Below are 55,785 nucleotides of genomic sequence, written 5' to 3' on the forward strand. Positions count from 1 at the left end.
CGCGGCTTGCTCCCCATGCCTTCCATGATGAACATTCTTCCCGAGGGCGCACAGCCCCACGGATCTCAGATGTCCGTCAAACCGGGTCAAGCCCAGTGGGGATCACCCCCGCATACGCGGGGAGCACTTAGCTCGACGCTTCAAGCGTCGCATCAGGGGGGGATCACCCCCGCATACGCGGGGAGCACCTCCAATCCGCGTACGCATCTGCGTACGTCCACGGATCACCCCCCCATACGCGGGGAGCACGTACGACTGTTGAAGGCATGCTCGGGCCGGGAGGGATCACCCCCGCATACGCGGGGAGCACGTCGTCCGTTGGCTGAGTACGTCGCCGTATCCGGGATCACCCCCGCATACGCGGGGAGCACCGTCGCTCACTTGTCGTCTGACCCCTTGTCAAAGGATCACCCCCGCATACGCGGGGAGCACGAGCGGGGACTGTGTCAAGCCCCGGGTTTGATGGAGAGCTGGTTAGCTGGTTTTCAGGGGTGCGGTGACCGAGTGTGACTGGGCCCCGTTTGGTGGTCCACCGGCTATGAGAGCGGTGGTTGCCGGTTGGTGATCCACTGCTGCCGGTAGGCGTCGGGGGTGAGCCAGTCCAGCGAGCCGTGGGGTCTGTAGGTGTTGTACTCGATACGCCAGTCTTCGGCCAGTACCTGGACTTCCAGGAGGGTGTCGAACTGCTCGCAGGTGAGGAACTCGTCGCGGAACCGGCCGTTGAACGATTCGCAGATCCCGTTCTGCCACGGTGATCCCGGGTCGATGTAGGCCGGGTCGACGCCGCTCTGCCGGCACCAGTCGGTCAGGGCGTGGGCGGTCAGCTCGGGTCCGTTGTCCATCCGGATGTGCTCCGGCCGCCGACCGAGCCGTGTGACCAGGTCGTCGAGGACCGCGACGGTGGCGTCCGCGGTGAACGAGCGCGCCGCCCGGGTCGCGAGGGCTTCGCGGGTGTACTCGTCGACGATGTTGAGGAACCGGACCTGCCGGCCGTTGGCGGTGACGTCGACCTGGAAGTCCAGCGCCCACATCTGATCCGGCCGCGTAGCGCGCATCCGCTGGTGCCGGCCCGGACCGGCCCGGCGCTTCTTACGCACCCTGGGCGGGCGTTTCAGGCTCTCGTCGAGCCACAACCGGCGGGTCCGTTTCCGGTTGACGACCAGACCCTCCCGGGCAGCGACCGCATGCGCTTTACGCCACCCCCACCGCGGAAACCGCGCGGAGATCTGCCGCAACCTGGCCCGCAGCACCTCATCGCCGTCGCGAGGAGCCGGCACCGGACGACGCTGCGCCGACCGGTGCTGCCCGACCAGCCGGCACGCCCTGCGTTCGGACACCCCGAACCGCTGCCGCAACACCGTCACGGCCAGGCGGCGGCGCCGCGGGCTCACCAGTTTCCCCGGTTCAACTCCTTGAGCATGTCGATATCCAGGAGCTGATCGGCGACGATCCTCTTCAGCCGGGCGTTCTCCCGTTCCAGGTCCTTGAGCCGTTTCGCGTCGTCGGCCTTCATCCCGCCGTACTGCGCGACCCACCGGTGCCAGGTCGCCTCGGAGACCTCCAACTGCTTACACACCTCCGGCAGGGCCGAGCCCTGGCCGATCAGCTTCTCGCCCTCGCGCAGCTTGCGGATGATCTGCTCCGGCGTGTGCCGTCGTCGGGTACCCATCGTGATGATTCCTCCCAGCCCCATCATGGGGCATCGGGCTCTCACAACAGGTGGACCACTTCACGGGGACCCAGTCAGGTGTCGTCGATACCGCTGTCGAGGACCGCGACCTTCACGCCGGTGCCGTCGTAGCCGGCCGCCCAGGCGGTCGGCGCCCCGATCATCGGCACGCTGGCATCCAGCGTGGACTTGCGGACGCCGTCGGCCCAGATCTTGCCCTGGCCCGCCGACGTACGGATCGTCTGCCAGGTCTCGGCCAGGTCGGCGACCGGCGCCTTCGTGGCGAAGCCGTCGACCGCCTCCAGTTCGCGTCCGGCGGCGAGGCCGCGTACGCCGGTCGCGTCGGAGACCACCAGCGGCAGGTACGACAGTTCGTCGAAGCCGAACTCGAGCAGGGCGGTGACGTTGAACAGCCGCTCGTCGAGCCGGTCGGACTTCAGCAGCGGGATGGCGTCGGACGGGATGACGAAGTCGGACCGGTCACGCTGCAGGCGTACGAAGTGGACGCCGTCGCGGGGGGGCGACGGTCACCTGCGTGCCGCGTACGGTGACCTGGTCGCCGGTGATCAGGGTCAGCGTCCGGGCCGGCTCCGCGTCGCCGGTGTCGGGGGCCGCCGGAGCCGATGGCGTGGCCGGGGGTTGGGCCGCCGCGGGTGGGACTCCGACCAGCAGAGTCACCAGCATGGCGCCGAGTGCGCCGTACGCCAGTAGACGGCGTTGTCGCATGGGGGTCGTCTCCGCTCAGGGGTGATCGGTGATTGTCCGATCGGATCTACAGGGGTTGCTCGGAATGAGGCCAACCGTATGTTTCGCGGCGAGGACGACCTGGTGCCGCCGCGATTTCGTGGGCGGCGACCGCCGTGCCAGGTGGACAACGTCGTAGCAGGTCAGCGCGTTTCTGCCGCACCCCCGCTGTGACATTCACCATCCCCGATCACGTGTTTTCCGCACCGGCTTCTGCCGGTTGTTCTGCCGGGGGCGACGGCCGAAGCCCGGTCAGGGCCGCTCTCGGCCCATCCGGGCGCCGGTGGTCGAAGGTGGATGGCGTCGGTGAGCGGCACGGCGATGCCGGCACCTGCGGACAGCGTGTACGTCTGATCGTCGATGATGGCCGTCACCGGGGGAACGGCGCTGGGGAGTGCGCGTATCGCCAGCCGGCCGTGACTGCTACGGAAGCGGGGCCTCCTAAACCGTTCGCCGCCAGTCAATCGGCCAAGGATGCGACGGCGCCGCGCGATGCGGGCGGGGCGTGGGCGTCCAGGACGGTCCAGCTGGCGGGGAGGCAGATCTCCACGGAGAGGCCACCGCCGGGGCGGGGCGCGGCTGTCCAGTGGCCGTGATGCGCGTCGACGATCGCGTCGACGATGGCGAGCCCCAGGCCGTAGCCGTCGGTGCCGGTGCGGCCGGCGCCGCGCTGGAATGCCTGCAGCATCCGCCCGACGTCGTCGTCGCTCAGCACGGGGCCGGTGTTGACGACGGCGAGGATCGCGGTGTCGCCGCGCATCTCGGTGCGCAGCCAGATGCTGCCGCCGTCGACGTTGTAGCGGGCGGCGTTGTCGAGCAGATTGCGCAGCAGCAGTTCAATGAGGACCGGATCGGCGGTGAGCGTGGCCGGCGCCAGCTCGGCACGCAGCTCCGGCCCGGGTCCGGGTAGCGCGGCGGCGGCGCCCGCCGCGCTCGCGGCCAGGTCCACCGTCTGCTGGTGGCCGGGTTGTTGGCGCAGTCGCGCCAGGGTGAGGAGGCCGGAGAGCAGCCGTTCACTGCGGTGGGCGGCGGCCACCACGATGTTCAGTGCGCGGCGGTAATCGGCCTCGGGTCGGTTCGGTCGGGACAGGGCCTGTTCGGCCGCGGTCTGGATGATGGTCAAGGGTGTCCTCAGCTCGTGCGAGGCGTTGGCGGCGAAGAGGCGCTGCGCCTGGAAGGTCCGGGCCAACCGGTCGAGCATGGTGTTGAAGGTTTCGGCGAGGGTGCGCAGTTCGTCGTGCGGACCGTCGTGTGCGATGCGTTCCTGAAGGGTGTCGTGGGAGAGCCGCTCGGCGAGCGTGGTGATGGCCCGCAACGGCCGCAGCGCCCGGCTGGCGACCAGCCAGCACAGCAGCAGGGCGATCACGGTCATGATCGCGAAGACGATTCCGGACTGGATCAGGATCACCTGGAGCGTCGCCTGTCGGGAGGCGTCGATCGCCTCGGCCAGTTCCGGGGAGGCCGCCACGGCGGGTACGCGGGTGGAGCCGGTCGGTGCCGCGGTGGGGCTTCCCACGTGACCGGGTGCGGCGTCGCCCTCGCTCGGCGGGATGGCCGGGGTGAGGCCCTGGATGGTTTCGGTGAGTGCCACGTTGGCCGAGAAGAGTTCCCGGCGGGCGAGCAGGTAGACCGTGGTGAGGAGGATGGCCCCGGTGACGACAAACACGGCAGCGTACCAGAGGGTCAGCCGGGTACGAATGGTGAAGCGCGCTCCGGCCCTCATGGCAACCGGTATCCCCGGCCGATCACCGTGATGATCGGGTCCGGATCGCCCAGTTTCTGGCGCAGGGTCTTGAGTGTGGTCCGAACGGCCGTGGTGAACGGGTCGGCGTGCTCGTCCCACACCCGGTCGAGCAGCCGTTCGGCGCTGACCAGCTCGCCCTCGGCGCGCAACAGTTCCTCCAGCACCCCGAACTCCTTGCGGGTGAGCTGGACGAACCGGCCGCCCCGGCGTACCTCGTGCCGCCCCACATCCATGGTGATGCCCGCACGGGTGAGGATCGTCGGGAGCCGGCCGGGTGTCCGGCGGCCCAGTGCCGTGACGCGGGCCACCAGTTCGGTGAAGGCGAACGGTTTCGGCAGGTAGTCGTCGGCGCCGAGGGTGAGGCCCTCGACCCGGCTGTCGACGGAGCCGGCGGCGGTGAGCATCAGGACCCGCGCCGGGGAGCCGGAGCGGACCAGTGCTCGGCACACGTCGTCGCCGTGGACGAGCGGAAGGTCCCGGTCCAGCACGACGACATCCGGGTCGATCTGGGCGGCGCGTTCGATCGCCGCGGCCCCGTCACGGGTGACGTCGACCACCAGGCCCTGCTCGCGCAGTCCCTCGGCCAGCAGCTCCGCCAGTACCTCGTCGTCCTCCACCACGAGTACACGCATGGTTTAAGTTTGCGCCGAGGCTGTGGCAGCGGTGTGTGGTGCGCGGACACGCTGACTCCACGGTCCGCTGTCCAGCATCGTGGGCATGAGACGACACACTCGTGCGGCGGCGTTCGCCGCTCCCCTGATCCTGTTCGCCCTCGCGCTGGGTGCCTGCGGCGCCGACCCGGACCGACGCGCGGATGCCGCCGGAGGGGGCGACGCCGCGGCCACCAGTGACCACGACAAGCAGCTCGCCTTCGCCCGGTGCATGCGTGAGAACGGCGTGGACATGCCGGATCCCGAGCCACCGAAGGAAGGCGCGGTCGCGGCGGGCCGTCCGATCGACTCCAACAGCCCGGAGTTCACCGGGGCTCTGGAGGCCTGCCGCTCGCTGCTGCCGAACGGGGGCCAGCCCCGGCCGCTCAGCCCGGAGCAGCGGCAGAAGCAGTTGGAGTTCGCCAAGTGCATGCGGGAGAACGGGATCGAGGACTACCCCGATCCGCCCGCCGACGGCGCCGTGGGCGGGCGGTACAACCTGCCGAACCCCGACGACGCGGGGTACGAGGCGGCGATGGCGCGCTTCCGGGCCGCGGGCGAGAAGTGTGGGCTACCCGAAGGCGCCGCGCCCGCCGAGCCGGCCCGGTGACCTGGTGACCATGAACAGTGATGCCCGCAGCTTGGACGTACCCGACGGGACCGAGCCGAGCCACCGACCGCCACGCCGCAGCCGGCGCTGGCTGCTGGTCACCGGGATGGGCGCCGTCGGCGCGCTGGTCGCCGGCGGCGCGGCGGTCGGCTTCGGCGGCAGGAGACGGCGGCCGAAGCCCGGCCCACCGCCCCGAGCCACCGCACCGGTACGCCGGATGACCCTCGTCGAGGGGCAGGACTTCCCGGCCGAGGTGGCCTACGACGAGGAAGCGCCCCTTGCCGTACGCCTGTCCGGCACGGTCACGGCGCTGCCGGACCCCGGTACGGTGCTGCGCCCCGGTGACGTGGCCTGCCGGATAGACGACCGGCCGGTGCTGCTGCTCGCCGGATCCACGCCGGCGTACCGGACGATGCGAGTCGGCGACCGCGGGCCCGACGTACGTCAGTTGGAGAAAAACCTGCGTGACCTCGGCTACGGGGGCTTCACCGTGGACGACACCTTCACCGCGTCCACCGCCGGGGCGGTGCGGCGATGGCAGGAGCGGCTCGGGCTGGAGCAGACCGGCAGCGTCGAGTTGGGCAGGGTGGTCTTCCGGCCGCGCCCGGCCCGGGTCGGCGCTCACCGGATCCAGGTGGGTATGCCGGTCGGCGACGCCCTGTACGACCTGACCGGCACCGAGCGGCGGGTGATCCTGTCGCTCGATCCCAAGTACCAACACCTGGCGAGCAAGGACCGCGCCGCCACCGTGCTGCTCTCCGACGGGAGCACTCCCGGCGTGATCTCGGCGGTGCGCAAGCCGGGTGGCGGCGACGAGCCGAAGGCCACGGTCACGATCCAGGTCAAGGACCAGAAGGCGCTGGCCGAGCAGGGCGACACGCCGATCGAGGTCCGCCTGGTCGCCCGCGAGCAGGCGGACGTCCTGGCCGTGCCGATCGTCGCCCTACTCGCCATCGACGGTGGGCGATACGGCGTCGAGGTGGTCGACGGAGGTACCGCCGTGGTGGTCCCGGTCGAGGTGGGACTCTTCGCGCAGGGCCAGGTGGAGATCAGCGGCCCGGGAATCACCGAGGGCACTGAGGTCACCGTCCCGGCCACGGACACCGCAGGACGGCCGCAGTGACCCCGGCCATCGAGCTGGCCGGGGTCGGGCGGACGTACCCGGGCGGGGTCGTCGCCCTCGCCGAGGCGACCGCCACCATCGCCCACGGCGAACTCGTGGCGGTCGTCGGCCCTTCCGGCTCGGGCAAGTCGACCCTGCTGAACCTCGCCGGCACGCTCGACCGACCCACGACCGGCATCGTCCGCGTCGATGGTCACGACGTCGGGCGGCTGACCGACCGCGAGCTGTCGGCCCTACGGGCGCAGTGCGTCGGATTCGTGTTCCAGCAGTTCCACCTCGCGCCGGGCGTCCCGGTGCTGGAGAACGTCGCCGACGGGCTGCTCTACACCGGCGTGCCCCGCCGCCTGCGCCGAAAGCGAGCCGCCGCAGCCCTGGAACTTGTCGGGCTCGCCCACCGACTCGACCACCGTCCGCACCAGTTGTCGGGAGGCGAGCGGCAACGGGTGGCGATCGCCCGCGCCGTCGTCGGCCGACCACGGGTCCTGCTGGCCGACGAACCCACCGGCAACCTGGACTCGGTGTCCGGCGCGGGCGTCCTACGGTTGCTGCTCGACCTGCACCGGGCCGGCACCACCGTCGTCATCATCACGCACGACCGTGAGCTGGCGGCCCGCCTGCCCCGGGTCGTCGCGATGCGGGACGGCCGGATCGAGTCCGACACCGGCCCGGCGGGCGATGACGCCGCTGCCCAGGACCGGGGGCCGGCGGCGACCCGGGCAGCCCAGGAGGTGGCATGGTGAGCGGCGCCCTCACGCCGGTCCGCCTGGCCCCGGTCGACGTGATCCGGGTCGGTGCCGCCGGGCTCCGGGCCCGGCCCCTGCGGGTGTTCCTGTCCGCGCTCGGCATCGCCATCGGCATCGCGGCGATGGTGGCGGTCGTCGGCATCTCCGCATCCAGCCGGGAAGCGCTGGCGCGGGAGCTCGCCGCCATCGGCACCAACGTGCTCACCGCGGGCGAGGGTGAGACGTTCGGCGGCGAACCGGCGAAGCTGCCCCGGGAGGCCGTGGAAATGGCCGGCCGGATCCCGGGGGTACGAGACGCCTCCGGCATCGGACACCTCGACGCCCACGTCTACCGCACGGACCGGATCCCGCCCGGAGAGACCAACGCGTTATCGGTGCTCGCCGCCCGTACTAACCTGCTGGCGACGCTCGGCGGCGAACTGACCAGCGGAGTCTGGCTGACCGAGGCCAGCGCCCGGGGCCAGGCCGTCGTGCTCGGCGCGAAGGCCGCCCGGCTGCTCGGCGTGCACACCCCCGGCCCGCAGACCCGGGTGTGGCTCGGTGACCAGTGGTTCGCCGTGATCGGCATCCTCATGCCGAACCCGCTCGCGCCGGAACTGGACACCGCCGCGCTGGTGGGCTGGCCGGTCGCCGAGGATTCCCTCGGCTTCGACGGGCATGGCACCACCGTGTACGTCCGCACCGACCCCGAGGCTGTCACCACCGTACGGGAGATGCTGGCCCGCACCGTGAACCCGGCCCGCCCCAACGAGGTGACCGTCGAGCGACCCTCGGACGCCCTCGTCGCCCAGGACGCGGCCGACCGGACCCTGACCGGCCTGCTGCTCGGCCTCGGCGGGGTGGCACTGCTGGTCGGTGGCGTCGGCGTGGCCAACACGATGATCATCTCGGTGTTGGAACGGCGCTCCGAGGTGGGGCTGCGGCGTGCCCTGGGTGCCACCCGAGGGCAGGTCCGTACACAGTTCCTGACGGAGTCACTACTTCTGTCCGCGCTGGGCGGCTGCGCAGGTGTACTCTTGGGGGTCGCCGTGACCGGCGCGTACTCCTCCGGGCAGGGCTGGCCGCTCGCCGTGCCGATCTGGGCCCAGCTCGCGGCGGTCGCGGTCACGGTCCCCATCGGCGGCGTCGCCGGGCTCTACCCGGCGATCCGCGCCTCCCGGCTGCCACCGACCGAGGCACTGGCGACACCGTGACCGGTGTCCTGGCGGCCGGCCGGGCGAGGTTCTCGCCGGCCGGCCGCCAGCCCGTGCAGAGCAGCAGAACCGAGCCGCCGCTCGGTGACGCCGGCTCGACACCGCACGTGGAATTCTTCAACGCTGACCACCAGTTGTCCCGCGACGTGGCGCTGGCCGCCGAGGTCGCCCTGCCGAGTTTGCTGCAACCCCGTAGTGGTGGGCGGCAGGAGAATCACAGACCACGTCCGAATTGGCGGCGGCCGCCCCGCCGCTACCCGCCCGCGGCTGGCACCTGCCTCACGCTGCCGGCGCCCACCGCGTCTGGCGGGCAGCCGGACCTCACACCCGGCGGTCTACGACGGATACAACTCCGACCGCAGCGGGTTCAGGTGCTTGCCGAAGATCCCGGCAAACGCAGGACGGCTGAGAGCCAGTCCGACGACTGGTCAGGTGATTTGAGGTTGGGGTTGGGTGCGCACGAGTCGTCGGCTCATGATGATGGTCATCGACCAGTAGACGATGACGGCGTGGTGGGTGACGGCCACGACCAATAGCAGCCGATGGTGTCGACCGCGATGTGGTGCAGGGTGTGGTGCAGGCGGGTCAGGGTACCGTCGGCTGCCCAGCGGGCATGGTAGTGGTAGATGGTCTGCCAGTGCGGGAAGTCGATCGGGACGTACCGCCCCCGCTCGTCATCCTCAACGACGTAGGCCGGAAAAGACGGGTGGGTGCACGATCGTGGTCATGCCCTCATCGCGCCGAGGGACACGACCCGATCAACCTAGATGATCTTGTGCTCCCATTCTACCCCCAACGTAAGGAGCACAACGGGAACAGCTCGTTACCGAAGATCCGATAACGAGCCGCTTGACCTGCCCATATACATGGTGGGCGATACTGGGTTTGAACCAGTGACCTCTTCCGTGTCAAGGAAGCGCGCTCCCACTGCGCCAATCGCCCTCGCTCTTGCCGAGGTGGAGACGGGATTTGAACCCGTGTACACGGCTTTGCAGGCCGTTGCCTCGCCTCTCGGCCACTCCACCGAGGTAGCCCCCGACTGTGGCGGCATATCTCCGAGCGGACGACGGGATTCGAACCCGCGACCCTCACCTTGGCAAGGTGATGCGCTACCAGCTGCGCTACGTCCGCGTACTGCAGGTCTTGCTGACTTCCGTTCTTGCCTGTCTCCGCTGTTTCCCGGTGACGGATGAGAACTTTAGCCGAGCCTGCCGGCAAGTGCCAACTCGGGTCCCCCTCGGCGCGCCGCCGCCACCGTGATCCACAAAACCGCAGGTCATGGACTTGGCGTTTCAGTCAGGCCGAGCACGCCCCACAGGCATCCTAGGAACCTGGGTTGGGAGATGGAAGGAAAAAACCTGGCACGGGCGGGCTCCGGCTGACTGTTCCCTCAACCAAGTGAAGATGATGTGACACAACATGGTGACATCCATGGATTAACGTGACCGCGTGACGAGACGTTCGGCGGAGTTACGCCTCGAATCGCTGCTAAGCGTCGCCTGCGATGTGATCGCCGAACGCGGCCTGGCCAACACCCGGACCGCCGACGTCGCCAAGGCGGCCGGCGTCAGCCAGGCGCTGGTCTTCTACCACTTCGCGACCAAGGAGCGGCTGCTCTCCCAGGCGTTCGCGTACGCGGCCGAGCAGGACCTGGCCCGGGTCGACGCGCTGCTGCGCTCCGGCACCGGCCCGCTCGAGAAGCTGAAGAAGCTGCTGCGGTTCTACACACCGTCCGGGGGCCGGTCCAAGAGCTGGACGCTGTGGATCGACGGCTGGGCCGAGGCACTGCGCAGCCCCGAGTTGGAAAAGGTGTCCCGCCGGCTCGACCTGCGCTGGAAGGAAGCGCTGACCGAGGTGATCGCGGCCGGAGCGGCCGACGGGACCTTCACCTGCCCCGACCCCGGCGGCGCGGCATGGCGGATCATCGCGCTGGTCGACGGCCTGGCCGTGCAGGTCACCGTGCACGAGCGGGTGGTCGCCCGGCGGCAGGTCACCGAATGGGTGCGGCTGTCGGCCGCGCGCGAACTGGGCATCGACCCGGGCCAGCTCGCCTGAGCCGGGCCGCCGGCCGGTAGTGCCCGAAAGCGTCTCAGCCGGCTTCAGGCCCGCCTGACGGCGGCTCAGCCGCCCCAGGCCCGCCCTGACGGCAGACTCAGCCAACCAGCCCGCCTGTCAGCCAATTGGGCTGTCTGACGGCGGCTCAGCCGATCAGCGCGGCCACCGCGTCCGGCACCGGCACGTCCCCGGGTACGTCCTCGGCCCGTACCACCGCGTCGACCGGCAGCGGCGCGTACAGGTGCGGGAAGAGCGCCCCGCCCCGGGACGGCTCCCAGCGCAGGTCGGCACCGAGCCGCCCGGGATCGACGGTCAGCAGGACGAGCCCACGCTGGCCGGCGAAGTGCCGGGCGGCCGTCTCGACGACCTGGTCCCGGCCGGAGAGGTGGACGTACCCGTCCCGCCGGTCCACCGCCGACCCCGGGTAACTCCCCCGCGCGCGGGCCTCGGCCCATTCGGCGGCGGCGAGCAGCTTGTAGATCACCCCGCGACACTAACCCGCCCGCTGCCCGCCCCGGCCCGCCGGCGCTCGCGCTGATCAGGGAGAACTGAAGCGACAACCCGAACGAACCAGGCACGCCTTCTCCTTGATCCGCGCGCACCCGACGCGCCGACCGACGTGCCCGACCGACGCGCCGGGCGACGTGGCGATCAACGTGACGACGGGGTCAGGGGGAGGTCGTGCGCCTGGTCGCGGGTCAGGGTGCCGTCGGCGACCAGGACACGGTGGTGGCGGCTGACCGCGTCGCCGGCCGGGACCGGCAACGTGCGCTCGAAGGCCAGCGCGACACACACCCCCGGGTAGATCCCGGTCCGTACGAACCAGTGGTCGCCGTCGCCGAGCCCGGCGAAGACCAGGCTGTACGGCGCACCGTCGGCTCCCCGCCCGGTGAGCGCGAGCCACGGTTCGGTGCTGCCGTTGACGGTCTCCTCCCCGTCGGCGCCGGCGGTGAAGGTCTGCGGGGTGCCGGGGGCGATCCGCCAGAAGAAGCCGCCGTAGCCGGCGCCGCCGGGGCGGCCGTTGGTGGCCGGGCTGCCCAGGGAGATGTCCCGGCCGGCGGGGGCGGTCAGCGTGTAGGCGATGTCGAGGGCGTACGTGCCGGCGTGGCCGACCTCGCTGACGGCGACGGTGCGTTCCTCGACGAGGAGGGTGTCGCCGGCCGGGTCGAGCCAGCGCAGCCGCTGCGCGAACCCGTCGGGGCGGCGCTCGTGCCAGGCGTCGTGGACGATCCGGCCGTGGTCGTCGAGCCAGGTGTAGCCGGCGTCGCGGACGTAGGTGCGCCCGCCCCACAGGTTGGTGCCGGAGACGTCCTGCATGGCGACGCTGACCCCGAGGTGCCAGCGGTGGTCCTCGGGCAGCGTGTCGGTGACCGGGACGCCGGCGAGGGTACGGACCGGGTGCAGGTGCGGCCGGGGCGACCAGCGCGGGTCGATGTCCGGGGCGAGGACGTAGTCGGCGACGGTGCTGCCGCGCACCTGAAGGCGTATCGGGTCGGGGTGGTCGGTCATCGTGCCTCCGCTCGGGTGGGCGGGCCGGGAAAGCCCTTGCCCACGGGTTTGCGACAGCGTATCGAGCTTCGTCGGTCGGCGGGAGCCGCCGGTTCGGCCCTCCGCCCCCGGCGTCGTCGGCGGTCGGGCAGAATCGCCGCGTGTCCGACAACCCGGCGGCGTTCGTCCGCGCCTACGCCCGGCTGGCCCCCGTGCCGTTCGTACCCGAGATCAGCCTGCACCAGGCCGACGAGCCGATCGGGTTGTGGGAGCTGACCGAGGGCGAGTTCCGCAGCGAGCAGCCGCCGCCGTTCTGGGCGTTCGCCTGGGCCGGCGGGCAGGCGCTGGCCCGCTACGTACTCGACCATCCCGAGGTGGTGGCGGGCCGGCGGGTGCTGGACCTGGCCTCCGGGTCCGGCCTGGTCGCGGTGGTCGCGGCCCGGGCCGGGGCGGCCCACGTACGGTCGGTCGACGTCGACCCGTTCGCCGGGGCGGCGGCGACGCTCAACGCGGCGGCCAACGGCGTGACCGTCGCCGCCGAGACCGCCGACCTGCTCGACGGCGACGCCGGGGACGCCGAGGTGGTGCTGGTCGGCGACGCGTTCTACAGCCAGGCGATGGCGGACCGGATGTTCGGCTTCCTGCGCCGGGCGGTGAAGGTCGGGGCGCGGGTGCTGGTCGGTGACCCGGACCGGGCGTTCCTGCCCCGCCGGCTGCTGCGGCCGCTGGCCGCGTACGACGTGCCGGTGCCGCCGGCGCTGGAGAGCGTACGGGTCAAGCACACGACGATCTGGGAACTGCCCGGCCCGGCGGGCGGCGGCAGACCGGCCGGCTAGCCTGTCCGACGTGCTGTTGCGCAGTTGGGAGGCGCCCCCGGGGACCGGTGCCGACGTCACGACGGTCGCCGACCACGCCGGCGTGACGCATCTCGTGGTGACCCGGCACGCGCTGGTCCGGCAGGTTCTCGCCGACCCCGGCACGTTCCGCCCCGACAACGCCCTGGACGCGGTCACGCCGGTGCCGGTGGCGGCGCTGCGGGTCCTGGCCCGGCACCGGTTCCGGCTGCCGCCGACGCTGGCCAACAACGGCGGCCCCAGCCATCCGGCGATCCGGGCGATCGTCGCCGACGCGCTGCACCCGACCCGGGTCGACGCCCAGCGGGCGTGGCTGACCGCCGTCGTACGCGGCCGGGTCGGCCTGCTCGGGGCCGCGCTCGACCGGGGCGACCCCGTCGACCTGTACGCCGGTCTCGCCGCCGACCTGCCGTTGCTGGTGCTCGCCCGGCTCGTCGACCTGCCGGCCGGCGGCGACGCGAATGGTGACGGAACCGAGGTCGCCGCGGTCAAGGAGTTCGCCCGCTGCGCGCTGGAACTCTTCTGGGCGCCGGTCGACCCGGACCGGCAGCTCGCGCTGGCGTCGACGGTGGGCCGGTTCCACGCCGTACTGCGGGAGTTCGCAGCGACCGGCGGCGGGCTCGCCGCCGACCTGCGGGCCGCCGGCCACCCGCCGGACGTGGTCGTCGGGGCGCTGTTCTTCCTGCTGGTCGCCGGTCAGGAGACGACGTCGCAGTTCCTGACCCTGCTGCTGCACCGGCTGGCCGGCGAACCGGCCGTCCTCGACGGCCTGCGCGCCGGCACCGTCGACGTCGCGGCCGTCGTCGAGGAGGGACTGCGTCTCGACCCGCCGATCGTCACCTGGCGCCGGGTCGCCGCCCGGGACACGACGCTCGGCGGGGTCGCGGTGCCGGCCGGTACGAGCGTCGTGCTGTGGTTGGCCCGCGCCGGCCGGGACCCGGCCGTGGTCGCCGAACCGGAGACGTTCCGGCCCGGGCAGCGGGGCTCCCGCCGGCACCTGGCGTTCGGGGCGGGCGCGCACCGGTGCGTCGGCGCGCAACTGGCCCGGATGGAGGCGTCCGTGGTCGTCGCCGAGGCCGGCGGCCTGCTACGCGACGTGACCGTCGTACGGGCGCCGTGGTGCCCGGACAACCTGTCGTTCCGGATGCCGGACAGCTTCGTGGTCCGCCGTACCGTGGCCGTCGCCCGGGCCGCCTGACCTACTGCTCGTCGGCCCAGGTGCGCCAGTCGTCGAGCACCCCGTAAAGGGCCGGGGTGAGCCAGCCGGGCGCCGACCGCTGGAACACGCCCGGGTCCATCGTCCCGGCACCGTCCGGCAGCGCCCCGAGCAGGTGCGGGACGAGTTCGGTGAAGTTCGCCCAGTGCACGAGCTGCGGCTCGGCCGGCCAGGCGCCGACCACCACGCCGGCCGGGATGCCGCGCCGCTCCAGCGCCTCCAGCGTCAGCGCGGTGTGGTTGAGCGTGCCGAGACCGGCCCGGGTCACCACGACCGCGGGCGCGCCGAGCGACACCGCCAGGTCGGCGACCGTCCACGCCTCGCCCGACGGCCGCAGACCCATCGGTACGAGCAGACCGCCGGCCCCCTCGACGAGCACCAGGTCGTGTTCCTTGGCGATGTCGCGTACGGCGTCGACGGCCGTGTACAGCTCCAGCGGTTCGAGCGAGGCGACCCGGGCGGCGGCCAGCGGGGCCAGCGGGTCGGGATAGTTCGCCAGGGTACGGGTCGTCGTCGGGGCGCCCAGCCGGGCGACGGTGTCCTCGTCGGCCGGCGCGCCGGTGGCCGTACCGGTCTGGCCGGGCTTGACCATGGCGACGGTGAGGCCGGCCGCTCGGGCGCAGGCGGCGATCGCCGCGGTGACCACGGTCTTGCCGACGTCGGTGTCGGTGCCGGTGACCAGGACCGGCCCCCGCCAGCCGAGCTCGCTCTCACTACCTTCGCTCACGGCGTCACCTCGCTCCGCTCGGCACCGCCGTGTAACCCCCTGAACCAAACGGCTCGCTCACTACGTTCACTCACAGCGCCACCTCGCTCCGCTCGGCACCGCCGTGTAACCCCCTGAACCAAACGGCTCGCTCACTACGTTCACTCACGGTGCGCACTCCACGACGATGTCGAGGGCCCGGTCGAAGTCGGTGCGGGGCACGCCCGCGTTGACGGTCAGCCGCAGCCGCGACCGGGTGTCCGGTGTGGATGGTGGACGGAAGCAGCCGACCGCGACGTCGCGGTCGAGGCAGGCGGCGGCCCAGGCGACCGCCGCCTCCGGGCCGGGTGCGGTGATCGAGAGGACGCCGCCGGCGGGGTCGGAGACGGCCAGGCCGGCGGCCCGCAGCCGGCGTACGGCGGTGGCGGCCCGGTCGGCGAGTTCGGCGCGCAGGCCGTCGCCGGCCCGGGCCAGCCGGGCGGCGGCGAGCACCCCGGCGGCGACCGCGGGCGGTAGCGCGGTGTCGTAGACGAAGGTGCGGCCGGTGTCGACCAGGTGCCGGATCAGCGGTTGCGGGCCGGCGACCACACCGCCGGCACCGCCGAGCGCCTTCGACAGGGTGGCGGTGACCACGACGTCGGGCCGGCCGGCGAGTCCGGCGGCGGCGACGGCCCCGGCGCCGGCCGGTCCGGTGACGCCGAGGGCGTGGGCGTCGTCGACGAGCAGCAGCGCCTCGTGCCGGCTGGTCACCGCGTACAGGTCGCGCAGTGGGGCCAGGTCGCCGTCGACGGAGAAGACCGACTCGGTGACGACGACGGCGGGCCGGCCGGGTGCGGCGGCCAGCGCGGCGTCGACGGCGGCCGGGTCGGCGTGCGGGGTCACCACGGTCTGCGCGCCGGACAGGCGGGCACCGTCGATCAGCGAGGCGTGGTTGTGGGCGTCGCAGACGAGCAGGGTGCGTGGGCGGACCAGGGCCCGGATCGCGCCGAGGTTGGCCAGGTAGCCCGACGAGTAGACCAGGGCGGCCCCGGTGCCGAGCCAGTCGGCGAGGGTCGCCTCGAGGATCGCGTGCAGGTCGGTGGAGCCGCGGACCAGCCGGGAGCCGGTCGCGCCGAGGCCGTACCCGGTCAGAGCGGCGCCGGCGGCGGCGGTGACGGTCGGGTGGCGGGCGAGTCCGAGGTAGTCGTTTCCGGCGAGGTCGACCACGGAGTCGGTGCCGGCGCGCGGGCGCAGCCGGCGGGTCAGTCCGGCCTTGGCGCGCAGCTCGGCGCGGCGGTCGAGCGCCGCCAGCCAGCCGCTCACTGATCACTCCCCACGTGGTGTCCGGGCAGAAGGACGCCTTGTAGGGTACGACCATGCCAGAGATCCTCGACCGCGCCCGCACCCAGGTGCTCGACGGCGGTGTCGGCCTCGACGAGGCCGGCGTCCTCGAAATCCTGCGGCTGCCCGACGAGCACCTGTCGGCGGCCCTGCAACTGGCGCACGACGTACGGATGCGTTGGTGCGGTCCGGAGGTCGAGGTCGAGGGGATCGTGTCGCTGAAGACCGGCGGCTGCCCGGAGGACTGCCACTTCTGCTCGCAGTCGGGGCTGTTCGCCTCGCCGGTGCGCTCGGTGTGGCTGGACATCCCGTCGCTGGTGGAGGCGGCACGGCAGACGGCGGCGACGGGGGCGACCGAGTTCTGCATCGTGGCGGCCGTACGTGGCCCGGACGCGCGGCTGATGAAGCAGATGCGCGAGGGGGTCGCGGCGATCCGCGAGGCGGTCGACATCCAGGTCGCGGCGTCGCTGGGGATGCTCACCAAGGACCAGGTCGACGAGCTGGTCGAGATGGGCGTGCACCGCTACAACCACAACCTGGAGACCTGCCGGTCGTACTTCCCCAACGTCGTCACCACCCACTCCTGGGAGGAGCGGTGGGAGACCTTGACCATGGTGCGCGCCTCCGGCATGGAGGTGTGCTGCGGCGGCATCCTGGGGCTCGGCGAGTCGGTCGAGCAGCGGGCCGAGTTCGCGGCGCAGCTGGCCGAACTCGACCCGCACGAGGTGCCGCTGAACTTCCTCAACCCGCGTCCCGGCACCCCGCTGGGTGACCGGCCGGTGGTCGAGGCCCGCGACGCGCTGCGCGCGATCGCCGCGTTCCGGCTGGCGATGCCGCGCACGATCCTGCGGTACGCCGGCGGCCGTGAGATCACCCTCGGTGATCTGGGTACGCGGGACGGCCTGCTGGGCGGCATCAACGCGGTGATCGTCGGCAACTATCTGACGACGCTGGGCCGGCCGGCGACCGCCGACCTGGCGTTGCTCGACGACCTGAGGATGCCGGTCAAGGCGCTCTCCCAGACGCTGTGACGACGACGGTGCCGGCGACCTGGTGCGACCGCTGCGGCGAGGTGGCGGGCGAGGGCGACCACGCGGCGTGCGTGGCGGCCCGCGAGCTGGAACCGCCGCGTTACTGCCCGGCGTGCCGCCGGCGGATGAAGGTCCAGATCCTCCCGGCCGGCTGGTCCGCGGTCTGCGTGGAACACGGCCGCCGCACCCCGCCCTCATAGTCCGCGCCCCCTCATGATCCGCGTGATCAGGGACTGAATCGCGCGTGTCGCCGGCGTGGCGAGGTACACGCTCCCTGATCACCCGGATCACGGGGCCCGGAGCGCCGGCCGGGACGCGGACCGGAGCGCCGGCCGGGACCCGGGCCGGGGTGGCGCTGGCGCTGGCGCGATCGAGGGGAAAGCGTGCCCGCCTTGCCCTGGTTCGTCGGACGACTTGTCCTTGATCGACGCTCGATGCGCGGCGGCCGGGCGGGCAGGCGGCACGGCCGCTCGATGCGCGGCGGGCGGGCGGCACGGCGCGCCCCCGGGGTGCCCCGCCCGCCGCCCCGTTGGGCGGCACGGCGGGCGGGGCGGGTGGCACGGTGTCCGTCGGGCCGGCTCCGGGTGGGTGGGAACGGCCGCCCGGAGCCGGCGCGCGATCAGGACACCGTGCAGGCGGTGCCGTTGAGGGTGAAGGTGGACGGCTTCGGGTTGCTGCCGCCGTGCTCGGCGTTGAAGCCGAAGGAGGTCGAGCCGCCCGGGGCGAGGGTGCCGTTCCAGCCCGCGTTGGTGGCGGTCACCTGCGCGCCGGACTGGGTCACCGTCGCCGACCAGGACTGGGTGACCCGCTGCGCCGCGGTCGGGAACGTCCACCGCAGCGTCCAGCCGCTGACCGTCGTACCGCCGGTGTTGCGCACCGTGACGGTGCCGGTGAACCCGCTGTTCCAGTCGTTGGTGCCGTAGCTGACGTCGCACGATCCGGCCGGCGGCGGCGTCGTGGGTGGCGGGGTCGTGGGTGGCGGGGTCGTGGGCGGCGGGGTGGTCGGGGGCGGAGTCGTGGGCGGCGGGGTCGTCGGGGGCGGCGTGGTGGGCGGCGGGGTGGTGCCGGGTTCGTCGCCCCAGATCCGGGTACCGGCCTCGTAGAGGGTCACCCTGCGGTTCGGCCCGGCCGTCGGCTGGTACGACGGGTCGTTGGCCGGGTTCCAGGTGCCACCCTCCGGTACGCCGATCTTGAACTGGACCTCCATCCGGTGCGCCGACTGGCCGGCCGGCGCGATGGTGTACCCGGTGCAGTCGATCTCGACGTACCAGACGTCGCCGCTGAACTGGCGGGCGGTGGTCGGGGACGGGCAGCCCTGGGTGTAGCCGGGCGTGACGGTGACCGGTCCGGTGCCGTCGGGCCGGAAGTAGTAGCGGAACTTCGAGGTCTTGAGAGCTCGGGCCGGGAACGCCGACTTGTTGTAGACGATCGCCTTGATCCCGGTCGCCCGCGGCTCGGCCTGCATGACCGTGGTCTCGACGGTGACCTCGTCGATGTCCGGGCTCTCCGGTTGCGGGAAGTTCGGCAGCGGGGTGCCGCCGTACTGGGACGTCAGCCGGGCCAGCGCGGACGTGAAGCCGGCGTTGTAGTCGGTGGCGACCTCGTTCATGACGTAGTCGCCGCGGTCGTCGCGGTAGGCGTCGTCGGGCGAGGACGGCCCGCCGACCAGTGCCCCGTAGAGGACGTGCCGGGTCTCGACCGGCACCGTCTGGCTGTCCCACCAGGAGCCGTGTGCGGTGCGGTGGTGCGGGTTCTTCGGCGGGTTGGCGCCGAAGCCGATCACGTAGCTGGAGTTGCGCGGGTTGGCGCCGAGCGCGTAGTTGATCTGCCGGACGGCGAAGTCGTGGTAGCGGGTCTTGCGGGTCGCGTCGGTGGTCTTGTCGCTGTAGACCAGCGCCGCGAACGCGGTGTTGGCGGCGTAGCGCAGGGCGCCCCAGGTGTCCAGGACGGCCATGCCGCCGGGCGAGGTGCGGACCTTCTCGCCGTTCACACCGACGGTCCAGTAGTCGAGCCAGCGGTTGGCGTCGTCGACGTACTTCTGCCGGCCGGTCAGGTTGGCCAGCAGGACGTACGCCCCGAACTGCTTGTTGTCCCAGGCCAGCGTCCACTTGTAGGAGCGGGTGCTGGTCTGCGGCTCGGTGCCGAGGCGGTCGTACTCGGTCTCGGCCTTGGTCAGGTAGGCGGCCTCACCGGTGGCCCGGTGCAGCCAGATCGCGCCCCAGACGAGTTCGTCCTGGTAGCCGCTCCACGACCGGTAGAAGCTCGTCGCGTCGGTGATGCACTCGTGGTAGGACTTCCGGACCGTGTCGGCGAAGGTGTAGAGCTGGCGGGCGTGGCCGACCAGGGTGTTGGCGTACGCGGCGTCGGTGGGCCGGAAGACCATGGAGCTGGCCGCCATGGCGGCGGCGGTCTCGGCGGCCAGGTCGGCGCCGCCGCAGCTGGCGTCGATCTTGTACGCCGGGCGGGCCATCGGCATCACCTCGGCCGGTCCCCACCACTTGTGGTCGTCGTCGCCCTTGCCGACCTGCCCGTAGAGCACGTTCGGGGCGGGGTGCGCCTTGATGAAGTAGTCGTTGACGAAGCGCAGGTTGTTGAGCAGGTGCGGGAGCTGGCCGGAGGCGACGTAGCCGGCGCGGTACTCCACCGCGCCCCAGGCGAGCATGGTGGCGCTGAACGCCATCGGGAAGCCGAACTTGACGTGGTCGCCGGCGTCGTACCAGCCGCCGGTGAGGTCGAGTCCGGCGTCGGCGCCGTCGGTGAGCGCCGAGTCGCCGCGCCAGGAGACCCGGTTCCAGTCCGGCAGCGGGCCGGACTGCTGGGCCTCGTAGAACAGCAGGGACTTCTGCAGGGCCTCGGCGTAGTTGTAGGCCGGGGCGGCGGTGGCCGGTGCCGGGTTGGTCGCCGTGACGACGAGGGCGGCCGCCACGGCCACGGCGGCCGCCGTGGCGACGGCGACCCCGGCGGTCGGTCGCGGCACGGTGCCGCGGGCGGGGACGGTGGCCGGCGGGTCGTGCCGGTGGCGGGACCGCCACCGGCCGAGGGGCCGTTCACCTCGGCCTTTCAGCCAGGCCGGCCCGAAGGTTGGGCGCACTAGACTTGCTCCTGTCCGTGGAGCCGCACGCGGCGACGCGCAGCGGAGGACACCTGGGGCGGATGTGGGCGCATCCGCCCCTCTTCCGTGGCACGACCGGGTGGCGGTGGCGGGTGGGGGTGCTCCCGGCCGACCGCCGCCCGTCATCCGTTCGGGCGACGGAGGTCCGTTCGACTGGCTCATGGTCGGGGACCAGGACCGGCCGGGAGCGCTCCCATGGATCCTGGACAATGTAACCGGGAGATTGTGGGTTTGTGAAGAACCCCCGGTGGCGGGACAGGTCTACGGTGCCGGAGTGGACCGAACACCTCCCCCGGAACGCCGCACCCCCACCGGCCCGGGCCGGCCACGATGGGCGGTCGCCGCTCTCGTCGCACTGGTCGCGGCCGTCGCCACGCTGGCCGGCACCGTGCTGGTGGTCCGGCTCCACGCCCGCAGCCCGCTGGACCGCTCCGACCGGGCGGTGGCCGCCGACGCGCTGCCCCGCCTGGAGTTCCTGCGCCGGGCCATCGACGACAGGGCCGCGCAGCGGATGCAGCAACTCTTCCCGGAGGGTTACTTCTTCCTGTACGTCCTCTACGGACTGTCCTGGCTCGACGTCGGCGACCGCGATCCGGCCCGGCGCGACGAGGCACTGCGGGAGGCGCGGCGGGCCCTGGACGCGCTCGACTCCGACGCCGGGCGGGCTCCGTTCAGCCCCACCCTCGACCCGCCGTACGGCGTCTTCCACGCCGGCTGGAGCGGCTGGCTGCGCGGCGGCGTGGTACGGCTGGCCGGCGGCCCGACGGCAGCGCCGTACGACGCCGAGCGGCTCGCCGCCGACGTCGGCGCGCTGGCCGGGGCGTTCGAGACGCGGCTGGCCGCCACCGGTTCGCCGTTCCTGACCGCCTATCCGGGGCAGGCGTGGCCGGTCGACAGCGCGGTCGGGATCGCCGCCGTACGGCTGGCCGACCACCTGGCCGGCACCGACACGTACGGCGGGCTGCTGGCCCGCTGGCGTACCGCCGCCGACGCCCGGCGCGATCCGGCGACCGGACTGCTGGCCCACCGGGTCGACCCGGAGACCGGCTTCCCGGTGGAGGGCGCGCGGGCGACCTCGCAGACCGTGGCGCTGCGGTTCCTGCGGGAGGTCTATCCCCAGGACGCGACCCGCGACTGGGTCCGCTTCCGCGACCTGTTCGCCTCGACCACCTTCTGGGCCCCGGGGGTACGCGAGCACCCGCGCGGCACCGACCTGCCCGGTGACGTCGACTCCGGGCCGCTGATCCTTGGCATGTCGGCATCGGCGAGCGTGGTGGCACTGGGCGACGCGGTGCTGTTCGGCGACCGGCGTACCGCGGCGGCGCTGTCCGGGCTGGCCGAGACCACCGGGTTCGCGGTCGAGAGCGGTGGGCAGCGGCGCTATCTGGGTGGCCTGCTGCCGGTCGGCGACGCGTTCCTGGTGTGGTCGCTGACCGCCGGCGGCTGGATCGTGCCGGCGGCGGAGACGACCGCGCCGCAGGGCGGGCCGGGACCGTGGTGGCGGCTGCCGTGGCTCGTCGGGTTGCTCGCCGTGGTGCCGCCGTGGTGGTTGCTGCTCGTAGTGACACTGCGCCCGATCCTCGTCAAGGGAAAGCGCTTTCCGGTTTAGTGAGATGCATCGCATCATCCATGATCTTGGATTGATTTTCAGCATCACCCCAGCTCAGAGAGCACATGGCGGCGATCCATTCGGCATGATCGAGAGTTGGCATCGGCCAATCCGTCCTGGTATACGGGCGTACGGTTGCCGCTGCTCTTCGTGACCGGCACAGTACGGCCTAGATCAGCGGTGCCACCGAAGCCGCCGCCAACTCTGGTCACACCTCACGAGGAGACTGCGATGGCCTTGCGCCTTGCCGACGGCACCGCATGGGCGGACACCCTCGCCCGTGCCGCTGCCGCCGCCCCCGAGGCATTCGACGGCGACACCCTGCGCAACCTGGTCGAGGGGTCCTGGAAGTCGTCCGGCACCCCGACCCCGGTCCGCACCCCGATCGACAACACCGTCCTGGTCAACCTGCCCCGGCTCGACGGCGAGTCGGCCCGGGCCGCCGTGGCGTTCGCCGCCGCCGAGCACCGTGACTGGGCCGCCACCCCGCTCGCCGAGCGCAAGGCCCGGGTCACCGAGGCCCTCGACGAACTGACCGTCAACCGCGACCTGCTCGCCATGCTGCTGGTCTGGGAGATCGGCAAGCCGTGGCGGCTGGCCTGCGCCGACGTCGACCGGGCGCTCGACGGCGTCCGCTGGTACGTCGAGGAGATCGACCGGATGCTCGCCGACGGCCGCGAACCGCTGCCCGGCCCGGTCAGCAACATCGCCAGCTGGAACTACCCGATGAGCGTGCTCGTCCACGCCGAACTCGTGCAACTGCTGGCCGGCAACGCCGTCATCGCCAAGACCCCGTCGCAGGGCGGCGCGGTCTGCCTGTCCGTCGCCCACGCCCTGATGCGCCGCGCCGGGCTGCCCGCCACCCTGCTCTCCGGCAGCGGCGAGGAACTGTCCGAGGTGCTGGTCCGGGCCCCCGAGATCGGCGCGGTCGCGTTCGTCGGCGGCCGCTCCAACGGCGGCAAGGTCGCCGCGGCACTGCTCGACTCCGACAAGCGGCACTTCATCGAGCAGGAGGGCCTCAACGCCTGGGGCATCTGGGAGTTCTCCCAGTGGGACATGCTGGCCAAGCACCTGAAGAAGGGCTTCGAGTACGGCAAGCAGCGGTGCACCGCCTACCCGCGCTTCGTCGTACAGCGGGAACTGGTCGACCAGTTCCTCGACATGTACCTGCCCGTCGTCCGGTCGGTCCGCTTCGGACACCCGCTCGCCGTCGGCGACGACTGGACGTCCGGCGACCCGCTGCCGGAACTCGACTTCGGACCGCTGATCAGCGGCGCCAAGGCCGAGGAGCTGCGCCGCAAGGTCGACGAGGCCGTCAAGGGCGGTGCGGTGCCGCTCTACCGGGGCCGGCTCGACGGGGCGCCGTTCCTGGACGGGCAGGACACCTCCGCGTACGTGGCACCGGCGGTGCTGCTCGCCCCGCCCGGCCGGTCGCGGCTGATGCACGCCGAGCCGTTCGGCCCCGTCGACACGATCGTCGTCGTGGACACCGAGGACGAACTGCTCGCCGCCATGAACGCCTCCAACGGTGCCCTGGTCGCCAGCCTCGCCTGCGACGACGAGGACAAGGCGGCGAAGCTCGCCGTCGACCTCCAGGCGTTCAAGGTCGGGATCAACAAGCCGCGCTCGCGCGGCGACCGCGAGGAGCCGTTCGGCGGCCGGGGCGCGTCGTGGAAGGGCGCGTTCGTCGGCGGCGACCTGCTGGTGGAGGCGGTGACCGTGGGTGCGGGCGACGGGCTCTACGGCAACTTCCCCGAATACAGCCGCTACCCGACGACCTGAGAAAACAGGGGGTTCCCTCCTTCCCGCCGTCCCACGGGAAGGAGGGAACCCCCTTTTCTTACACACCCCAGAAAGGTCCACCGGTGGCCCGGCCCTGCACCAGAAACCGGGCCACCGAGTCGTGCCCCGCTAGGCCGCCCCGGCGGCAGCGGGAGTCGTGGTCCGCCCGGCGGCCGCCCGGGCCACCAGCGGCATCGTGACGCTCACCAGGTCGCCGTCGCGGTCGACCGGCCCCGGCCGGCCCATCCGGGCCACCGTGCGCAGCAGCGCGACGTTGTCGGCATGGCCGTACGCGACCAGCGCCGCGAACCCGGCCCGGCCCGCGTTCGTGACCAGCCGGCGCAGCAGCGCCGTGCCCAGGCCGCGGCGCTGCCAGGCGTCCTCGACCAGGACCGCCACCTCGCCGACGCGGCCCTCGGCGACCATGCTCGCCATGGCCACGACCCGCTCCCCCTCGCCGCCGGCCGCGCCGCGGGCGGTCGCCACCAGGGTCACGCCGTGCGCCGGGTCGAGCAGCCGGCCCAGCCGGGCCGGTGACGGGGCGCCGCCGGTCAGGTAGCGGCGGTGCAGGGCGCCGGCCGAGCAGCGGTCGTGCATCGCCGCCAGCGCACCGGCGTCGTCCGGCGTGGCCGGCCGGACCGTCACCTCCGATCCGTCGACCAGGACCACGGTGACCAGTTCGTCGGTGCGCCGGGTGATCGACGACGCCAGCTCGACCAGGGCCTGTGCGCGGGCGTACTCGGCCGGGGTGAACACCGGCGCGTCCCGCCGGATCTCGTAGCAGCCGCCGGCCGGATCGGGCAGGCCCAACACCGTGTCGGTGAAGCCGGCACGGGCCCGGCCGGGCGTCGGCCGCCAGGTGACGGCGGTGGCGCCGAGCAGACTCCGCAGCAGCTCGCCGAGGCATTCCGGGTCGCGGACCAGCCGGGCCGCCAGCCCGAGCGCCCGGGTCGGCTGGTCGGCCAGCCCCTGCGCCTCGGCCCGGGTCACCCAGGCGTCCCGGCCGCGGCCCCGCTCGACGGCGGCGAGCAGGTCGGCCTCGTCGAGGGTGTCCGGGGCGTCGACGAGGAAATCGTCGACCGCGCCCGCCTCGGTCGTGTGCACCTGGACGGCGAGGATGTTGACCGACCGCAGGGCGAGACTCGCGGCCAGCACGGACAGGTATCCCGGCCGGTCGTCGACCGTCGCCCGGATCCGCCACAGCGCCATGATCTGCTCCTTTCGCCGGGGTTGCCGCCGGGACCACCGGTCCCGCCGCCCGCACCTCCTACAGTGCGGGCCGGCTGTTTCCCTCAGATTGCCCGGCGGTGACTTCTCCCGACCGGAAAACTCACGACTGCGTGACGGCCGGTGGCGCGGTCACCAGGTCGAGGCGGTCGCCGAGGATGACCGCGGCCGCCCGGACCAGCTGGGCGATCCGGTCGACCTCGGTGACGTGGAACGCCGCCGCCGGCAGCCCTTCGCCGTCGACCCGGGTCAGCATCAGCACCAGGCCGGCGCGACCGAACGGGGCGACCGCGTAACGGGTGCCGACCGGACCGTCCATCGACCGGGCCCGCAGCGGGGTCACCTCCGGCAACACCAGCGGTACGGGAGCCCGCCAGCTCGCGTACGCGACCGCGGGCTCGCCGCCGCCCGTCCCGTTCCCCTCGGTCGGGCGCGGCCCGGAGCCGCTGCGGGCGGCCCAGTCCGCCGGTACGACCGCCGCGGCCGCCCAGTCGGCGGCCAGCAGCCCGGGTACGGCGTCGACCAGGGTGGCGAGCCCGTCGGCGGGGTTCGCGGCGACCTGGGCCAGCAGTTCGGCGTCCTGGCCGCCGGTGGTCGGCGCGCCGATCGCCCGCCACACCCCGTCGACCTGCACACCGGGGATCGCGGCGAGGCCGGCGAGCAGCCGGTCGACGCGGGAGGCACCCGACCAGACGACGGTGAAGTCGTCGACGGCCCGGCCGCCCAGCCGCTCCAGCACCACGACCTGGACGATGTCGGCGCCGGCGACGCCCAGCGTGCGCGCCACCTGACCGAGCGCTCCCGGCCGGTCCGGCAGGGTGACCCGAACCCTCAGCAACATCTCAGCCCTTCCTCTCGGCGGTCCCGGCGCAGGACGACGCCGGCACTCGCGATCCAAAGCCTGCCGGGTGGGCGTTTCGCCCCTGTTGCCGTGCCATGACCCGGCAGCAACAGCCCAACTCTGACGCGACGGCCGATCCGGTATCACCCGTTCAGGGGAGCACGACACGGTGTCGCCGCGCCTCCCACTCTGCCCCGCACACACGCCGCTTGCCCCGGGTTCCTCGGAACCGCAGGTGCCCCGCCGCCGTCCCGTCCCGCACCCCCGGCCCTGGCGACCCTCCCGGCCCGTTGATCAAGGAGAAGGCGTGCCTGTTTCGGGTCGATTCGCCGGAACACTTGTCCTAGATCGACGCGCGCCTCCGGCGCGGGCGCCGCACCCCGCGCCGCGCGCACGGCGGGGCGCTCGCGCGGCGCGGCGGGGCGGGGCGGGGGTCAGGCGGAGGCGCGGGGGATGAGGTGGGCGTCGAGGAGGACGTACGGCTGTGCCAGCTCCTCGCGGCGGATCCGCGCGACCAGCAGCCGGGCCATCTGCCGGCCCATCTCCTCCACCGGCTGGTGCACAGTGGTCAGCGGCGGGTCGGACTGGCGCGCGATCGGCGCGTCCTCGAACCCGACGACGGCGACGTCCTCGGGAACCCGCCGGCCGGCCTCGCGCAGCGCCCGCAGCGCCCCGCAGGCCATCAGGTCCGACGCCACGAACACCGCGTCGATGTCGGCGTCCAACTCCAGCAGCCGGCGCATCGCCGACGCCCCGCTGGCCTCGCTGAAGTCGCCGTACGCGATCAGGGTGTCGTCGACCCGGCGGCCGCCGGCCTCGACGGCCGTGCGGTAGCCGGTGAGCCGGGCCACGCCGACGCCCATGTCCTGTGGGCCGGCGATGGTGGCGACCCGGGTCCGGCCGTCGGCGAAGAGGTATTCGACGGCCTGCCGGGCGCCGCCGGCGTTGTCGACGTCGACGAAGTACGACCCCTGGGCGCCCGGCTGGAGCATCCGCGCCGGCCGGCCGCCGAGCACGGTCGGCAGCCCGCGCTGCTCCAGCAGGGTCGGCAGCGGGTCGGAGTCGTGCAGCGACAGCAGCAGCACGCCGTCGACGTGCTGGCTGGTCAGGTGGTGCTCGACCCGTTCCCGCTCGGCCGGCGACTGGGCCATCGCCAGCCAGAGCTGCATCGGGGTCTCCAGCAGCCCGGAACTGATTCCGCGCACGATCCCGGCGAAGAACGGCTCGCCGAAGACGCGTTCCTCGGACTCGGAGACGACCAGCGCCACCGAGTCGGTCCGCTGGGTGACCAGGGCGCGGGCGGCCCGGTTGGGCACGTAGCCGAGTTCGGCGATGGCCTGCTGCACCGCGGCCCGGGCCTCCGGGCTGACCTGCGGCGAGCCGTTGACGACCCGGGAGACCGTGCCCCGGCCGACCCCGGCGCGGGCGGCGACCGCGTCGAGGGTTGGCCGCCCGAGCGAGCGGGTGCGCTGGGTTGTCATCGTCTGCTCCTCCGACGTCCGACGGGCCGGCGCCGCCCCGGGTGGGGGGCGGGCGCCGGTCGCCTCTGGTGCTGGCCGATCTCGCCCTATTGTGCGGCCAGCCCGTTACGTCGGATCACTTCGGCGTACCACCTGGCGCTCGACTTGGGAATCCGCAACTGGCTGTCGTAGTCGACGTGGATCATGCCGAACCGCTTCGTGTATCCCCAGGCCCATTCGAAATTATCCATCAGCGACCAGGCGAAGTAGCCGCGAAGCGGCACACCGGCCTCGATCGCCTCGTGGCAGGCGCGCAGGTGGGCGTCGAAGTAGGCGAGCCGTTCCGGGTCGTCGACCCGGCCGTCGACCACCCGGTCGACGAACGCGGAGCCGTTCTCGGTGACGTACAGCGGCACCTCGGGGTATTCGTCGTGGACCCGGCGCAGGATCTCGACCAGGCCGGGCGCGTCGATCTCCCAGTCCATGTCGGTGACCGGGTAGCCACGGGTGACGAAGCGCACGTCCTCGCTGCCCGGCCAGGACGACGGCGCCCGCCAGTACGGCTCGGGTTCGGCGCCCTCGACCGGGGCGGCGACCACGTGCCGGCTGTAGTAGTTGACGCCGAGCACCGACAGCGGGGTGCCGATGACGGCGAGGTCGCCGTCGTGCACGTGCTCGAACCCGGTGACGTCCCGCAGGTCCTCGATCAAGTCGGCGGGGTACTCGCCGCGCAGGATCGGGTCCAGGAAGATCCGGTTGGCGAGGCCGTCGATCCGGCGGGCGGCGTCCAGGTCGCCGGGCGCGTCGGTCTGCGGCGTGACCGGGTAGAGGTTGACCGTCACCCCGAGGTCGTGGTCGGGCCGGGCAGCCCGGATCGCCTGTACGGCGAGCCCGTGGCCGAGCATCAGGTGGTGTGCGGCGCGTACGGCGTCGCCGCCGTCGCTGCGGCCCGGGGCGTGCGCGCCGGAGCCGTACCCGAGGAAGGCCGAGCACCACGGCTCGTTGAGCGTGGTCCAGTAGCGGACCCGGTCGCCGAGGGCGGCGTGGGTGAGCGCGGCGTAGTCGGCGAACCGGGCCGCGGTGTCGCGGACCGGCCAGCCGCCGGCGTCCTCCAGCGGTTGCGGCAGGTCCCAGTGGTAGAGGGTCAACCACGGCTCGATCTCGTTCTCCAGCAGCTCGTCGACGAGCCGCCGGTAGAAGTCCAGCCCCTCCTGGTTGGCCGGGCCGCTGCCGCCCGGCTGGACCCGCGGCCAGGCGACCGAGAACCGGTACGACTTCAGCCCGAGGTCGGCCATCAGCCGTACGTCGTCGCGGAACCGGTGGTAGTGGTCGCAGGCGACGTCGCCGGTGTGCCCGTGCAGCACCTTGCCCGGGGTGCGGCTGAAGGTGTCCCAGATCGACGGGGTACGGCCACCCTCGGCCGCCGCACCCTCGATCTGGAAGGCCGCGGTGGCGGCCCCCCAGAGGAACTCGGGCGGGAAGGTCACCCGCTCGTCGAGCAGCGGGATGGTCTGCGGGTCAGCGGGCTTGGTCACGACTTGACGGCGCCTTCCATGATGCCGCCGATGATCTGGCGGCCGAAGAGGATGAACACGATGAAGAGCGGGAGCGTCGCGATCAACGTACCCGCGAAGATCTGCGAGTTGTCGGCGAAGTACGCCGAGTTCAGCGTACGGAGGGAGATCTGCACGGTCGGGTTGGCCGGATCGGCGAGCACCACGAACGGCCAGAAGAACTGGTTCCACTGCTCCATGAAGGTGAGCAGGCCGAGTACGGCGGCGGCCGGGCGCAGGGCCGGTGCCACGACGTGCCAGTAGATCCGCCAGGTGGAGCAGCCGTCGACCCGGGCGGCCTCGATCAGCTCGTTGGGTACGGCCTGTTCGGCGTACTGGCGCATCATGAAGATCCCGAAGCCGCCGATCAGGAACGGCACGATGACCGAGGGCATCCGGTTGAGCCACTCCAGTTCGGCCATCAGGATGTAGAGCGGCAGCACGCCGAGCTGGATCGGCACCATCATCGAGGCCAGGATGACCAGCAGCATCGCGTTCTTGCCGCGGAACTTCAGCTTGGCGAAGGCGAACCCGGCCAGCGAGCCGAAGAAGACGGTGGCGACGGTGATGGTGCCGGACACCAGGAACGAGTTGAGCAGACCGGTGAGGATGTTGGCGTCGGTGTTGGACAGCACCCGTTCGACGTTCTCGCCGAGCTTGCCGCCGGGCAGGAACGGCGGTGGCCAGGCGTTCGCGGCGTCGTTCGTCCGCGACGCGATGACGATCATCCAGTAGAACGGGAACAGCGACAGGATCACACCGGCGACCAGGCCGATCCAGGTCAGCGGGGTGGCTCTGAAGAGCTTCTCGCCGGCGGAGCCGTGGTCGGCGGGCTTCTTGCGGCGGTTGGATACGGGCGGGCGCACCATGGTCGTGGTCATCGCGGATGCCTCACTTGTCCGAGCTGATTCGACGGGCGAGCAGGTAGTTGACGACCGACATGAACGCGATGAGCAGGAAGAGGACGAGCGCGACCGCGCCGGCGTACCCCCAGCGGAAGCGCTGGTTCATCACGTCGAGCAGATACATGGTGATCGTCTGGAACTGGCCCTGGGAGCCGCCCGAAAGGCCGCCCGAACCGCTGGTGAACAGCAGCGGCTCGGTGAAGAGCTGCAGGCCGCCGATGGTCGAGATGATCAGCGTGAAGATGATCGTCGGACGTAGCTGCGGGATCGTGATCGACCAGAACTGCCGGATCCGGGACGCGCCGTCGAGCGACGCGGCCTCGTACATGTCCTTGGAGATCGACTGCATGGCGGCCAGGTAGATCAGCGCGTTGTAGCCGATCCACCGCCAGTCGACCATCGTGGAGATCGCGAACCAGGAGGCGAAGCGGTTGGCGCGCCAGTCGATCGGATCGATGCCGACCAGGTCGAGCGCCCAGTTGACCAGGCCGAAGTCCCGGGAGTAGATCATTGAGAAGATGAGCGCCACGACGGCGGTGGACGTGATGATCGGCATGGCGATCGCCATCCGGAAGAAGGTCTGGCCCTTGATCCGGCGGTTGAGGGCGTTGGCCAGCATCAGCGCGAGCAGAAGCTGCGGGACGGTCGACATGATGAACATGCCGAACGTGTTGAGGACCGCGTTCCAGAACTGGGGGTCGTTCGTGAGCAGCTCGACGAAGTTGTCCAGGCCGACGAACGAGATCGTGGTGTTCAGCGGCGACCGGTCGGTCAGCGCGATCCAGACCGTGTAGACGATCGGGTACGCGCCGAAGATCGCGAAGATCACGAAGAACGGCAGCACGTACAGGTACGGCGAATACTTCAGGTCCAGCCGGGTCAGCGAGCGGCGGCGCTCGCGGTCCGGCTTCGGCTCTGCCCGGCGGCCGCGCGACCGGGCCGGGGAAGCCGTGTCGAAATCCAGGCTCATGGATCCTCCAACTGGGAGTGGACGCGGCGTCGGGGCGACGCCGACGGCGTCGCCCCGACCCTCTGCGGCCGGTTACTTACCGGCGGCCGCACCGTTCTTGACCGCGTCCTGCCAGGCCGCGTCGGGCGCCTGGCCCTGCTCGACGGCGCGCAGCGCGTTCTCCACCGCGGTCCGCACGGCCTGGTTCTTCGGGCCGAGGTAGACCGGCTTCAGCTCGGTGGCACCGGCGGCGAAGATGGTGCCGGTCGGCGCGTTGTTGAAGTAGTCGTTGGTCGCGGAGGCGACCGCCGCGTCCGTCAGGGCCTGCGGCGACGACGGCAGGTTGCCGACCTTCTTGAACGCCTCGACCTGGCCCTTGGCGCTGCTCAGGAACTTGGCCAGTTCGACGGCCTCCTTCTGGTGCTTGCTCGACTTCGGCACGCCGAGGAACGAGCCGCCCCAGTTGCCGCCGTTGCCGGGGGCCTTGGCGATGTCCCACTTGCCGGCCGCGGCGTCACCGGCCTGGCCCTTGATGACACCGGTCATCCAGGCGGGGCAGGCGATGGTGGCGAAGGTCGCGTTCTTGAAGCCGGCGTTCCACTCGTTGGAGAACGACTGGAGGTTGTTGGACAGCCCGGCCTGGATCATCTTGGTGGTCAGGTTGAACGAGGTCCGGACGTCGGGGTTGCTTTCCAGGACCAGGTTGTTGCTCTTGTCGTAGTAGGTGTAGCCGGTGCCGGCGCCGGCGACCTGGCTCAGCACCACGTTGAAGAAGTTGGTCGCGGCGTCGACGAACTTGTTCTTCTTGTCGGCGGCGGCGAACTTCGTGCCGGTCGCGATGAACTCGTCCCAGGTCGGCCAGAGCTTGGCGACCTCTTCGCGGTCGGTCGGCAGGCCGGCGGCCTGGAACAGGTCGGTGCGGTAGCAGATCGCCATCGAGCCGACGTCGGTGCCGAGGCCGAGCACCTTGCCGTCCGGAGTGCTGCCCTGCTCCCACTTCCACGGCAGGAAGTTGCCCTTGAGGTCGTTCGCGCCGTGGTCGGCCAGGTTCACGAACTTGTCGGCCTGGGCGTAGAACTGCACGATCGTGCCCTCTTCGATGGCGACCACGTCGCCCGCGCCGGCACCGGCGGTGATCTGCTGGGTCAGGCGGGTGTTGTAGTCACCCAGGCCCAGGCCCTTGCCGCGCTCCTGGATCTTGATGTTGGGGTTGTCGGCCTGGTACTGCTCGTACAGGGCCTCGTATCCGAATCCCTGGTCGCCGAAGACGTCGACGATCAGCGTGATGGGCTCGTTCGGGTCGGCCGAGTCCGAGTCGTTGCCGCAGGCGGTCGCGGCGAAGACCGCGACGGACGCGAGTGCGGCAGCCGCGATCCGCCGACGGCGGGGCGTGACGATCATCCTGACCCCTCTCAGGTCGTGATGTCTTTCTTGGTGGTGGGGGATCTCTCCGCACACGGAACTCGGTGTCGTGGCGTGGACCACACACCGCCGGGAGCGCTCCCATGAGATTGCCGACACGTTTCCTGAGTGTCAATAGACCCTTGGGAGCGTTCCCATTTCGTTACCGCCGCCCTCTCGGCGGAGGGCCGGACCGGGGCTCGGCCGTCGGCGGATCGCGGTGGTCGGGCGCGGCGTGACGGGTTCCCTGATCACCGTGATCAGGGACCGGACGGCACGGCACGCCGACGACCCGCCCGACCTACTCCCTGATCACGCGGATCTCGGGGCGGGGCCGGGCAGGGCGGGCGACCGGGAAGGGAGCCGGGAAGAGAGCTACGCCAGGCGGCGCAGGAGGGTGGTCACCCGGTCGGGGGCGAAGGTCCACGGGTCGAACGGGCGGCCGATCCACATCTGCAGCTCGGCGTAGCGGGGGTGGGCCGGATCCGAGACCGCGACCAGGAACTGCTCGTAGCCGAACGCGCCACCGACATCCTCCGGCGGGCAGGCCCGGCCGCCGTCGACGCACACCGGGTAACGCTCCCCCGGCTCGGCGCCGAAGACGTCCTCCACCACGATCTCGTGCTCCCACCAGTCGCCGAAGTCGTACGTGTAGAGGAACCGGGTCCCCTTCGCCCCCACCGTGTCGAGGCGTACGTCCAACTCGTCGCGCAGGGTCAGCTCGCCGTCCGGATCCGGCTCGCCGTACTGCTGGCCGCCGATGTCGAACGAGTGCAGGTGACAGTCCTGCCAGCCCATCGCGTGCTGGACCACCCGGTGCAGGCGGTCGAGCGTGTAACCACCCGGCACCAGCACCCGCCGCCACACCGGCGGGGACACGTCGGACAGCGAAACCTTGAGCTGGAAGATCTGACGCGGCATGGCCTGGCATCCTTCGGGCTAGGCTTCCCCCATGATCTGCCGCGCGTGCCGGGAACGCCGACACGACGACTGTCGGGGTCGCAACTGGTGCGACTGCCAGCACCGTACCGCCGTACCGACCCCTCCCGTGACCGGACCGGCGGGCGAATGACCGCCATCCGCCGCTTGTCACCCGATCCGGCCACCGCCGGCATCGACGACGACACGATCGCCGACCTGTACGGCCGCCCCGCCGAAGCCACCCTGCGGGTCAACTTCGTCACCAGCGCCGACGGGGCGGTGGAGATCGAGGGACACTCCGAGGGGCTGTCCGGCGGGCCGGACAAGCGGGTGTTCGGCGTCCTGCGGATGCTCTGCGACGCCCTCGTCGTCGGCGCCGGAACCCTGCGTCACGAGGGCTACCGGGCGCTGCGCCTCGACGAGCGCCGCCGGGCCTGGCGGGTGGCGCGCGGGCTCCCGGCGTACCCGACGCTCGTCGTGGTCTCCGGCGCCCTCGACCTCGACCCCCGGCAGGCGGCGTTCGCCGACGCGCCGGTACGGCCGGTGATCCTCACCCACGGGCGGGCGCCGCACCGGCCCGACCTGGCCGAGGTCGCCGACCTGGTGACCGTCGGCGACGACGCGGTCGACCTCGGCGCGGCGGTCGACCTGCTGCACCGACGCGGGCACCGGCAACTGCTGTGCGAGGGTGGCCCGCACCTCTTCGGCGGGCTGACCGCCGCAGACCTGGTCGACGAGGTCTGCCTGACCGTGTCGCCGCTGCTGACCGGTGCCGGCGCCGGCCGGATCACCGCCGGTCCGGCGAGCCCGCCCCGCACGATGCGGTTGCGGCACGCGCTCGCCGCCGACGACGTCCTGATGCTCCGCTACACCCGCTGACCGTCCTGTCCGGCCCGCGCCCGAGCCGCGCTGATCAAGGAGTTGTCGCGCGACAAAACGCACGGACCGGGCACGGTTTCTCCTTGATCAGCGCGGCGGCCTGATCAGCGCGGCGGCGGCGCGACGGCGGCGGCGAGTTTGCCGACCGCCGCCACCTCCAGGGCGTACGCCTCGGCCAGGGCCCGGCCGGTCGCGGCGAACAGGTCGGCGATCCCGGCCGAATCCAGCGGTGGCACCTCGGCGTACTCGCGGCTCAGCCCGGCCAGTCCCGCCGCGGCCGCCGCCGCGGTGTCCCGGCCGGCGTCGCCGTCGGCGACGACCGCCCCGCCGAGTTCGGCGGTCAGCTCACGCATCCGCGCGAACGCCGGCACCGACGCCGGCAACGCCGCCTCGGCCACCTCGTGCCAGGCCCCGGCGGCAGCGTCGAACGCCTCGGCAGCCTCGACCAGTTCCGGGGAGTCGAGCAGCCCGGCCGCCTCGCGCAGGAACGTGGCGTACAACCCGCGCAGGTTTCCGCCGGTGATCCCGGCCGGCGACACGGCCTCCCAGATCGACAGCAGCGCCCCGGTCAGCCCGGCCCCGTCGGCGAACACCTTCGGCCAGCCCTTGGCGTTGCGGCCGTCGGTCATCAGCCGCGACCACTTGCGCCAGGCCGGCAGCGAGAACGACGTCGACGGCGCCGACAGGTGCGCGGCGCAGTCGGCCAGCCCGGCGACGACCGCGCCGCGCACGGTCGCGCCGTCGAGTTCGAGGCCAGCCGCCGGCCGGGCCTCGATGAGCAGGTTCTTGTACGACACCACCCGCGCCCGAGCCCGGTCCAGGTCGGCGCGGTCGACGGTGAGCGGCCGGAGGTTGCGGTCGTCGACGCGGATGCCGCCGCCGGCGCGGGCGTACGCGACGACCGGGTGCCCGCCGTGCCCGTCGTGGTGGGCCGGCAGGTGCCAGTAGCCGACGAGTTGCCGGTCCGGCAGCACGATCGCCGGTCGGCCGGCGTCGAGGGCGGCGTCCAGGGCGGCGGCCGCTCCCCTGGCCCCGGCGGTACGGTGCACCTCGGCCGGGATCCCGATCCGGGCCAGGGTGTCCGGCGTCCAGGTCTGGTACTGCCAGCGGTTGCGGAACCCGAGCGTCACCCAGCAGGTGCGGTGGGCGGCGAACTCCCACAGGATGTAGCCGGCGCCGAGCCCGCCGCCGATCCCGAAGAGCATCGCCTCGGACAGCGGGGCGCCGTCGTGCCGTACCCGGTGGTGGGCCAGGACGTTGGCGAGGTTGGCGGACTCGGGGTGGACGCCGCCCCGCAGCGTCCAGCCGCGGTCGACGGTCGGGGCGGGCTGGTCGGTCACCACGTGCCGCCGGGCGGTGAGGTAACGCTCGCCGGTGGCGGCCATCCGGGCCCGGATACGTTCCTTGAGCTGCTTCTTGCCGGTCATGTCGTGCTCCGTACGGCCGTACGCGCGCCCGTTTCCCACGCCCGGTCACGGTCGGCCGGATGAAGAGTGGACCTGACCTGTCGCACAGTCCCGAGGCACCTGCGTCCCCTTTGCCTCCGCGTCGCCGGGCGGCGTGGGCGCCTGGTCAGGAGGTATGGCGTAGGACCCGCCGCGCACAGCATAGCGCCACCGTGGCGCCGGGCTGTCCGGGACGCGTGGGTGTCCCTTGCGTTTCCGACACCCCAACGAAATCATCTACGTCAATACTTAGCGGATGCCCCCGCGGGTGGAAACCGGAGGAGACCGCCATGATCCGTCGTGCCCTGCTGGCCCTCGCCCTCGCCGCCGCGACCGTCGTCGCCCTGCCCGCGGCGCCCGCCCAGGCCCGGTACTGCCAGATGAACCACTGGTGCACCACCCTGTACTACACCGACGGCAGCCTCACGACGGCGGTCGGCGGGGTCTATGTGGAGTGCGACGGCTACCAGTTCCAGTGGGGCGAATGGACCCCGTTCGTGACCTTCGAGGAGCACCCCTGCTCGCCGCAGTGGTGACGGACGCCGGCGGTCACCGCGGCGACGACGCTCCAGCATCCGGCGACCCGTCGTCCGGCCCCACCCCGGGTGGCCGGGCGGTCGCCGACGGTCCGGGGCGGGGGACGTCGCGCAGCTTTTCCGGATTCAACATGTGGTAGAGGGCCACGATCGCACCGTCGGCCACGATCGGCGCGACGACCACGAGAAGGTCCCTGGCCTCGACGAGGTAGCCGAGGCGGCCGTTGACCAGCACCGTCTCCCAGCGCGGATCCCGCCGCCTCGCCTGGTGGAACAACCCGGCGACCAGCCTGGCCACCTCCTGCGCACCGACCAGCGGCCGGCGGACCGACGGCGCCAGCCCGCCGCCGTCGCCGACGAACTCCACGTCCGGAGCGAGCACCCGGACCAGCGCGGCCAGGTCGCCGCGCTCGGCCGCGGCGAGGAACGCGGCCAGCACCCGGCGCTGTTCGGCCGGGGCGGCACCGCCGGACAGCCGCGCCGGCGGCACGGCGTCCACCGCCCGCCGGCCGCGTGAGGCGAGCTGGCGGGCGCCGGCCGGGCTGACGGACAGGACCGTCGCGATGTCGGCGAACGGCACACCGAACACGTCGTGCAGGACGAACGCCACCCGCTGCTCGGGGGTGAGCCGTTCCAGTACCACCAGCAGCGCGAGGCTGACCTGTTCGGCGCGTACGGCGGTCTCGGCCGGGTCGTCGTCGGCCGGCAGCCGGGACACCAGCGGTTCGGGCAGCCACGGCCCGACGTACGCGGCGCGCCGGACCCGGGCCGAGCGCAGCACGTCCAGGCAGATCCGGGCGACCACGGTGGTCAGCCAGGCCCGCAGGTCGGTCACGTCGGGGCGGGCGGCGGCGTAGCGCAGCCACGTCTCCTGCACCGCGTCCTCCGCCTCGGCCCGGATTCCCAGCATCCGGTAGGCCACCCCGAACAGGTGGGACCGATGGGCTTCGAAGGCTTCGTGCATGGCCGGTCGACCATAACCGACCCGGTGCCGTCGCACCGGCCACCGCCCGCTCAGGCGAGGTCGGCCAGCCGGCCGATCGCCACCGCCAGTGCCAGCGCGAAGAGCAGCGCGTTCGCCGCGACCGCGCGCGGTTCGCCGAGCCGGGCGTGCGACCAGGCCGCCCCGACCATCACCACGCACAGGCCGACGGCGGCCAGCGGGGTCAGCACCGGGGCGATGCCGGTGGCCCAGGGCAGCACAAGCCCGACCGCCGCCAGGATCTCGCAGCCGGCGACGAACCGTACGAGTGGCATCGGGAACAGCGCGGTCCCGGTCTGCCCGGTCGTGATCAGCCGGTCCCGGTCCATCGTGCTCTTGACCGCTCCGGAGCCGGCGAAGACGACCGCCAGCAGGAGTTGCGCGATCCACAGAAAAGTGTCCATGCCGGTGGGACGAGACAGCGTCGACCGACGTGACGCAGCCCGACTTACCCTAATTAAGTTGCAACTTACGTAAGCATTGACTTAAGCTCCGGCCCGTGGAGGTTCTGGATGTTCTCGGTGACCCCGTGCGGCGCCGGATCGTGGAGGCACTGTCCTCGGGCAGCCTGACGTCGGGCGCGATCGCCGCCCGCTTCGACATCAGCCGGCCCGCCATCTCGCAGCACCTGGGCGCGCTTCTGGCGGCCGGCGTGGTGACCGTGCGACCGGAGGGCACCCGCCGCGTCTACGCGCTGAACCCCGACGCCCTCGACGCCGCGGCCGACTGGCTCGAACAGCAACGCGTGCGGTGGAACCGCGGCCTCGACGCCCTCGAACAGGCACTCGACACCGGACAGATCTGATACGGAGAAGACATGCCCATCGAACAAGCCCGCTTCGGCACCCTCGGGATCGGGTCCGGCGGAGACTTCCGGATCCGGTTCGAACGCGAACTCGCCCATCCGCTCGACCGGGTGTGGAACGCGCTCGTGGACCCCGGGAAACTCCGGGTCTGGATGCCGGGCTGCGTGATCGAGCCGCACGTCGGCGGCCGGGTGCACTACGACTTCGGCGACGAGGGCGCGGCCACCGGGGTCGTCACCGGGCTGGAGGCGCCGGGCGAGCGGGGCCTGCTCGAACACACCTGGGAGTGGCCGGGCGTGCCCGACTCCGCGGTGCTCTGGCAGTTGACACCGGCGGTCGCCGGGACCACGCTCACCCTCACCCACCGCGAACTGGTCGCCGAACCGGCCCGCGACTTCGCCATCGGCTGGCACCTCATCCTCGACACCCTGGAGCGCTACGCCGCCGGCCTGGAGTGGGAGGACGTGTGGGACGGCTACGAGGAGATCTCGGCCGGCTACGCCAGCCGGACCGTCGGCTGAGGCGCGCGCCGGCCGGCATCGGCCCGGCGACCGGTTCCGCGCTCACGGCAACTCCCGGTCAGCAGGTGGAGTGGAAGAGGCCGGCGACCGGGGTGCCGTCGACCAGGTCGTTGTAGACGGCCACGGCCTCCTCGGTCGGCAGGACGTGCACGGTGACGCCCCGCTCCCCCAGCAGGTCCAGCGCCTGCGGGGTGACGTGCATCCGCAACTCCATCCCGCGCGACAGCACGACGGTGGTCGCGCCGGCGGCGAGCAGCTCCTCGACGTCGGCGGGCTGGATGCCGGGCTGGTGCTGGGTGCCGGTCTCGGTCCAGTCCCACGGCCGGCCGCCACCGGGATAGAGCTTGAAGTCCTTGCCCGCTTCCAGGCCCTCGACCTCCATCCGCCCCCACGAGACGGAGAGGATCCTCGGCGATCGCGCGTCCGTACCCATTCGTGCCTCCTTCGGCGGTCAGCGGCAAAGGCTACCCACCCACCACCCCGTCACACAGGGGTGCCGGGAAGTGACGCAATGTACGGACACGCCGGGTACGCCGTCGAGGTTTCGGCCGTGTCGGTGGGGTGGGGCAGGATACCTGTCGTGACTGACGGAGAAATCGGGACCGAGGGGGCCGGCGAGCCGGTCGGGCGGGTGCTCGGCACCGCCGACGCGACCCCGCTCTCGTTCTGGACCGCCGTCGCACCGGACAGCTTCCTGCAACTCGACGACGTGGTGGTGACCCGCCGGGAACTTCCCGACCGCGAGCCGGTGACGATCGCCGGGGTGGTGACCCAGGTCCGGGCCCGGCACGAGGGCGCCCAGTTCGACTCCGACGTGTTCGCCATCGCCGACGGCACGCTCCCCGCCCAGGTGCAGGAGGCGGCCGAGATCACCACGACCCGGGTCGACCCGGAGGTCTACGTGCCGCCGGCGCCGGGTGCGCCGGTGCACCGCGCCGAGGGCGACGCGCGGGCGCGGGCGCTGCACTTCGACCGGATGGAGCGGCGGATCCCGATGGGGACCGGCCGCGACGGCGTACCCGTCTATCTCAACGCCGACTTCCTCGACGGGCAGCGCGGTGCGCACGTGTCGATCTCCGGCATCTCCGGGGTGGCGACCAAGACCAGTTTCGCCACGTTCCTGCTCTACTCGGTGTTCCGGTCCGGCCAACTGGGCGGCGACGCGGTCAACGCCAAGGCGCTGATCTTCAATGTCAAGGGCGAGGACCTGCTCTTCCTCGACCACCCGAACGCCCGGCTCGACGACGCGACGGTGGCCGCGTACGCGAAGCTGGGCCTGCCGGCCGGACCGTTCCCGGACGTACGGGTCTACGCCCCGCCCCGGGTCGGCGACCCGACCGGCACCCCGGACGTGACCAGCCGGACGGCCGGCGTCGACAGCTTCTACTGGACGCTTTCCGAGTTCTGCGCCGACGGCCTGCTGCCCTACGTGTTCGCCGACGCCGACGACGAGCGCCAGCAGTACACGATGGTGGTCCACTCGGTCGCCGCGCACCTGGCCCGGCACGCCCGGCCGGCCGACGGCGGGATCAGCCTCGACGGGGTGCGGATCGGCTCGTACGGCGATCTGGTCGACCACGTCGTGGAGCAGGTCAACGACGAGGAGACCCGCCGCGAGTGGGCCGGCAGCGCGGTCGGCCTGGGCACCGTCAACGCGTTCGCCCGCCGGCTGATCGGCAGCAAGAAGGACCTGGCCCGGCTGATCCGCGGCGACCTGGCGACCCGCCGGCCGCACACCATCAACACCGCCGACAGCGCCCAGGTGACCGTGGTCGACCTGCACAACCTGCCGGACCGGGCGCAACGGTTCGTGGTCGGTGTGACGCTGAAGAACGAGTTCACCCGTAAGGAGAAGGCCGGCACCGCCAAGCCGCTGCTGTTCGTGGTCCTCGACGAGCTGAACAAGTACGCCCCGCGCGAGGGCTCCTCGCCGATCAAGGAGGTGCTGCTCGACATCGCCGAGCGGGGCCGCTCCCTCGGCGTGATCCTGGTCGGCGCGCAGCAGACCGCGAGCGAGGTCGAACGGCGGATCGTCACCAACTCGGCGATCCGGGTCGTCGGCCGGCTCGACCCGGCCGAGGCGTCCCGCCCCGAATACGGCTTCCTGCCACCGGCCCAGCGGCAGCGGGCGCTGCTCGCCAAGCCCGGCACGATGTTCGTCAACCAGCCCGACATCCCGGTCCCGCTCTGCCTGGAGTTCCCGTTCCCGGCCTGGGCGACCCGCAAGTCCGAGGCGGGCAACGCCCCGTCGGAGACGCTGCGGTCGCTGACCCAGGCCGCCGACCCGTTCGCCGTCGTCGGCGCCCGCGCCGACGACGACATCCCGTTCTGACCCCGGAGGCGGCCGTGAAGATCCTGCACACCTCCGACTGGCACGTCGGCAAGGTCCTCAAGGGACGGTCCCGGGCCGAGGAGCACATCGCGGTCCTCGCGCAGGTCGTCGCGATCGCCCGCGAGGAGCGGCCCGACCTGGTGATCGTCGCCGGGGACCTCTACGACACCGCCGCCCCGACCCCGGAGGCGACCCGGCTGGTCACCCGGGCGCTGTCGGCGCTGCGCGGCACCGGCGCCGCCGTCGTCGCGATCGGCGGCAACCACGACAACGGCGCCGCCCTGGACGCGCTGCGGCCGTGGGCCGAAGCCGCCGGCATCACCCTGCGCGGCTCGGTCCGCGACAGCGCCGCCGAACACGTGCTGACCGGCACCACCGGGGGCGGCGAGCGGTGGCGGCTGGTCGCGCTGCCGTTCCTGTCCCAGCGATACGCCGTACGCGCCGTCGAGATGTACGAACTGAGCGCCGCCGAGGCGGTGCAGACGTACGCCGACCACATGGGACGGCTGTTCGCCAAGCTCACCGAGGACTTCGGCGAGCCCGGCGTGGTCAACCTGATCACCGCGCACCTGACGGTCGTCGGCGCCCGCACCGGCGGCGGCGAACGCGACGCGCACACCGTCATGAACTACGCCGTTCCGGCCAGCGTCTTCCCGACCGGCACCCACTACGTCGCCCTCGGCCACCTGCACCGCGCGCAGCAGGTGCTCGGCCCCTGCCACGTCCGCTACAGCGGCAGCCCGCTCGCCATCGACTTCGGCGAGGAGGAGAACAGCCCGTCGGTCGCGGTCGTCACGGTCGGCGCCGACCAGGCGGCCCGGGTACGCGACGTACCGGTCACCGCCGCGGTCGGGCTGCGCACCGTACGTGGCACGCTGGAGCAACTGGCGGCGCTGCCGGTAACCGACGACTGGCTGCGGGTGTACGTCCGCGAGACGCCGCGCGCCGGCCTGCGCGAGGAGGTGCAGGACCTGCTCCCCCGCGCCCTGGAGGTCCGCGTCGACCCGGAGATGCTGCCGACCGCCGACGCCCGCAAGCGCGCCGCCCAGCGGGCCGGCCGCTCGCCACGCGAACTCTTCGGCGACTATCTCGACAGCGTCGGGCACGCCGACGACGGCGTACGGGAGTTGTTCGACGAACTGATGGAGGAGGCGAGTCGTTGAATTGGGCCAGCCACCGGAGACCGGCGACCGCCCGATCCACCCGGTGACCGACGAGGGAGGCGATTAGACAATGCGGCCGTTGCGGCTGGACCTGGCCGGCTTCACCGTCTTCCGCGAGGAGACGACCGTCGACTTCACCGACGCGGACTTCTTCGCCCTGGTCGGGCCGACCGGCTCGGGCAAGTCGACGATCCTCGACGCGATCTGCTTCGCCCTCTACGGCACCGTTCCGCGCTGGGGCGGCACCCGCGGCATCGCGAACGCGCTCGCCCCGTCGGCGAACGAGGCCCGGGTCCGGCTCGTCTTCGACGCGGCCGGGTCCCGCTACGTCGCCAGCCGGGTCGTCCGCCGCGACGGCCGGGGCAACGTCAAGACCGGCAACGCCGGACTGCAGCGGATGCCACCGGGCTTCGACGTCAGCAAGCTCGACACCGGGATGAGCCCGGAGGACCTCGGCGAGGTGCTGGCCGGCACCCCGAAGGAGATGGACGAGGCGGTCGTGGCGGCGGTCGGGCTGCCGTACGACCAGTTCACCAGCTGTGTGGTGCTGCCGCAGGGGCAGTTCGCCGACTTCCTGCACGCCAAGCCCGCCGCCCGCCAGGAGATCCTGGTCAACCTGCTCGACCTCGGCGTCTACGACCGGGTGCAGAAGTCCGCGTCGGCGCGGGCGTCGGCGGCCGAGGCCCGGCTCGCCGCCGTCGACCAGCTGCTCGACGGGCTCGCCGACACCGACGACGACACCCTGGCCGCCACCGGGGAACGGGTCACCGCGATGCGTCGGCTGGCCGGCGAGGTCGAGGCGGCCGTACCCGGTCTGGCCGACGCCGAGCGGGCCACGGCCGGGGCGGCGGACGCGCTGGCCGCCCTCGACGTCGAGATCGCCCACCTCGACGCGGTACGGGCCCCCGCCGACCTGGGCGCGGTCACCGGCGCGGTCGCCACGGCGCGGGCCGGTGCGGACGAGGCGGCGGCGGACGTCGCCGCCGCCGAGGAACGCGAGGAGAAGCTGCGCGGGGAAGTCGCCGCGGCCGGTGACGAGGCGGCGCTGCGCCTGCTGCTGACGGCGCACGCCGACCGGGACCGGCTCGCCGCCGAGGCCGGCGCGCTGACCGCCGGACTGGCCGGCGCCCAGGCCGAGCACGACGCCGCCGGCGCCGCGCTGGAGGCGGCGCGGGACGCCGCGCGGCGGGCGACCGCCGACCTGGAGGCGGCCCGCCACGCCTACCAGGAGGCGCAGACCGTCGACCGGGCCGCCGCGTTGCGCGCCCACCTCACCGCCGGTGGCCCCTGCCCGGTCTGCGAACAGCCGGTCACGGCCGTACCACCGGTCCCGGCGGGTTCGGCGGTCGCCGCCGCCGAGGCCGCCGGCCACGCCGCCCGCAAGGCCGCCGACCGGGCCGAGCAGGTCGTCGCCGAACGCGACCGGACCGCCCGCGACCTGGAACGGACCCTGGACCGGGCGCGGGCCCGGCACGAGCGGCTCACCGCCGACCTCGCCGGCCTCGACGGCCGGCTCGCCGACTCCCCCGGCCCGGACGCCCTGCGCCGGGAACTGGACGCGGTCGCCGCGCTGCGGGCCGCGCTCGACGACGCGGGTACGGCGGTCCGCGCCGCCCGGGAGACCGGCCGGCGGGCCACCGCCGCCGTGGTCGCCGCACAGGACCGGATCCGGTCCGCGTGGCGCGCCTTCGACCAGGTACGCGACGGGCTGGCCCGCCTCGGCCCGCCGGCCGCCGACCGCGACGACCTCGCCGCCGCCTGGGACACGTTGTGTTCGTGGGCGGGCGGCGAACTCGACCGGCGCCGGACCGACCGGGTCGCCGCCGCGGGTGCGGTCGACGCCGCGTACGCCGCCCGGGACGAGGCCGCGGCCGCCGTCGTCGCGCTGTTCGCGGCGGCCGGCGTCGACGTGCCGCCGGCCGGGGCCGGCCGCAGCGGAGCCGACCCGGCGCGTGACCTCACCCGGGCCGCCGCGGTCGCCGTCGAACGCGCCGAGGCCGACCTGCGCCGGCTCACCGAACGCCGCGAGCAGGCGGCCGAGCTACGCGGGCAGCGGGCCGGGCACGAACGCGACCACCGAGTCGCCAAGGCCCTCTCCGGCCACCTGCGGGCCAACAACTTCGAACGGTGGCTGCTCGCCGAGGCCCTCGACCAGCTCGTGGACGGCGCCTCCGGCATCCTGCGCGAGCTGACGTCCGGGCAGTACGAGCTGGTGCACGACAAGGGCGAGTTCTACGTCGTCGACCACCACGACGCCGGCCTGCGCCGGGTGGTGCGGACGCTGTCCGGCGGCGAGACGTTCCAGGCGTCGCTGGCGCTGGCCCTCGCCCTGTCCGAGCGGCTGGCCGGCATGTCGGCCACCGCCGCCAGCCTGGAGTCGATCGTGCTCGACGAGGGCTTCGGCACCCTCGACGCGGCCACCCTGGACACCGTCGCGGCGACGCTGGAGAACCTGGCCGCCCGTGGCGACCGGATGGTCGGCGTCGTCACCCACGTGCCCGGGCTCGCCGAACGGGTCCCGGTCCGGTTCGAGGTGCACCGGGACGCGCGTACCGCCCGCGTGGAACGGACCGGGCTGTGACCGGCTGGCACGTCGACGCGTGGGACCCGTCGTACGGGACGTCGTTCGAGGCGCCGGCCGGACCGGCCGCGCCCAGCAGCGCCCAGGTCGACCCGGGCATCGAGGTGCCGGCCGGCGCCTGGGCGCCCCGGCCCGCGCCCGCCGGCCTGGCCGCCCCCGACGTGGTCCTGCTCGTCGACGGCGTACGCCGCAACGACGCCAGCCTGTGGAGCCGCGAGGACGACGGCGCGTCGTACCCGGGGCTCGCCGCCTCCTACGCCGCCGGCGTGGTCCGCTGCGACCTGCGCCGCGGCGCCGCCGAACTCGCCGGGTTCGCGGTCCGGCGCGGGCTGTTCACCGCCAGCCCGGCCGGCGCCGACGTCGTCGCCGGGCAGATCCGCTACGCCCTGCACCGGGTCAGTCCGCCCGGCGAACTCGCCAAGCTGCCGGTCGCCGTACAGCCACAGTTGACCGCGCTGGAGGTCGACGTCTCCAACGCCGCCCGCGTCGACGGCGACCTGCTGATCGTCGACGGGCCGCTGCGCAACCGCCGGCAGCTGCCACGCGCCCTCGGCTACATCAAGACCCAGCACAGCCAGTACCTCGACGCCCGCGAGCAGGCGGTCGTCACCTCGCTGCGGGCGACCGAGCGGTCGCCGGTGTTCCGGCTCGGCACCGCCTGGGGCGGCTGGTCCTGGTACTTGCGGCTGCCCGGCCCGACCGGCGCCCCCTGGGCCGGCATCGTCCGGGTCGAGTGCTCCGCCGAGCTGTCCGATGTGGAGGCCGTGGAGCTGGCGGACCTTTCGCAGGTGACGCTGCCCCGGTTCGCGTCGACGCCGTACAAGGACCCCCGGGCGCCACAGAACCTGATCCCGATCGCCGGGCTGGAACGGCGGCTGCGGGCGATGCTCGGCGACGCCCGCCTGCTGCACCGCGCCCTGACCATGACCACGTCCCGCCGTACGGCCAACCGGCCCCGCTAGCCGGTCAGGCGTACCGCCCGGCAGTCCCGCTCAGGCCGCCGAGGCGGTCTCCCCGGGAGGCACTCCGTCCGGGCCTGCACCACCACGTGGGTGGAACACGAAAGCCGAGCCGTTCTCGTCCAGGTCGATGGTAAGCGACGCGTCCAGCGCCTTGGCCAGCCGGGTGAGTAGCGGCAGGGTCGGCAGCGAGTCACCGCCCTCGATATTGGAGATCTGCGGCTGGGTCATGCCGGCGCGCCGGGCAAGCTCCGCCTGGGACAGGCCGAGCTTCGCACGGCGGTCGTAGACGGCCTCCCCGAGCGCGAACGCGTACCCGGCCTCGACGTAGGCGGGAGACGGCTCGACCGGCTCGCCCAGGAGTTTTCTGGTTCGACGGGTCTTCCAGCGACTGTGGTTCACAACCCCTCCCCTCTGGTCCGGTCCTAGTCGTGCTCGGCCGGAGCATGCTCCGCCTCGCACAATCTGTATGACTTCCCTGGTTGCGGATGCACGGCTGCCGTCCCGGCATACTCGACGGCGTGGGACGGAAGCGGGGTGGGCAGCGGCTCGGGGTACGGATCGACTCCGGGCTGGCCGAACTCGCCCCCGACCCGGACCGCCCCGACAGCTTCACGCTGCTGGTCGACGGCACCCCGCAGTCGCACGTCGACCTCGCCGACCCCACCCACCTGGAGTTCGAGTACGTCCGCCGGATCGCCATGGTCGTCGACCTGATGGCCCCCGCCGGCCGGCCGCTGCGGGTGCTGCACCTCGGCGGCGGCGCGCTCACCCTGCCCCGCTACGTGTCGCGTACCCGCCCCGGCTCCACCCAGCGGGTCGTGGAGATCGACGCCGCCCTGGTCGACCTGGTCCGGGAGCACCTGCCCTGGCCGCCCGACCGCAACCTGCGGGTCCGGGTCGGCGACGCCCGCGACGCGGTCGCCACCGGCCGGGACGGGTCGTACGACCTGGTCGTCGCGGACGTGTTCGCCGGTGCCCGTACCCCGGCCCGGCTGACCTCGGTCGAGTTCGCGGGTGAGGTGGCCCGGGTGCTGGCGCCCGGCGGTCTCTGCGTCGCCAACCTCGCCGACGGCGGCGCGCTGAAGTACGCCCGCGGCCAGGTCGCCACCGTCGGTGCCGTACTCCCCCACGCCTGCCTGGTCGCCGACACGGCGGTGCTGCGCGGCCGGCGGTACGGCAACCTGGTGCTGGTCGCCGGGCGGGTGGAGCCGCCGGTGGCCGGGCTGACCCGGCGGGCGGCCGGCGACTGGTTCCCGGGCCGGGTGGTGCACGGCGACGAACTGGAGCGGTTCACCGGCGGTGCCGCCGTCGTACGCGACGCGACCGCCCGCCCGTCGGATCCGCCACCGGTGGGTTTCTTCTAGCCGGGCAGGACCGTGACGTCCGGTGCGCCGTTCGCCGCGAACCACTCCGCGAGGGCCGCGCCGTCGATCAGGTCGGGCTCCGTGTCGGAGCCGACGTCGACCGGGCCGACGACGTGGCCGCGAGCCCCGGTCACGAAGCTGCCGGCCAGCCGGGCGCCGGCCAACCGGGCCGGCCCGTCGTCGGGACCGAACCCGCAGTACCGCAGCGATGCCCCGCGCAGGTCTGCCCGCCGCAGGTCTGCCGCCAGGAAGACGGCCGAGTTGAGGAAGGCGTCCCGGAAGTCGGCGTCCGACAGCACGGCACGGTCGAATTCGGCGGCGAACAGGTGGGCGGCGCGCATCGCCGCACCTTCGGCGGCGATCTCGCTCGCCTCGATCTTGGTGAGGTCGGCTCCGGAAAGGTTGGCCCGGTTGAGGTCGGCGCCGATCAGGGTGGCCCCGCGCAGGTCGGCGTGGACGAGTCGGACACCGTCGAGGCAGGCACCGAACAGGTACGCCCCGGCGAGGTCCAGCCCGGTGAGGTCGGCGCCCCGGAAGTCGTACTGGTCGCCGACGAGATCGGGGCCGTCGGATGCGGAACGGGCGTCCAGGTATTTCTCCAGAGCCGACCGAGCGTCAGCCTCGACCGGCCACGCGGTGACGGAATGCCGATTCTTGCCATAGCCGATCATGGGTAGAACACCACTTTTCCATCCCATTCTCTCCGGGCGGCAACCCGCGCCTTGAGATCATCACTCGATTCACGGGTCAACAACCAGGTATCGACGATCACGTTCTTCCCGTCACCGATCTCGTCCTTGATGGTGAGTTCGAAGGCTGCCGGCTCGTAGCGACCTCTCAGCCCATCCGGCATCGACTCCCCCGCCCGCCTGTCGTACGGCGGAAAGAACTCGGCCGGCCCCTTCACGTCCCAGTACCGCCCACCCGAGTCGACGAAATCACCCTGATCCTTGACGGCGTCGGGCCTGCTCTGGTCCAACTCGGCCCGCCGGATCGGCCCCGGAAGGTCACCGCGCCGCTCGCATTCGAGCCCGACCTCCGCCTCCCGGGGCGTCTTCCTCGTAACGCGACCTCCCTGCGCGGGGTCACGGGCGAGTTCCGCCATCCGCCCCTGGTATTCCGGCGTACCGACCTCAGGAGTGACGTAGGACTCCGTCTCCGCGGGCCCGCCGAGCCGCCGGTCGTTCTCGGCAACGGCCCGGCGGACATCGGCCCGCGACGGCCCGTCGGCGACGGCCTCCGTTCGGGGCGACTGTCGATCATCGGCAGCCGGGCTCCCACTGTCGACCGGGGCGTCGACCGTGACCCGGCTCCGCTCGACGGTCATGAACCCCTTTCCCACCAACCGGAGGCCGACATCGGAATGCCGCGAAAGATGGCCGCCATCCATCGAACTGGATGCATACGGAGAGTAGCCACAGCACTGCGCGACAGCCCATCGACTGCTCGATCATTGGCACCATTTGACAGACATGGGTCAATGCCACAAGGGAGCCGATGGTTGGGATAAGGGCTCGGAATGTCATTTTCCGCCCACATTGGTCGATCGACCTCATGGGAGCACCGGCACGGCCAGCACCCGCTCCTCGGAAACGCCGGGCGCGTGGCACAGTGTCCGGGTGGACGGGACCGGGCCGGCGGTGAGCCGGGCGCTGCGGCCGCCGGCCGGCTACCACCTGGCCGGTTCGGTCGGCGCGCTCGCGATGGGCCGCCACGACCCGTGCGCCCGGTTCGTCGCCGGCACCTTCTGGTGGACGGCCCGGACCCCGGACGGGCCGGGCAGCCTCGCGCTCCGCCGCAGCGGCACCGAACTGGTCGCCGAGGGCTTCGGGCCGGGCGCCGACCGGGTGGTCGACCGGGCCGATGCGGTCGCCGGCCTGCGTGACGACCTGACCGGGTTCGCCGAGGTCGCCGCCACGCATCCGGTGGTGGAGCGGCTCGCGCACGCCCACCGTGGGCTGCGACTGCCGGCCACCGGGCAGGTCTTCCCCCGGCTGCTGCGGGCCGTACTCGAACAGAAGGTCACCGGCAAGGAGGCGTACCGGGCGTACGCGGCGACCGTACGCCGGTTCGGAACGCCGGCGCCCGGGCCGGTCGCCAACCTGTGGATTCCGCCCGAGCCGGCGGCGATCGCGGCGCAGCCGTACTGGGTGTTCCACCCGTTCGGGGTCGAGCAGCGCCGGGCCGACGCCCTGCGCCGGGCCGCCGCCGCGGCCGACCGGCTCGAACGGTGCGCCGACTCGGCCGAGGCGACCGCCCGGCTGACCGCGATCCCCGGCATCGGGCCGTGGACGGCGGCCGAGGTGGTCCGGATCGCGTACGGCGACGCCGACGCGGTCAGTGTCGGCGACTACCACATCCCGAACACGGTCGCCTGGGCGCTGGCCGGCGAACCGCGTGGCGACGACGCGCGGATGCTGGCCCTGCTGGCGCCGTTCACGGGGCACCGGGGACGGGTGTGCGCGCTGCTGGACGCCGCCGGCCTCCACGCACCCCGGTTCGGCCCGCGGATGCCCCTCCGCTCCTTCGCCCGCTACTGACCGCGCGCCCGTGCACGCCCCCGCCCGCGCGCCCACGCGCCGTGCGCGTGGGCGGGGGCGCGGTGCACGCCGATCAAGGGCTTGTCGTGGCTGAGCCGGTCCGGAATGCCCGCAACATCCCCAAGATCGGCGCAGGCGGGGCGAGGCGGGAGCGGAGCGGGGGCGAGGCACGGAGCGGAGTGGGAGCGCGGTGGGCGAGGGGCGGGCGCGAATGCGTCCGACCAGCCATGGACACGCTCCCATGGGACGTGGGAACATCGCGACATGTCCACCGACGTCGATACCCGACCTCGCCGCCGGCACCTGTGGATCGCCGCCGCGCTGGCCGGCACGCTGGTCGCCGTACTCGCCACGCAGTGGATCACCAGGGCGGGCGGCTCGGACTCCGGTGACCTTCGTACGCAGATCGCCGCCCGCATGGTGACCGTGCTCGAGAGCACCCCGGCCGAGCAGCACGGCGGCCACGGCGCGCACGCCGCCGGATACTCCGGCTCGACCACCGTCTGCGGCGTACGGATCTTCGGGTTCGAGCCGCCCGGGGCCACCAGCCTCGACATGGTCGACGTCGTCTACGGCCACCACCTGTGCGGCATCGCCGAGGGCAGGCGGCACTGGGACGGCGCCGTCAAGCTGGTCGGCCCGGTCGTGATGCGGCTGTCGACCGACCCGCCGACGATCCAGGTGGCCGAGGCGACGCAGACCGCGACGTTCCGGGAGCGGGTGCTCGAACTGATCCCGGCGCAATACCAGGCCGTGGCGTTCGAGGAGTCGCTCGACCCGTCGACCATGGCCGAGCTGCGCAAGCGCTACGACGACGCTGCCGGGTTCTGACGTACCCGGGTGGTTGACTGGGCGGATGGAGCTGCCAGTCAACCCACCGGTCGAGCCGATGCTCGCGAAGAGCGTGCCCGACATCCCCGTCGGCGACGGCATGACCTACGAGCCGAAGTGGGACGGCTTCCGCTGCATCGTCTTCCGTGACGGCGACGAGGTCGAGCTGGCCAGCCGGGGCGGCAAGACCCTGACCCGCTACTTTCCCGAGGTGGTCGAGCAGGCCCGGACCCAGCTCCCGGCCCGGTGCGCCGTCGACGCCGAGCTGATCGTGATCCGCCGTGACGGCGACGGCCGGCCCCGGCTCGACTTCGAACTGCTCTCCCAGCGCATCCACCCGGCCGCGTCCCGGGTCCGGATGCTGGCCGAGACCACCTCTGCCGACCTGGTCGCCTTCGACCTGCTCGCCATCGGTGACGAGGCGCTGGTCGACCGGCCGTACAGCGAGCGCCGGGCCCGGCTCGAGCGGGCGCTGCGCGGTGTCGAGCCGCCGGTGCACGTCACACCGACGACCACCGACCTGGCCACCGCCCGCCGCTGGTTCGAGATCTTCGAGGGCGCCGGCCTCGACGGGATCATCGCCAAGCCGGCCGACATCGCCTACGAGCCGGGCAAGCGGCTGATGTTCAAGGTCAAGCACGCCCGTACGGCGGACGTGGTGGTCGCCGGCTTCCGCTGGCACAAGTCCGGCCCGGTGGTCGGCTCGCTGCTGCTCGGCCTCTACGACGACACCGGCACCCTGCACCACGTCGGAGTGTCCGCCTCGTTCACGATGGCCCGCCGCAAGGAACTGCTCGACGAGCTGGCGCCGTACCGGGAAGGGGTGACCGGGCACCCGTGGCTGCACGGTGACCACGAGCTGGGCCAGCGGATCCCGGGCGGGCCGAGCCGGTGGACCGGCGCGAAGACCCTGGAGTGGGAGCCGTTGCGGCCGGAGCTGGTCGTCGAGGTGGCGTACGACGCGATGGAGGGCGACCGGTTCCGGCACACCGCCCGGTTCGTGCGCTGGCGGCCGGACCGCGATGCGCGGTCGTGCGGCTACGACCAGTTGGACCGGCCGGTGCGCTTCGATGTCGACCAGGTCCTCGCGGGCGATCCCGACCCGACCGGCTGACCGGGCGGCATAGGCTGGGCACGGCGGCAGCACGATCTTGGAGGGTGCCCGTGGCCCGCGACCACCGGACGATCCTGGCCGGCCTGCTGGCCGCGACCCTGGCCCTCGCCGGCTGCACGCTGCCCGGCCGCGGCGACCGTGGCACCGCCCCGCAGGGCACCCCGACGGAATCGGCCGGTGCCGCGGCGACGGTGTGGCGGCCCTGCCCCGAGGTGGCCGAGGACCTGGTGGGCCGGGGTGCGGCCGGCGTGACCTACGAATGCGCGACCATCCAGGTCCCCCGGGACTGGGCGGCACCCGACGGCGGCACGTTCGACCTGGCGCTGCTGCGGGCCCGGGCGGCCGACCAGCGTGACCGGATCGGGTCACTGGTGCTCAACCCCGGCGGGCCGGGCGGTTCCGGCGTCGACACCGCCGTATACCTGTCGTTCGGCTCCGCCTTCGGCGGCCTGCCGGCCGAAGTGCTCCAACGGTTCGACCTGGTCGGCTTCGACCCGCGCGGGGTGAGCCGATCGAGCCCGGTCAAGTGCATCCCGGACGCCGACCTCGACGCGACCTTCGGCGCCGAACCCGACCCCGACCAGGCCGAGTTCGACGCGCTGGTCGCCCTGAACCAGCGCATCGGCGAGGGCTGCGGCACCCAGTACGGCGACCGGCTGCGACTGTTCGCCACCGAGCAGGCGGCCCGGGACATGGACGCCGTACGCGCCGCCGTCGGCGACGAGAAGCTCACCTACCTCGGCTACTCGTACGGCACCCTGCTCGGTGCGACGTACGCCCAGCTCTTCCCGCGGAACATCCGGGCGCTGGTGCTCGACGGCGCGATCGACCCGCGGCAGGGCATCGTCGAAGGCTCCGAGGGCCAGGCCAAGGGATTCGAGCTGGCGTTCGGCAACTTCACCCGGTGGTGTGCGCAGACCCCGGACCGGTGCCCGATCGCCCCGGACGCGCGGGTCGCGGTGACCGACGCGCTGGAGAAGGCGCGGGTGTCGCCGACGGTCGGTGAGGGCGGCCGGGAGGCGACCCCCGGCTGGATCCTCTACGCGGTGATCTCCTCGCTCTACACCGAGGCCGGCTGGGAGGAACTGGCCGGGGCGATCGACGACATCGAACGCGGCGACCCGGCCAAGGTGTTCGAGCTGGCCGACCGGTACGCCGAGCGCGGCCCCGACGGGCACTACAGCAACCTGTTCGACGCCAACCTCGCGGTCAACTGCGCCGACGAGGAGTCCGGCCCGAGCGTCGAGCAGATCCGCGACCTGCAGCTGGAGTGGCGCGAGCGGTATCCGCTGTTCGGGGCGCCGCTCGCGGTGTCGATGCTGTCCTGCGCCTCGTGGCCGGCACAGCGCGACGGCTACCCGACCGGGCCGGCCACCGGCGCCCCGCCGATCCTGGTCGTCGGCACCGTCGGCGATCCGGCGACGCCGTACGAGCAGACGCCCCGGCTGGCCGAGATGCTGGGCGTCGGCGTGGTGCTGACCTGGGAGGGCGAGGGCCACACCGCCTACCCGCAGACCGGCTGCGTCAACGAGGTCGTCGACGCGTACCTGATCGACCTGGCCGTGCCGGCCACCGGGCGGCGCTGCCCGGCCCGCTGAGCCGGCTGGCAGACTGGCACCCGTGACCGAGGTGATCTTCCGCACGGCCCGCCGCGCCGACGTACCGGCGATCGTCGCCCTGCTCGCCGACGACCCGCTCGGCGCCGGCCGGGAGGCGGCGGGCGGGGACGCCGGCGGCACGGTCGTCGGCGAGGAGGTCGACGCCGCCTACTGGCGGGCGGTCGGCGACATCGACGCCGCCTACTGGCGGGCGTTCGACGACATCGACGCCGACCCGCGCAACGCGCTCGTCGTCGCCGACCTGGCCGGCGAGGTGGTCGGCACGATGCAGCTCACGTTCATCCCCGGCCTGAGCCGCCTCGGCGCGGAGCGGGCCCAGATCGAGGCGGTCCGGGTGCGCGCCGACCAGCGCGGTGCCGGCCTCGGCCGCCGGATGATCTCGTGGGCGGTCGACGAGGCGCGGGCCCGCGGCTGCCGCCTCGTCCAGCTCACCACCGACAAGCGGCGGGCCGACGCGCACCGCTTCTACGCCGGGCTCGGGTTCGAGGCCAGCCACGAGGGCATGAAGCTCGCGCTCTGACCGGGCCGGGGTCAGCCCTTGCGGTCGCGGTCCTTCGACGGCTGCACCCGCTTCGGCTCACCGGGCATCTTCGGATGGTCCGGCGGGTACGGCAGGTCGCCGTTGCCCTCCTTCTCGTCCCGGTCGGCCCACTCCAGCAGCGGCGTGATGTCCCACCCGGCGTCGTCGATCGCCGCGTGCGGGTCGCCGATCCGGGCGAACCGCTCCGGTACGGTCCGCAGGTCGAAGTCGTTCGGCTCGACATCGGTCAACTCGTCCCAGGTGACCGGGGTGGAGACGGTGGCCCGGGCGTTGGCCCGCAGCGAGTAGGCGCAGGCGATCGTCCGGTCGCGGGCCATCTGGTTGTAGTCGATGAAGACCTTCTCGCCGCGCTGCTCCTTCCACCAGGCGGTGGTGACCAGGTCGGGCCGGCGCCGCTCGACCTCCCGGGCGAACGCGATCGCGGCCCGGCGCACCTGCGTGAACGTCCACCGCGGCGCGATCCGCAGGTAGACGTGCACGCCCCGGCCGCCGGAGGTCTTCGGGAAGCCGGTGACGCCGAGTTCGTCGAGCAGCGCGCGGACCTCACCGGCGACCGCGACCGCGTCGGCGAAGTCGGTGCCCGGCTGCGGGTCGAGGTCGATGCGCAGCTCGTCGGGGCGGTCGACGTCGTCGGCGCGTACCGGCCACGGGTGGAAGACCACGGTGCCCATCTGGGCCGCCCAGGCGACGTGCGCCAGGTCGACCGGGCACAGCTCGTCGGCCGTACGCCCGCTCGGGAAGCTGATCGTCGTGGTCTCGATCCACGGCGGTACGCCCCGGGTCGGCACCCGCTTCTGGAAGAACATCTCGCCCTCGATGCCCTGCGGGAACCGCTGCAGCATCGTCGGCCGCCGGTGCAGGGCGCGCATGATGCCGTCGCCGACGGAGAGGTAGTAGTTGAACAGGTCGAGCTTGGTGTAGCCGGGGCCGGGGAAGTAGACCCGGTCCGGGCTGCTCAGTCGCACCGTACGGCCGGCGACCTCGACCTCGACGGCCGGTGCCTTCGCGCTCGCCCGCGACTTCTTCGCCGGCGCCCTCGCGCCGGTTTCGGCGCTGTCCGCCAGCGCCCCGGAACTGTCTGCCGGCGCCCCATCGCTGGTCCCGGAACTGTCTGCCGGCACTCCGGCGCCGGTCCTGGAGCTGTCGGTGCCCGCGCTGCCGCCCATGCCGCGACGATAGACCACCGGCGCTGCGGCCGGTGCCCACACGCGCGGTCCGACCTGGTACGCCCCCTGCTGTCCGGTCCGGTGTGAGTGGGTCGGCGGGCGGCCCGGAGTCGTACCGTTGGGGTATGGCTGTTGACAAGAGCACGCTGCCGACCACCGAGGACGAGTGGCGGGTCCGTCTTTCCCCCGAGGAGTTCCGGGTGCTGCGCCAGGCCGGCACCGAGGCGCCCTTCACCGGCGAGTACGTCGACACGAAGACGCCCGGGCTCTACCACTGCCGGGCCTGCGGCGCCGAACTGTTCTCCAGCGACACGAAGTTCGACTCGCACTGCGGCTGGCCGAGCTTCGACGAGGCGCTGCCGGGCGCGATCAGGTATGTCGAGGACCGGTCGCACGGCATGGTCCGGGTCGAGGTGCGGTGCGCGGTCTGCGACTCGCACCTGGGGCACCGCTTCGACGGTGAGCACTACACCCCGAAGAACGCCCGCTACTGCATCAACTCGGTGTCGATGACGCTGGAGCCGCGCGCGGGCGCGTGACGGCGTGCGGGGCGGGGCCGTCTTCGACCCCGCCCCGGCACCGGTTCAGCCGAGCAGGAGCCGGCCGCCCTGGTGGTCGATCAGGTCGGCCTGCTCGTCGTCGAGCCACACCCCGCCGGTGGCCAGGTAGCGGAAGTGGTAGTCGCCGGCCTTGAGGTTGACGGTGACGGTGCGGACGCCGTTGCGCCGCAGCACCAACTCGTGCCGCCCCGGCTCCCAGCCGTTGAAGCAACCCACCACGCTGACGGCGCCGGTCGGTGCGTCCTTGGGCAGGCAGAACGTTACCCGGGTCTTGTTGCCGAACAATTTACTGCGCTTGATCACGCCGCTCCTCCGGGAAAAGGATCCAACCGTCTGAGCTTCCCCGCGGTGGCACGCCGACGCCACCGACACACCGCGCGTTACACGTAATTCACCGGTTCTACCCGTTCCGGATACGCACCGGCACGCAGGTCAGCCCGGCGATGGTCATACCGGGCGACTAGGGCAATCAGCCGATTTTCCCGCTTTCCGGCCGCCGGCCGCCCCGCCTTCGCGCACGCTGGCCGGGAGACGAAACGGGAGGTTGCGCCATGGGGACCTGCGAGGTCTGCGGCAACGAATACTGGATGACGTTCGAGGTGCGGACGGTGAGCGGCGACGTGCACACGTTCGACTCGTTCGAGTGCGCGGCCCACCGCCTCGCGCCCATCTGCGAGCACTGCGGCTGCAAGATCATCGGACACGGGGTGGAGGTGTCCGGCCGGTTCTTCTGCTGTGCCCACTGCGCCCGCTCCGTGGACCGCGAGCAGGGCGCCGGCCTGCGGGACACCGTGGGCACCCACCCGGGCTGACCACCCCCGTCGCGCCTTCCCCGCGGCGCCTTCCCCGCCGCACCGCGCGACGGAGCCCGCCACGGCGGGGCGCCATGATCGTCTGCTGCTCCGGCACCCGACACGCCGACTAGGCACCGCCTGGA

Annotated in this window: 54 protein-coding genes, 3 tRNA genes and 1 CRISPR repeat array; of the genes, 27 read left to right on the forward strand and 30 right to left on the reverse strand. The window is 72.7% G+C overall.

The genetic code is table 11. The features are described from left to right. The first annotated feature begins 99 nt into the window (after positions 1 to 99). A CRISPR array of direct repeats spans positions 100 to 432; the repeat unit is 28 nt; unit sequence GGATCACCCCCGCATACGCGGGGAGCAC. 104 nt (positions 433 to 536) lie between these two features. The 5 genes from AB0M79_RS04175 to AB0M79_RS04195 form a co-directional block, all read right to left on the reverse strand. Then, positions 537 to 1,669 (reverse strand): IS3 family transposase gene (locus AB0M79_RS04175; protein ID WP_364207651.1). Its coding sequence is split into 2 segments (ribosomal slippage): positions 537 to 1,405 and positions 1,405 to 1,669, totalling 1,134 coding nucleotides; the frame shifts between segments, so codons are not numbered across the junction. Between the two features lie 74 nt (positions 1,670 to 1,743). Then, positions 1,744 to 2,022: a hypothetical protein gene (locus AB0M79_RS04180; protein WP_364207653.1), complete on the reverse strand. Its 279-nt coding sequence runs from the start codon at positions 2,020 to 2,022 to the stop codon at positions 1,744 to 1,746. Positions 2,023 to 2,149: 127 nt separating this feature from the next. Beyond that, the gene (locus AB0M79_RS04185; RefSeq protein ID WP_364207655.1) at positions 2,150 to 2,395 is read right to left on the reverse strand and encodes a hypothetical protein; all 246 of its coding nucleotides are present in this window, start codon (positions 2,393 to 2,395) and stop codon (positions 2,150 to 2,152) included. A 478-nt stretch (positions 2,396 to 2,873) separates the two neighbouring features. Further along, the gene (locus tag AB0M79_RS04190) at positions 2,874 to 4,136 is read right to left on the reverse strand and encodes a HAMP domain-containing sensor histidine kinase (RefSeq protein WP_364207657.1); all 1,263 of its coding nucleotides are present in this window, start codon (positions 4,134 to 4,136) and stop codon (positions 2,874 to 2,876) included. Beyond that, positions 4,133 to 4,789 carry a response regulator transcription factor gene (locus AB0M79_RS04195; RefSeq protein WP_364207659.1) on the reverse strand — a complete coding sequence of 219 codons (657 nt, stop codon included), beginning with the start codon at positions 4,787 to 4,789 and terminating at the stop codon, positions 4,133 to 4,135. The genes AB0M79_RS04190 and AB0M79_RS04195 overlap by 4 nt, the downstream gene beginning before the upstream one ends. Before the next feature lie 85 nt (positions 4,790 to 4,874). Here AB0M79_RS04195 and AB0M79_RS04200 point away from each other — a divergent pair, with 85 nt between their 5' ends. The 4 genes from AB0M79_RS04200 to AB0M79_RS04215 are packed head-to-tail and all read left to right on the forward strand — an operon-like array spanning position 4,875 to position 8,476. Beyond that, entirely contained in the window at positions 4,875 to 5,417 is a 543-nt protein-coding gene (locus AB0M79_RS04200; RefSeq protein WP_364207661.1) for a hypothetical protein, read from the forward strand. A 10-nt stretch (positions 5,418 to 5,427) separates the two neighbouring features. Beyond that, positions 5,428 to 6,540, forward strand: coding sequence for a peptidoglycan-binding domain-containing protein (locus AB0M79_RS04205; protein WP_364207663.1), 1,113 nt, complete (start codon positions 5,428 to 5,430; stop codon positions 6,538 to 6,540). Further along, a complete protein-coding gene (locus AB0M79_RS04210) occupies positions 6,537 to 7,280 on the forward strand; it encodes an ABC transporter ATP-binding protein (RefSeq protein ID WP_364207665.1) in 744 nt (247 codons plus the stop codon). The genes AB0M79_RS04205 and AB0M79_RS04210 overlap by 4 nt, the downstream gene beginning before the upstream one ends. Next, a complete protein-coding gene (locus AB0M79_RS04215; protein ID WP_364207667.1) occupies positions 7,274 to 8,476 on the forward strand; it encodes an ABC transporter permease in 1,203 nt (400 codons plus the stop codon). The genes AB0M79_RS04210 and AB0M79_RS04215 overlap by 7 nt, the downstream gene beginning before the upstream one ends. A gap of 867 nt (positions 8,477 to 9,343) precedes the next feature. On the opposite strand, the gene AB0M79_RS04220 is transcribed toward AB0M79_RS04215, so the two are convergent. From AB0M79_RS04220 to AB0M79_RS04230, 3 genes are all read right to left on the reverse strand, one after another. Continuing rightward, positions 9,344 to 9,418: transfer RNA gene (locus AB0M79_RS04220), tRNA-Val, on the reverse strand. 12 nt (positions 9,419 to 9,430) lie between these two features. Further along, positions 9,431 to 9,501: transfer RNA gene (locus AB0M79_RS04225), tRNA-Cys, on the reverse strand. A gap of 33 nt (positions 9,502 to 9,534) precedes the next feature. Beyond that, positions 9,535 to 9,607 (reverse strand) — tRNA-Gly (locus AB0M79_RS04230). Between the two features lie 318 nt (positions 9,608 to 9,925). Here AB0M79_RS04230 and AB0M79_RS04235 point away from each other — a divergent pair. Continuing rightward, entirely contained in the window at positions 9,926 to 10,531 is a 606-nt protein-coding gene (locus AB0M79_RS04235) for a TetR/AcrR family transcriptional regulator (RefSeq protein WP_357536213.1), read from the forward strand. Between the two features lie 145 nt (positions 10,532 to 10,676). On the opposite strand, the gene AB0M79_RS04240 is transcribed toward AB0M79_RS04235, so the two are convergent. After that, complete coding sequence (locus tag AB0M79_RS04240) at positions 10,677 to 11,015, reverse strand: DUF952 domain-containing protein (RefSeq protein WP_364207669.1); 339 nt, start codon at positions 11,013 to 11,015, stop codon at positions 10,677 to 10,679. Positions 11,016 to 11,182: 167 nt separating this feature from the next. After that, on the reverse strand, positions 11,183 to 12,040 hold the full coding sequence (locus tag AB0M79_RS04245) for a PmoA family protein (protein WP_364207671.1): 858 nt from the start codon (positions 12,038 to 12,040) through the stop codon (positions 11,183 to 11,185). 140 nt (positions 12,041 to 12,180) lie between these two features. Between AB0M79_RS04245 and AB0M79_RS04250 the strand changes: the two genes are divergently transcribed. Together AB0M79_RS04250 and AB0M79_RS04255 are read left to right on the forward strand one after the other, a co-directional pair. Beyond that, entirely contained in the window at positions 12,181 to 12,855 is a 675-nt protein-coding gene (locus AB0M79_RS04250) for a 50S ribosomal protein L11 methyltransferase (RefSeq protein WP_364207673.1), read from the forward strand. Position 12,856: 1 nt separating this feature from the next. Then, positions 12,857 to 14,071: a cytochrome P450 gene (locus tag AB0M79_RS04255; protein ID WP_364208763.1), complete on the forward strand. Its 1,215-nt coding sequence runs from the start codon at positions 12,857 to 12,859 to the stop codon at positions 14,069 to 14,071. 1 nt (position 14,072) lies between these two features. On the opposite strand, the gene bioD is transcribed toward AB0M79_RS04255, so the two are convergent. Continuing rightward, entirely contained in the window at positions 14,073 to 14,816 is a 744-nt protein-coding gene (gene bioD, locus AB0M79_RS04260; RefSeq protein WP_364207675.1) for a dethiobiotin synthase, read from the reverse strand. Between the two features lie 144 nt (positions 14,817 to 14,960). Then, entirely contained in the window at positions 14,961 to 16,097 is a 1,137-nt protein-coding gene (locus AB0M79_RS04265; RefSeq protein ID WP_364207677.1) for an aminotransferase class I/II-fold pyridoxal phosphate-dependent enzyme, read from the reverse strand. Between the two features lie 53 nt (positions 16,098 to 16,150). Here AB0M79_RS04265 and bioB point away from each other — a divergent pair, with 53 nt between their 5' ends. Together bioB and AB0M79_RS04275 are read left to right on the forward strand one after the other, a co-directional pair. After that, complete coding sequence (bioB, locus tag AB0M79_RS04270; RefSeq protein ID WP_364207679.1) at positions 16,151 to 17,146, forward strand: biotin synthase BioB; 996 nt, start codon at positions 16,151 to 16,153, stop codon at positions 17,144 to 17,146. After that, positions 17,143 to 17,346: a hypothetical protein gene (locus AB0M79_RS04275; RefSeq protein ID WP_364207681.1), complete on the forward strand. Its 204-nt coding sequence runs from the start codon at positions 17,143 to 17,145 to the stop codon at positions 17,344 to 17,346. Before bioB ends, AB0M79_RS04275 begins: the two co-directional genes overlap by 4 nt. A 419-nt stretch (positions 17,347 to 17,765) precedes the next feature. On the opposite strand, the gene AB0M79_RS04280 is transcribed toward AB0M79_RS04275, so the two are convergent. Further along, positions 17,766 to 20,078, reverse strand: a complete 2,313-nt coding sequence (locus tag AB0M79_RS04280) for a glycoside hydrolase family 9 protein (protein ID WP_364208766.1) — start codon at positions 20,076 to 20,078, stop codon at positions 17,766 to 17,768. A 454-nt stretch (positions 20,079 to 20,532) separates the two neighbouring features. Between AB0M79_RS04280 and AB0M79_RS04285 the strand changes: the two genes are divergently transcribed. Together AB0M79_RS04285 and AB0M79_RS04290 are read left to right on the forward strand one after the other, a co-directional pair. Further along, positions 20,533 to 21,867: a hypothetical protein gene (locus tag AB0M79_RS04285; RefSeq protein ID WP_364207683.1), complete on the forward strand. Its 1,335-nt coding sequence runs from the start codon at positions 20,533 to 20,535 to the stop codon at positions 21,865 to 21,867. A gap of 231 nt (positions 21,868 to 22,098) precedes the next feature. Beyond that, positions 22,099 to 23,649, forward strand: coding sequence for an aldehyde dehydrogenase family protein (locus tag AB0M79_RS04290; protein ID WP_364207685.1), 1,551 nt, complete (start codon positions 22,099 to 22,101; stop codon positions 23,647 to 23,649). Positions 23,650 to 23,778: 129 nt separating this feature from the next. Here the strand turns inward: AB0M79_RS04290 and AB0M79_RS04295 are convergent, their stop codons facing one another. The 8 genes from AB0M79_RS04295 to AB0M79_RS04330 form a co-directional block, all read right to left on the reverse strand. Beyond that, positions 23,779 to 24,858, reverse strand: a complete 1,080-nt coding sequence (locus tag AB0M79_RS04295) for a GNAT family N-acetyltransferase (protein ID WP_364207686.1) — start codon at positions 24,856 to 24,858, stop codon at positions 23,779 to 23,781. 121 nt (positions 24,859 to 24,979) lie between these two features. Continuing rightward, positions 24,980 to 25,717 (reverse strand): amino acid-binding protein, encoded by a 738-nt coding sequence (locus AB0M79_RS04300; RefSeq protein WP_364207688.1) that lies wholly within the window; start codon positions 25,715 to 25,717, stop codon positions 24,980 to 24,982. Positions 25,718 to 26,151: 434 nt separating this feature from the next. After that, positions 26,152 to 27,198 carry a LacI family DNA-binding transcriptional regulator gene (locus AB0M79_RS04305; RefSeq protein WP_364207690.1) on the reverse strand — a complete coding sequence of 349 codons (1,047 nt, stop codon included), beginning with the start codon at positions 27,196 to 27,198 and terminating at the stop codon, positions 26,152 to 26,154. Between the two features lie 86 nt (positions 27,199 to 27,284). After that, positions 27,285 to 28,712 (reverse strand): GH1 family beta-glucosidase, encoded by a 1,428-nt coding sequence (locus tag AB0M79_RS04310; RefSeq protein WP_364207692.1) that lies wholly within the window; start codon positions 28,710 to 28,712, stop codon positions 27,285 to 27,287. Continuing rightward, positions 28,709 to 29,611 (reverse strand): carbohydrate ABC transporter permease, encoded by a 903-nt coding sequence (locus tag AB0M79_RS04315; protein ID WP_357536190.1) that lies wholly within the window; start codon positions 29,609 to 29,611, stop codon positions 28,709 to 28,711. The genes AB0M79_RS04310 and AB0M79_RS04315 overlap by 4 nt, the downstream gene beginning before the upstream one ends. A gap of 10 nt (positions 29,612 to 29,621) precedes the next feature. Next, positions 29,622 to 30,605: a sugar ABC transporter permease gene (locus tag AB0M79_RS04320; protein ID WP_357536188.1), complete on the reverse strand. Its 984-nt coding sequence runs from the start codon at positions 30,603 to 30,605 to the stop codon at positions 29,622 to 29,624. Between the two features lie 72 nt (positions 30,606 to 30,677). Then, positions 30,678 to 31,985 carry an extracellular solute-binding protein gene (locus AB0M79_RS04325; RefSeq protein ID WP_364207694.1) on the reverse strand — a complete coding sequence of 436 codons (1,308 nt, stop codon included), beginning with the start codon at positions 31,983 to 31,985 and terminating at the stop codon, positions 30,678 to 30,680. Between the two features lie 375 nt (positions 31,986 to 32,360). Then, positions 32,361 to 32,906 carry a plasmid pRiA4b ORF-3 family protein gene (locus tag AB0M79_RS04330; RefSeq protein WP_364207696.1) on the reverse strand — a complete coding sequence of 182 codons (546 nt, stop codon included), beginning with the start codon at positions 32,904 to 32,906 and terminating at the stop codon, positions 32,361 to 32,363. 147 nt (positions 32,907 to 33,053) lie between these two features. Between AB0M79_RS04330 and AB0M79_RS04335 the strand changes: the two genes are divergently transcribed. Next, on the forward strand, positions 33,054 to 33,785 hold the full coding sequence (locus AB0M79_RS04335; RefSeq protein ID WP_364207698.1) for a pyrimidine reductase family protein: 732 nt from the start codon (positions 33,054 to 33,056) through the stop codon (positions 33,783 to 33,785). 104 nt (positions 33,786 to 33,889) lie between these two features. Here the strand turns inward: AB0M79_RS04335 and AB0M79_RS04340 are convergent, their stop codons facing one another. Then, positions 33,890 to 35,251, reverse strand: a complete 1,362-nt coding sequence (locus AB0M79_RS04340; protein ID WP_364207700.1) for a BtrH N-terminal domain-containing protein — start codon at positions 35,249 to 35,251, stop codon at positions 33,890 to 33,892. 269 nt (positions 35,252 to 35,520) lie between these two features. On the opposite strand from AB0M79_RS04340, the gene AB0M79_RS04345 reads away from it, so the two are divergent. Next, positions 35,521 to 35,766, forward strand: coding sequence for a DUF6289 family protein (locus AB0M79_RS04345; RefSeq protein ID WP_364207702.1), 246 nt, complete (start codon positions 35,521 to 35,523; stop codon positions 35,764 to 35,766). 13 nt (positions 35,767 to 35,779) lie between these two features. Here AB0M79_RS04345 and sigJ read toward each other — a convergent pair whose 3' ends face one another. Together sigJ and AB0M79_RS04355 are read right to left on the reverse strand one after the other, a co-directional pair. Next, entirely contained in the window at positions 35,780 to 36,730 is a 951-nt protein-coding gene (gene sigJ / locus AB0M79_RS04350; RefSeq protein ID WP_364207704.1) for an RNA polymerase sigma factor SigJ, read from the reverse strand. 50 nt (positions 36,731 to 36,780) lie between these two features. Next, complete coding sequence (locus AB0M79_RS04355; protein ID WP_364207706.1) at positions 36,781 to 37,152, reverse strand: DoxX family protein; 372 nt, start codon at positions 37,150 to 37,152, stop codon at positions 36,781 to 36,783. A 95-nt stretch (positions 37,153 to 37,247) separates the two neighbouring features. Between AB0M79_RS04355 and AB0M79_RS04360 the strand changes: the two genes are divergently transcribed. Continuing rightward, positions 37,248 to 37,553, forward strand: coding sequence for a metalloregulator ArsR/SmtB family transcription factor (locus AB0M79_RS04360; protein ID WP_364207708.1), 306 nt, complete (start codon positions 37,248 to 37,250; stop codon positions 37,551 to 37,553). 12 nt (positions 37,554 to 37,565) lie between these two features. Then, a complete protein-coding gene (locus AB0M79_RS04365; protein ID WP_364207710.1) occupies positions 37,566 to 38,075 on the forward strand; it encodes an SRPBCC domain-containing protein in 510 nt (169 codons plus the stop codon). A 58-nt stretch (positions 38,076 to 38,133) separates the two neighbouring features. Here AB0M79_RS04365 and AB0M79_RS04370 read toward each other — a convergent pair whose 3' ends face one another. Next, positions 38,134 to 38,508, reverse strand: a complete 375-nt coding sequence (locus tag AB0M79_RS04370; protein WP_364207712.1) for an Mth938-like domain-containing protein — start codon at positions 38,506 to 38,508, stop codon at positions 38,134 to 38,136. A gap of 147 nt (positions 38,509 to 38,655) precedes the next feature. On the opposite strand from AB0M79_RS04370, the gene AB0M79_RS04375 reads away from it, so the two are divergent. From AB0M79_RS04375 to AB0M79_RS04390, 4 genes are all read left to right on the forward strand, one after another. Then, on the forward strand, positions 38,656 to 40,407 hold the full coding sequence (locus AB0M79_RS04375) for an ATP-binding protein (RefSeq protein WP_364207714.1): 1,752 nt from the start codon (positions 38,656 to 38,658) through the stop codon (positions 40,405 to 40,407). 14 nt (positions 40,408 to 40,421) lie between these two features. After that, a complete protein-coding gene (locus AB0M79_RS04380; protein ID WP_364207716.1) occupies positions 40,422 to 41,570 on the forward strand; it encodes an exonuclease SbcCD subunit D in 1,149 nt (382 codons plus the stop codon). Positions 41,571 to 41,640: 70 nt separating this feature from the next. Beyond that, the gene (locus AB0M79_RS04385; protein ID WP_364207717.1) at positions 41,641 to 44,151 is read left to right on the forward strand and encodes an SMC family ATPase; all 2,511 of its coding nucleotides are present in this window, start codon (positions 41,641 to 41,643) and stop codon (positions 44,149 to 44,151) included. Continuing rightward, positions 44,148 to 45,113, forward strand: coding sequence for a hypothetical protein (locus tag AB0M79_RS04390; RefSeq protein WP_364207719.1), 966 nt, complete (start codon positions 44,148 to 44,150; stop codon positions 45,111 to 45,113). Before AB0M79_RS04385 ends, AB0M79_RS04390 begins: the two co-directional genes overlap by 4 nt. A 30-nt stretch (positions 45,114 to 45,143) precedes the next feature. On the opposite strand, the gene AB0M79_RS04395 is transcribed toward AB0M79_RS04390, so the two are convergent. After that, a complete protein-coding gene (locus AB0M79_RS04395; RefSeq protein ID WP_364207721.1) occupies positions 45,144 to 45,512 on the reverse strand; it encodes a helix-turn-helix transcriptional regulator in 369 nt (122 codons plus the stop codon). Positions 45,513 to 45,631: 119 nt separating this feature from the next. On the opposite strand from AB0M79_RS04395, the gene AB0M79_RS04400 reads away from it, so the two are divergent. Then, positions 45,632 to 46,477, forward strand: coding sequence for a fused MFS/spermidine synthase (locus tag AB0M79_RS04400; RefSeq protein WP_364207723.1), 846 nt, complete (start codon positions 45,632 to 45,634; stop codon positions 46,475 to 46,477). On the opposite strand, the gene AB0M79_RS04405 is transcribed toward AB0M79_RS04400, so the two are convergent. Together AB0M79_RS04405 and AB0M79_RS04410 are read right to left on the reverse strand one after the other, a co-directional pair. Beyond that, the gene (locus AB0M79_RS04405; protein WP_364207725.1) at positions 46,474 to 47,148 is read right to left on the reverse strand and encodes a pentapeptide repeat-containing protein; all 675 of its coding nucleotides are present in this window, start codon (positions 47,146 to 47,148) and stop codon (positions 46,474 to 46,476) included. The genes AB0M79_RS04400 and AB0M79_RS04405 overlap by 4 nt on opposite strands. Further along, complete coding sequence (locus tag AB0M79_RS04410; protein ID WP_364207726.1) at positions 47,145 to 47,804, reverse strand: hypothetical protein; 660 nt, start codon at positions 47,802 to 47,804, stop codon at positions 47,145 to 47,147. The genes AB0M79_RS04405 and AB0M79_RS04410 overlap by 4 nt, the downstream gene beginning before the upstream one ends. A gap of 292 nt (positions 47,805 to 48,096) precedes the next feature. Here AB0M79_RS04410 and AB0M79_RS04415 point away from each other — a divergent pair, with 292 nt between their 5' ends. The 5 genes from AB0M79_RS04415 (at position 48,097) to AB0M79_RS04435 (ending at position 53,101) form a co-directional block, all read left to right on the forward strand. Then, positions 48,097 to 49,017 carry a DNA-3-methyladenine glycosylase 2 family protein gene (locus AB0M79_RS04415; RefSeq protein WP_364207728.1) on the forward strand — a complete coding sequence of 307 codons (921 nt, stop codon included), beginning with the start codon at positions 48,097 to 48,099 and terminating at the stop codon, positions 49,015 to 49,017. A gap of 264 nt (positions 49,018 to 49,281) precedes the next feature. Next, positions 49,282 to 49,848 carry a hypothetical protein gene (locus AB0M79_RS04420; protein ID WP_364207729.1) on the forward strand — a complete coding sequence of 189 codons (567 nt, stop codon included), beginning with the start codon at positions 49,282 to 49,284 and terminating at the stop codon, positions 49,846 to 49,848. Between the two features lie 25 nt (positions 49,849 to 49,873). Continuing rightward, on the forward strand, positions 49,874 to 50,962 hold the full coding sequence (locus AB0M79_RS04425) for an ATP-dependent DNA ligase (protein ID WP_364207731.1): 1,089 nt from the start codon (positions 49,874 to 49,876) through the stop codon (positions 50,960 to 50,962). 50 nt (positions 50,963 to 51,012) lie between these two features. Beyond that, on the forward strand, positions 51,013 to 52,560 hold the full coding sequence (locus AB0M79_RS04430) for an alpha/beta hydrolase (protein ID WP_364207733.1): 1,548 nt from the start codon (positions 51,013 to 51,015) through the stop codon (positions 52,558 to 52,560). A 22-nt stretch (positions 52,561 to 52,582) separates the two neighbouring features. After that, positions 52,583 to 53,101, forward strand: coding sequence for a GNAT family N-acetyltransferase (locus tag AB0M79_RS04435; RefSeq protein WP_364207735.1), 519 nt, complete (start codon positions 52,583 to 52,585; stop codon positions 53,099 to 53,101). 11 nt (positions 53,102 to 53,112) lie between these two features. On the opposite strand, the gene ligD is transcribed toward AB0M79_RS04435, so the two are convergent. Beyond that, positions 53,113 to 54,288: a non-homologous end-joining DNA ligase gene (ligD, locus tag AB0M79_RS04440; RefSeq protein WP_364207737.1), complete on the reverse strand. Its 1,176-nt coding sequence runs from the start codon at positions 54,286 to 54,288 to the stop codon at positions 53,113 to 53,115. A gap of 125 nt (positions 54,289 to 54,413) precedes the next feature. Between ligD and msrB the strand changes: the two genes are divergently transcribed. Continuing rightward, positions 54,414 to 54,827, forward strand: coding sequence for a peptide-methionine (R)-S-oxide reductase MsrB (msrB, locus tag AB0M79_RS04445; RefSeq protein WP_364207739.1), 414 nt, complete (start codon positions 54,414 to 54,416; stop codon positions 54,825 to 54,827). A gap of 45 nt (positions 54,828 to 54,872) precedes the next feature. Here the strand turns inward: msrB and AB0M79_RS04450 are convergent, their stop codons facing one another. Further along, positions 54,873 to 55,151, reverse strand: a complete 279-nt coding sequence (locus tag AB0M79_RS04450) for an isoamylase early set domain-containing protein (protein WP_364207741.1) — start codon at positions 55,149 to 55,151, stop codon at positions 54,873 to 54,875. A 248-nt stretch (positions 55,152 to 55,399) separates the two neighbouring features. Here AB0M79_RS04450 and AB0M79_RS04455 point away from each other — a divergent pair, with 248 nt between their 5' ends. Beyond that, positions 55,400 to 55,660 carry a Prokaryotic metallothionein gene (locus tag AB0M79_RS04455; protein ID WP_364207743.1) on the forward strand — a complete coding sequence of 87 codons (261 nt, stop codon included), beginning with the start codon at positions 55,400 to 55,402 and terminating at the stop codon, positions 55,658 to 55,660. The last annotated feature ends 125 nt before the right edge of the window (positions 55,661 to 55,785 follow it).

Origin of the sequence: Polymorphospora sp. NPDC051019 (assembly GCF_040683055.1) — a bacterium.
In the GTDB taxonomy this organism is placed as follows: domain Bacteria; phylum Actinomycetota; class Actinomycetes; order Mycobacteriales; family Micromonosporaceae; genus Polymorphospora; species Polymorphospora lycopeni.

Bases quoted from the DNA above. Each gene is read 5' to 3' on its own strand.
- AB0M79_RS04185 (WP_364207655.1), bottom strand. From the start codon at position 2,395: ATGCGACAACGCCGTCTACTGGCGTACGGCGCACTCGGCGCCATGCTG.
- AB0M79_RS04190 (WP_364207657.1), bottom strand. From the start codon at position 4,136: ATGAGGGCCGGAGCGCGCTTCACCATTCGTACCCGGCTGACCCTCTGG.
- AB0M79_RS04195 (WP_364207659.1), bottom strand. From the start codon at position 4,789: ATGCGTGTACTCGTGGTGGAGGACGACGAGGTACTGGCGGAGCTGCTG.
- AB0M79_RS04200 (WP_364207661.1), top strand. From the start codon at position 4,875: ATGAGACGACACACTCGTGCGGCGGCGTTCGCCGCTCCCCTGATCCTG.
- AB0M79_RS04205 (WP_364207663.1), top strand. From the start codon at position 5,428: ATGAACAGTGATGCCCGCAGCTTGGACGTACCCGACGGGACCGAGCCG.
- AB0M79_RS04215 (WP_364207667.1), top strand. From the start codon at position 7,274: ATGGTGAGCGGCGCCCTCACGCCGGTCCGCCTGGCCCCGGTCGACGTG.
- AB0M79_RS04245 (WP_364207671.1), bottom strand. From the start codon at position 12,040: ATGACCGACCACCCCGACCCGATACGCCTTCAGGTGCGCGGCAGCACC.
- bioB (WP_364207679.1), top strand. From the start codon at position 16,151: ATGCCAGAGATCCTCGACCGCGCCCGCACCCAGGTGCTCGACGGCGGT.
- AB0M79_RS04290 (WP_364207685.1), top strand. From the start codon at position 22,099: ATGGCCTTGCGCCTTGCCGACGGCACCGCATGGGCGGACACCCTCGCC.
- AB0M79_RS04295 (WP_364207686.1), bottom strand. From the start codon at position 24,858: ATGGCGCTGTGGCGGATCCGGGCGACGGTCGACGACCGGCCGGGATAC.
- AB0M79_RS04300 (WP_364207688.1), bottom strand. From the start codon at position 25,717: ATGTTGCTGAGGGTTCGGGTCACCCTGCCGGACCGGCCGGGAGCGCTC.
- AB0M79_RS04305 (WP_364207690.1), bottom strand. From the start codon at position 27,198: ATGACAACCCAGCGCACCCGCTCGCTCGGGCGGCCAACCCTCGACGCG.
- AB0M79_RS04315 (WP_357536190.1), bottom strand. From the start codon at position 29,611: ATGACCACGACCATGGTGCGCCCGCCCGTATCCAACCGCCGCAAGAAG.
- AB0M79_RS04320 (WP_357536188.1), bottom strand. From the start codon at position 30,605: ATGAGCCTGGATTTCGACACGGCTTCCCCGGCCCGGTCGCGCGGCCGC.
- AB0M79_RS04325 (WP_364207694.1), bottom strand. From the start codon at position 31,985: ATGATCGTCACGCCCCGCCGTCGGCGGATCGCGGCTGCCGCACTCGCG.
- AB0M79_RS04330 (WP_364207696.1), bottom strand. From the start codon at position 32,906: ATGCCGCGTCAGATCTTCCAGCTCAAGGTTTCGCTGTCCGACGTGTCC.
- AB0M79_RS04335 (WP_364207698.1), top strand. From the start codon at position 33,054: ATGACCGCCATCCGCCGCTTGTCACCCGATCCGGCCACCGCCGGCATC.
- AB0M79_RS04345 (WP_364207702.1), top strand. From the start codon at position 35,521: ATGATCCGTCGTGCCCTGCTGGCCCTCGCCCTCGCCGCCGCGACCGTC.
- sigJ (WP_364207704.1), bottom strand. From the start codon at position 36,730: ATGCACGAAGCCTTCGAAGCCCATCGGTCCCACCTGTTCGGGGTGGCC.
- AB0M79_RS04355 (WP_364207706.1), bottom strand. From the start codon at position 37,152: ATGGACACTTTTCTGTGGATCGCGCAACTCCTGCTGGCGGTCGTCTTC.
- AB0M79_RS04365 (WP_364207710.1), top strand. From the start codon at position 37,566: ATGCCCATCGAACAAGCCCGCTTCGGCACCCTCGGGATCGGGTCCGGC.
- AB0M79_RS04370 (WP_364207712.1), bottom strand. From the start codon at position 38,508: ATGGGTACGGACGCGCGATCGCCGAGGATCCTCTCCGTCTCGTGGGGG.
- AB0M79_RS04385 (WP_364207717.1), top strand. From the start codon at position 41,641: ATGCGGCCGTTGCGGCTGGACCTGGCCGGCTTCACCGTCTTCCGCGAG.
- AB0M79_RS04405 (WP_364207725.1), bottom strand. From the start codon at position 47,148: ATGATCGGCTATGGCAAGAATCGGCATTCCGTCACCGCGTGGCCGGTC.
- AB0M79_RS04410 (WP_364207726.1), bottom strand. From the start codon at position 47,804: ATGACCGTCGAGCGGAGCCGGGTCACGGTCGACGCCCCGGTCGACAGT.
- AB0M79_RS04420 (WP_364207729.1), top strand. From the start codon at position 49,282: ATGTCCACCGACGTCGATACCCGACCTCGCCGCCGGCACCTGTGGATC.
- AB0M79_RS04425 (WP_364207731.1), top strand. From the start codon at position 49,874: ATGGAGCTGCCAGTCAACCCACCGGTCGAGCCGATGCTCGCGAAGAGC.
- ligD (WP_364207737.1), bottom strand. From the start codon at position 54,288: ATGGGCGGCAGCGCGGGCACCGACAGCTCCAGGACCGGCGCCGGAGTG.
- msrB (WP_364207739.1), top strand. From the start codon at position 54,414: ATGGCTGTTGACAAGAGCACGCTGCCGACCACCGAGGACGAGTGGCGG.
- AB0M79_RS04455 (WP_364207743.1), top strand. From the start codon at position 55,400: ATGGGGACCTGCGAGGTCTGCGGCAACGAATACTGGATGACGTTCGAG.